Source organism: Anoxybacillus sp. MB8 (assembly GCF_011006755.1).
In the GTDB taxonomy this organism is placed as follows: Bacteria; Bacillota; Bacilli; order Bacillales; family Anoxybacillaceae; genus Anoxybacillus; species Anoxybacillus gonensis.
The window spans coordinates 1-57,503 of sequence record NZ_RXXX01000012.1; the positions used below are offsets into that span (position 1 = coordinate 1).

Sequence of the window (57,503 nt, forward strand, 5' to 3'; positions counted from 1 at the left end):
GGGCTCCACTCCTTTCTTTGGTTGTATTTTTTTCGCACTTACTACCTTACCAGGAGGAGAGCCCGTTTTTCATCTATTTTGCTTACATATCTGACAGGTTCCTTATTATACCAAATCAGGAACCTGTCTTTTTTTCTCCCACAAACATTTTACTCATACCGGTAGTGTAATATAAAACGTCGTACCAACGCCCACTTCGCTTTCAACATCAATGCGCCCGTGATGCTCTTCAATAATTTTATAGCTCACCATTAAACCAAGCCCCGTTCCACGCTCTTTCGTCGTATAAAACGGCTCCCCTAATTTTTTTATTTTCTCTTTTGGAATGCCGCTTCCTTCGTCGCGGATGGCAATGCGTATGCCTTCTTCGACACGTGAAACAGAAACGGTAATCGTGCCGCCGTTTGGCATGACTTCAATCGCATTTTTTAATATGTTAATAAACACTTGTTTTAATTGTTTCGGTTCGCAATAAATGAGCGGAACTTGTTCATACGTCGCTTCAATTTGAATGTTATGCATCATCGCCTGCACGCTTAATAAATCGACCGTTTCTTGCATAATTCTCGCCACGTTGCCCCGTTCATAATGAATCGCTTGCGGTTTCGCCAACACGAGAAATTCGGTAATAATCGACTCAATACGCTTTAATTCTGACATAATGACGTGGAAATACATATCATATTGTTCGCAATCATTGCCGATACTTCCTTGTAATAGTTGAATAAATCCTTTTAACGCTGTCATCGGATTGCGAATTTCATGAGCGATGCCTGCTGCGAGTTGCCCGACGACATTTAACGTATCTGACTTGCGTAACTGTTCTTCCATTTCTTTTTTCTCGGTCATATCGCGCATCATCATTAGCCCGACATGTTCAATAATGTTCGGCTTAAACGATAATTCCACAATTTTTTTCTTTCCTTCTCCGTCAATGATACAAAATTCTTCTTCCTCTCCGTCGTTTAACCACGTTTGAAATTTCATTAAATCGTTGCTGCCGATAAACTCATGCATACATTTTTCAAGCAGCTGTTCTTTTTGAAGGGAAAAAATACGGCATGCCGCAGGGTTGGCATCAAAAATGCGCTGCTGATCGTCAATCAGCACGATGCCGTCCATCGCATGATTAAATACGCTGCGAAACTTTTGTTCTTGTTCGCGCAACTGCTTTTCCATTTTTCTTCGTTCACTGACGTTGCGAAAAATCGTTAAATGGTAGCCGTTAATAACGCCCTTTTTCGATGTAAATTCAAGCTGTTTTTTTTCGCCATTCGGCATATGAAACGTCAGTTCATCGCGAATTTGCCCATCGCGGAAAAATTGACGCAACACGTCGCGCACTTTTTTATTTTTTCCATCCATAAACTGCAATAAGTTCGCATGAACGAGATCGTGAAGCGGCAGCTCAAACGTTCGGCTAGCGGCCGGATTCGCGCGCAAAATGTTTCCAAAATCGTCGCAAATAATAATGGCTTCGTGCGCTTGTTCAAAAATGGCGCGAAATCGTTCTTCGCTTCGCTGTAAGTTGATTTCCATATTTCGTTTTTCTGTCACGTTGCGCATAATCGCCATAAAAAATCCGCTATGCACGTTCGCTGTCAACGTCAATTCAAACAACTTTTGCATGCCGTCGCCTAAAATAAACGGAAGCTCGCTTGATACCGTTCCGTTTCGTTTTAACGTAAGCAACAGTTGATCGAATAAATCGTGATATTCAATCGGAATAAATGTTTGTATTGAAAGTTTAAACAACTCTTCTCTTTTTACGTTGACGCTCGTACAAAAGGAAGGATTTGCGTCAATGAAACGCCCTTGTCCATCAAAAATGACGATGCCGTCGCCTGCGCGATTAAACAAATCTTTAAATAACGTTTCGTTAATCGTTCGTTCACGCTCAAGCGCTTTTTTCGAGGAAATGTCGCGGATCATATATAAATCAAATTGTTGCTCTTGATGGCGACGCATAAATAATTGCACATGCTTCAATTCGCCATCGGCTAGACGAATGACGAGTTCATCATCGTACGCCCCAAATTTACGCAACATTTGCTTTTGAAATTGGAAAATATGTTCAGGAACAAGGTATGTATATTCTTGAAATTTTTTTCGTAACAGTTGTTCTTTTGGCGCACGAAACAAACGGCACGCCGCCTCATTTACTTCCACAAACGTCCCGTCATCTTTCACAACAATCATCGCATCCGTCACTTGTTGCAACATAAAATCATACCGACTGATTCGCTCATCGATCGCTTCTTTCTCTCGTTTCGAAAGCTGAACGAATGCAGACTCCTCCATCATGCTTTCTTTGAAACTCAAACGCTTTCCCTCCTCGCTACTCCCTCTCCATATTTATCATGTATATTCGCCACATATATTTTCATTCCTTCTTAACATTCTGAAAACTTTATTAATCTGATCGGAAATAAAAAAAGAGCAGCGAATGAACTGCTCAACAATCAGTAATGACGATGTATGTGGCTTTCATCGGTCCGTGCACCCCAACGACTAAATTCATTTCAATATCTGCCGAGTTGCTTGGGCCTGTAATGAAATTGATACATGACGGAACATGTTTTTGTTCACGAATGATGCGCGCCGCTTGCGTCATCCGTGGAACGATTGTACTTTTCGGAATGATCGCCACGTACGTTTTCGGTAAAAAGCTAATCGTCCGCCCTTGGTTGTGATGATTAAGCAACACGACCGTTCCGGATTCCGCCAGCGTGATGTCGCTAAATGTCATGCCGACGTTCGCCTTTTCTGCCGCTTCGATATTTGCTCGTCCGAGCGATACGTCCCAGACGTGCACATCTTCTCTTTTTAAAAAGGAAGATAACCCGACTTGTTCATATCGTTCATCGTTTGCGACAACAATCGGTCCACCGCCATGTGCATCAATGACTTGTTCGATCGTTTGCTGAAGTTCAGCGGTGTTCGTTTCCACGAGCGTCGTATGAATGCGGGTACATTGTTTTTTTAACTCAGTGAGTAACTCGTCTTGACTATATCCTTGAAATACCGTTTGTTGCGGCGCATGTTTCCATTGTGGACGTTCGACAAATGTCGGCATGTCACGTCCGAGACGAGAAGCGAGACGTTGTAAAAAAGCTTCCATTATTCATCCCCCCTTTGTTTGAACCAATCGCGAAACCGTTCTTTTTCAGGCGCTGGAAATTCACGAATATCCGTCCATGCTTTTAACGGTCCTGGACCTTTCGAAATGCGGTCGTTTATTGTAAACGGATGGACAGCTGTCGGCGCAATTTTTGAACCGAGTTTATACAACATGGACGATGCCGCACCAAGTCCGAACGCTTTCATCGCTAACTTTTCGGAAATCGGCGCTTTTCCTTCCCGTTCAACAATCGTTTGCCGATGTTTTAACAACAGTTCATGGAGCGGAATTTTGACCGGACATGCTTCTGTACAAGCGGCACATAACGTCGATGCATACGGCAATTCTTTATAGTCGTCATAGCCGCCAAGAAGCGGTGACAATACCGCTCCAATCGGTCCGGAATAAATCGAACCGTACGAATGTCCACCAATATGACGGTATACTGGACAAACGTTGACGCAAGCGGCGCAACGAATACATTGCAACACCGGTTGAAATTCCGTTCCTAAAATATCGGAACGCCCGTTATCGACAATGACGAGATGAAATTCTTCCGGTCCGTCCACTTCTCCTTCATCGCGCGGACCTGTTAATACGGTAATGTAGCTCGTTAATTTTTGCCCGACGGCGCTTCTTGTAAGCAAGCTGACGAGCACTTCCATTTCTTCAAACGTCGGTACGATGCGCTCCATTCCCATGACCGTAATTTGTGTTTTCGGTAAAGCGGTCACTAAATCGGCGTTTCCTTCGTTCGTCACTAACGTGATCGAACCCGTTTCCGCAACCGCAAAGTTGCATCCTGTAATGCCAACATCGGCCGTCATATATTCATGACGAAGCATATGGCGCGCATGAAGCGCCAGTTCTTCTGGCTTTTCTGTTTTTGTATACGCCAGCTTTTCTTGAAATACGTCGCGAATTTGTTCTTTATTTTTATGAAGCGCAGGCGCGACGATGTGCGATGGTGGATCGTGGTCATCGACTTGCAAAATGTATTCGCCAAGGTCTGTTTCAATGACTTCGCAGCCGAGCTTTTCAAGGGCAGCGTTCATATGAATTTCTTCTGTCACCATCGATTTTGATTTCACAATTTTTTTCGCTTGTTTGCTTTCGACGACGCGGCAAATGTAATCGTTCGCTTCTTCTGCTGTTTGCGCAAAAAACACATGTCCCCCGCGCTTTTTTACATTTTCGCTTAATTGCATTAAATAATAATCTAAGTTTTCAAGCGTATGTTGACGAATTTCCTCCCCAAGCGCGCGCCATTGTTCCCAATTGCCAAGCTCCGCTGCTGCTTCCAATCGGCGCGTGCGCAACCGTTCTTGCGCTCCTGCCACCGCTCCGCGCATAAACGTATTATGAATCCCTTTTTCCACTCGCTCGTGAAATTCTCCCGTGTTAATTTTCATCGCCATATGAATCCCCCCTTTTATCGGCTATTTAACACTTCGGCAATGTGCATGACGCGAATCGGCTTGCCTTTTCGCTCGATGCGCCCGCCGATGTTCATTAAACAGCCGCAATCGGCCCCGATTAAATAATCCGCTTCGACTCGTTCAATACATTCAATTTTTTCATCGACCATTTGTTCCGAAATCGGTCCCATTTTGACAGAAAACGTACCGCCAAATCCGCAACAATTGTGCGCGTTTGGAAGCGGCACCACTTCAAGATCTTTCACATGTTGCAAAAGCGTAAGCGGCGCATCTTTTACGCCAAGTAAGCGCGTCATATGACATGACGTATGATACGTCGCTGTTCCTTTTAACCGCGCCCCGACATCTTCCACTTGTAGCACATCGACGATAAATTGCGTCAGTTCATACGTTTTATCGGCAACGCGTTTCGCCCGCTCTTCCCATTCCCCGTCGCCTTTAAAAATGTGCGGATATTCTTTAAACATCGTCGCACACGAACCAGATGGCGTGACGATATATTCGGCATGTTCAAATGTGCGAATCATATGTTTCATCGCTTCTTTCGCTTCTTTTACATAGCCGCTATTGTACGCCGGCTGTCCACAGCACGTTTGCGCTTCTGGAAAATGAACCGTACAGCCAAGCCGCTCTAATAGCTCGACTGTCGCTTTTCCGACGTTGACGTGAAACAAATCGACTAAACATGTAACAAATAATGTAACGTTCATTCCCGATCCCCTCTCCAAGAAAACGTTTTCTTTTTTTCACTTTACATCTAATTGCCAAATTAGTCAACCGGTCATCTGATGAGTACGTTCGGAGGAAGCCCCTCCGCTATGAAGACATATAGTCGGACAGCACTTTTTCGACATGCCCTAAATGGTCTTTCATTCGCTCTTGGGCAAGTTCGGCGTTTTGTTCGCGAATCGCCTCAAAAATAGCGATATGATCTTCAAGCAGCTGTTCGGTCGTCGCTTGTTTGGCAAACAGCCAAATGCGGCGCGTCTCGCGCATCGTCTCCATCATCATGCCTGAGACGTTGTTCATTAAACTCACTAATAGCGGATTTTTCGTTGCCGCCGCAATCGCCATATGAAATAAAAAGTCCGCTTTTTCACCAAGTTCTTCGTCGCCAATCGCTTCGCGCATTTGCGTCAGGGCGCTTTGCATCGCGCGCAAATCTTCGTCTGTTCTTCGTTTCGCTGCCACGCCTGATGCACCGACTTCTAACAGCTTTCTCACTTCTAATAAATGAGCGACATCTTCTTTATTCATGAGCACCGCTGCAGAAATCGGAAACGACAACATCGCTGGATCAAACTCGCGCACATATGTGCCTTCCCCTTGTTTCATTTCAATGAGCCCCATCGCCCGAAGCGCCGTCAACGCTTCACGAATCGCTGCTCGTCCAACTTGGAAATTTTCTGCTAGCTGTTGAACGGAATCGAGTTTATCGCCGGGCTTTAACTGCCCTGTTTGAATCATATGTAAAATCGCTTCCGCTACTTCTTCATATATTTTTTTCGGTTTAATTTGTTTGTACACGTTGTCCACCCCATTGTTTCTTGTTTACTCCCCCACATAAATAGAATATCATATCACATTTTTCTACAAAATAACTGTGAAAAATTTTTAAATATTCATATTGAAAAATGATTGCGCTTACATTATGATATACTCATCAGATGATTGTATGACCTTATGACGAGGGGATAAGGAATTACATCATCACATTGAACAAAGGGGGATGCATATGAGTATCGGTATGTTATCATTTATCGCACTATTGCCAATTTTAACAGTTTTCTTATTCCTTGTCATACTGAAATGGCCGGCAAGCCGTGCGATGCCTGTTGCGCTTGTCGTCACTGCGGCCATCGCGCTATTCGTTTGGGGAACGAAAATGAACGTTGTGGCTGCCGCAAGCGTCAACGGTATAAAAACAGCAATCGAAATTATGTTTATCGTATTTGGAGCGGTGTTGCTTTTAAATACGGTAAAAGAAAGCGGCGCGATTGAAACGATTCGCCAAGGGTTTATTCACATTTCACCTGACCGTCGCATTCAAGCAATCATTATCGCTTGGTTGTTCGGTTCATTTATTGAAGGGGCTGCAGGATTCGGTACACCTGCTGCGATCGCCGCACCGCTTCTCGTTGCGATCGGCTTTCCAGCGATGGCGGCGGTGTTAGTTGCGTTAATTATTCAAAGCACGCCTGTTTCTTTCGGAGCGATTGGAACACCAATTCTCGTCGGAGTGAATACCGGTCTTGCGAACCAAGAGACGGTCATGAAAGCGATTGGCGATATGGAGTTTATGGATTACTTATTACAAATTGCCGCAAACGTCGGCATCATCCATGCGATGGTCGGAACGTTTATTCCGCTTATTGTCGTCGGAATGCTTACGCGCTTTTTCGGCAAAAACCGTTCGTTCCGCGAAGGATTGCGCGTTTGGAAATTTGCGATGCTCGCTGGCTTTGCGTTTACCGTTCCGTATGCGATCATCGCGAACGTGCTCGGTCCAGAGTTTCCATCATTGCTCGGTTCATTAATCGGTCTTGTTATTGTCATCCCAGCTGCCAAAGCAGGGTTATTTATGCCGAAAGATACGTTTGATTTTGAGCATCGCAACCATTGGGAACAAGAATGGATCGGTCGGTTAAACAACGAACAAACGAACATCGGGCATGGGAAAAAGCGCATTTCGCTTTTCAACGCATGGTTCCCGTACGTATTAGTGGCGATTTTGCTCGTCATTACACGCACAGTAACGGAAGTAAAAACGTTTTTAACAGGAGAAAGCGTCACGATTGTAATCGACAACTTATTTAACTCCGGCATTGCGATTAAATCGACGCCGCTTTATTTGCCGGGTACGATTTTCTTAATCGTTTCCCTTATCACATACGTTTTACATCGGATGGATGCAGCAAGCTACAAAAAAGCGTTTAGCGATTCGTTTAAAACGGCATTAAGCGCAGGTTCCGCGCTCATTTTCGCCGTGCCGATGATCAACATTTTCATTAACTCAAAAACAGAAGAACTGGCAAGCATGCCACTCGTGTTGGCGGAAGGAGTGTCGAACATCGCCGGTTCCGCATGGCCGATCGTTGCGCCGCTCATCGGTGCGCTCGGAGCGTTTATCGCTGGAAGTAACACGTTCAGCAACATGATGTTCTCGCTTTTCCAATTCGGTACAGCGGAAAGCATCGGTTTATCTGCTTCAGGCGCTGCGGTTGTCGTCGCGTTGCAAGCTGTTGGTGGAGCAGCTGGAAATATGATTTGTGTTCATAACGTCGTTGCGGCTTCCGCGACAGTCGGTCTTGTCGGTCAAGAAGGAAGCTTAATTCGCAAAGCGCTCATTCCGATGACATATTACATTTTAGCGGCTGGTATGCTCGGCATGGGCTTCATCGTCGGTGGCTTCAACATCTGGTTCATCTTATATGCCGTCGTCGTTGTCGCATTCATTTTCTTTATGGTATCAAACCGCGGCAAAACGAAACGGGCTGAAAACCAAATTTCCGCATAATACAAAGGGTGTCCTCACAAAAAGGGCACCCTTTTTCCTTCCCTTCGGATATGATATAATTACTCGTTGCAACCTACATATAAAGGAGTCGTTTGCAGTGCATATTATCTGTACAACGTTAAATGCAAAATATATTCATACGAACTTAGCGATTCGGTATTTAAAAGCGTACGCCCAGCCGGAGTTTCATGTGGAGCTTGTTGAATATACGATTAAAGACCCGGTGTTAAATATCGTCACCGATTTGTATCGTCGCAAACCAGATGTCGTCGGGTTTAGCTGTTACATTTGGAACATCGAACAGACGATTGAAGTCATTCAGCTGTTGAAAAAAGTGCATCCAACCGTCACGATCGTCGTCGGTGGACCAGAAGTGTCATATGACGTCGCTTATTGGCTAGAGCGCGTGCCGGAGTTTGATTATATCGTCATCGGCGAAGGAGAAGAAACGTTTAAACAGCTGCTTACCGCACTAGAACGTGGCGAAGATGTGACAAACATTGCAGGGCTTGCGTTTCACCGAGACGGAAAAGCGATCATTAACCCGCAAAGAAATAAAATCAACTTAGCAAACGTGCCGTCGCCGTTTCGCTTTCCTGAAGATATTCCGCATTTGTCAAAGCGCGTGACGTATGTCGAGACGAGCCGCGGCTGTCCGTTTAGTTGCCAATTTTGTTTATCGTCGATTGAAGTTGGCGTTCGTTATTTTGACCGTGAAAAAATAAAGGAAGATTTGCGTTATTTAATGAAACACGGCGCGAAAGTCATTAAATTTGTCGATCGGACGTTTAACATTAGCCGCAGCTACGCGATGGATATGTTTCAATTTTTAATTGACGAACATGTGCCGGGCGTTGTGTTCCAATTTGAAATTACCGCTGACATTATGCGGCCAGAAGTCATTGAGTTTTTAAATAAAGAAGCGCCTCCAGGGCTATTCCGCTTTGAAATTGGTGTGCAATCGACAAACGATGAAGTCAACAAACTCGTCATGCGCAAGCAAAATTTTGAAAAGCTTACGCGCACCGTCACGATGGTGAAACAAGGCGGAAAAATTGCGCAACATCTTGATTTAATTGCCGGGCTTCCAGAAGAAGATTACACATCGTTTCGCAAAACGTTTAACGACGTATTTGCGCTTCGCCCAGAAGAATTGCAGCTCGGCTTTTTAAAAATGTTGCGCGGCACAGGGCTTCGCCACAAGGCAAACGAGTACGGCTACGTCTTTATGGATCGCGCGCCATATGAAATTTTGCGCAACCATGTGCTTTCGTTTGATGACATCATTCGGTTAAAACAAGTCGAAGATGTGCTCGAAAAATATTGGAACGATCATCGCATGGACGAAACGATTGAATATATCGTCACCCATCTATTTGACACGCCGTTTGACTTTTTCCAATCGTTCGGCACGTATTGGGACGAACAAGGTTGGGCGCGCATCGGACATCAACTTGAAGATTTATTCCGCCGCCTTTATTCGTTTTTACAAACGTTACACACGAACGACTTGCCGATCGTTGAGGCGTTGATGAAATACGACTATTTGCGCAATCAAAAACAAAAACCGCGCAAACCGTGGTGGGACGAAAAAACGGACAAACATGTACGCGCGCGCGTATACGAAAAACTGTCCGAACAACCGCACCTTCTTTCACTAAGCGAAAAAGAATTATTCAAACATACCGTCGTCGAAATGATTCCTTTCGACTTGCCGCATTATTTACAAACGAAACATATTCGCCGCTGCAACATGGCGATGATCGTTTACTTTAACCAAACGACGATGAAAGCGGAAACGTATAGTTTGGAAATGGACACGAATTGACAAAGCGTTTATTGAAGTTTTATAATTTCGACTATAAGGAAGCTTTAAGTTGCGAGAAGGACATCATTCGGAGATGTTCCTTGCTAGAGAAGATAGCTGTCGAATGTTCGGAATTCGATAGCTTAGAGATGATGGAAAAAAGCGCTAGCACGAGGAGCTAGCGCTTTTAGTCATATTAGGGGGGAGAAGGATGTGAAAAGAATCATGGTTTTTATTGATGGAAATAATTTTGAAAGCGCTGTTACGAATCTTTTCAGCGGAAATTATCAGCGGATTGACTATGGAAAATTAGCTCATTATATAGCTGACATAAGAAACGGTCATCTACAAAGGGTATATTACTATACGGCTATGAGTAGTCACGATAAATCGAAGGCAGCCGCAACAAAAAAGTTTATTGATACATTAAACAAGCATGTCCCTTACTGCATTGCAAAAGCTGGCTATCTTAAATATGTCGGTCAAGATGGGAGCGGAAAAGACATTTATATTGAAAAAGGCACAGATGTAAATATAGCCGTTGATTTAGTGTCTTTAGCTTATCATCACGCCTACGACGAAGCCATTTCGCAGATACGGATTATGAACCTGCTATTCGGGTCGTACAACAACTAGGAAAAAATGTCGTAGCCTGTCTCGTTGATCAACAAAAAGCTGGATATTTAAAAGATTTGTGCGATGACCACTTTTTTCTAAAGAAAGAAGACTTTGAACATGTACAACGATAAGTGGGCTGCTTTCATGTATACGTAAGCAGCCCTTTCTCTATGGCTACATAGTCCGAACCTATGTCGCCTACACTTTATACTATGCAATTATTTCAAAAATATACTTTACTCATTTTTCTTTTCCTTTTTCGCTTCTTCTAACAGCTCAATCACTTTATGAGCATTGATGTCGCCTTGTTCGTGTCCGAATTCTTCCTTTAATATGTCACTTGGGATCGGAACGGTTTTGCCCGCTTGTTTCTTTTTCATTTTCCTTGCCGTCCTTTTTTCGAATTTCGGTTTGCGCCGCGGCTCATATCTTCTCCACCAGCATATTGCGCTTCAAATTCGTCTTTCGGCATGCTTTCCGTCGGCGTTTGGTTGTTCGTCTTCGCCGCATCATGTGTTACTTTTCGTTTCATGATCGTTCACCTCGTCCGTATGTTTGTTCTTTTTTGTACGCAATGAGTATGATGTCTTCGCCCGTTTGTTCACGAAGCTTTCGCTCAAATTGTTGCACTTCGGCAATGTCGCGTTCGTTCAAGTGGGCAATTGGAAAATGCATATTCATTCCCCCTCACAAGTAATGTCGCGCAAAGCAACATATTTTATACGTTGCTAAGCCACATTAATAGCGAGGTGATGATAATGGATAAAAAAATCGAATCGCCCATTTTCGATGAGACACAGCCGCATCAAATTCATGCGCCATCGTTTAAAGGGACAAACATACGCATGCAGCCACCATTTATAAACAAATACGGGGTCGTCATCGGCGACAGTAAATACAATTCGCCACACTCCCCTCTCAATGAATGGAGCGATGAAACCGATCCGAGCATCATGTCGGGAGACGAATGGGTGCATCCGACGAACGACATCGGTTGGAATACACCTGAAAACCGCGCCTTATTAGAAGAAAAACGAAGCGGACAAGCCCCGTTCACCCATCCAGATAAAGATGTCGGATACGGGGCGGATTGACACATTTTCCTCCTTCTCGTCATACATTGAATAAGCAATGCATGATGAGGTGTCATATATGAATCAAGAATGGATTCAACTAATGAAAGTAATCGGTATTGGGATTATTGTGACAGGATATATCATTTTATTTATAAGCGAATATAGTGAGTGGGAAGAAATGAAAAAAGGGGGATCATTTTCCCCCTGTAAATGAAATGCCTTTAATGAAGTAACGATTGAAAAACGCATAAATGACTAAGACAGGCAACGTGAACACCATCGATGCCGCCATAATGTAGTTCCAATAGCTAATGTATTGTCCTTTAAAGCTATTTAACCCAAGCGGCAACGTAAACAAGTTCGGATCGGATAAAATAATAAGCGGACGCATAAAGTCGTTCCACGAACCCATGAAAACGAAAATGGCTTGCGCGGCGAGCGCTGGGCGAGCGAGCGGCAACACGATGCGGAAAAATGTGCCGATGCGACTTAACCCATCTAGCGCCGCGGCTTCTTCTAACTCTTTCGGGAAGTTAATGAAAAATTGACGCATCATAAAAATAAACGTCGCGTTAATCATCGCCGGGACAATCATTCCTTGATACGAGTTCAGCCAACCGAGCTGTTTTAAAATTAAATAGTTCGGAATCATCGTCACTTGCGCTGGAATCATTAATACCGCAAGAATGATCATAAAAATCGTCTGTTTTCCTCGGAAATGAAGGCGAGCGAGTGCATAGCCTGCCATCGAGTTAAAGATTAAGTTTAAGATCGTCACCGTCACCGCAATGATGACGCTATTCATAAACCAACGAGGAAATAGCTCTTGTTCAATAAAAATTTGTTTATAGTTATCGAGCGTAAAATGTTCCGGAATAAAACGAATTGAACCACTTACAATTTCTTCAAGCGTTTTAAACGATGACGAAAGCGCCCATAAAAACGGAATCATCGTCACGATTGCATATAAAACGAGAATCGTATACAACAACGCTTTGCCTATTCTCATGACCTTCCCTCCTTTAGTAAAGCGACTCTTCTTTTGAAAATTTTCGCTGCAACCACGTCGCAAGTAAAATGACGATCGCTAACGCAAAAGCAAGCGCGGCTGCATATCCCATCGTTCCAAGCGATTTAAACGCATATTGATAAATAAGAAGAACAACCGTTAACGTCGCATTGTTCGGTCCGCCCGAACCGCCTGAGAAAATGTACGATTGGTCGAACAATTGAAACGTACCGATTAACCCCATAATGACGACAAATGATGTGACCGGTTTTAAATACGGAACAGTGACGTACCAAAACTTATGCCAAGCGTTCGCCCCGTCTAACTCTGCCGCTTCATATAACGAATCCGGAATGTCTTGCAATGCCGCTAAATAAATGACCATAAAAAACGGTGCCGTTGACCAAATGTTCATAATCATAATGGCGTTTAAAGCGACAGACGGATCGCCAAGCCAGTTGTACGTCGGCAAGCCGAAAAACGCAAGCACGTGGTTGACAAGACCATTTTGGTTATACATCCACATAAAAATAAGCGTCAAAACAGCTGATGAGGTTAATGTCGGCAAAAAATAAACGATGCGGAAAAACTTTTCTCCTTTTAAGCCCGCATTGAGCGTTGCCGCTAAAACGAGCGCCAGCATCGTTTGCGTCGGCACGACGATCGCCACGTATTTCACCGTATTCCAAAGCGCAATTTTCGCGCGCGTATCATCTAATATGCGCGCAAAGTTGTCGAACCCGACAAATTGAAAACTTGCCGTTCCTAACAACTGCACTTTATGAAACGATAAATAAATCGCAAATAAAATCGGACCGATGATGAATAAAAGAAGGACAAATAACGTCGGTGACAATAACGTATAGGCCGTTCCTGCTTCTCTCCATCGTTTACGAGTAAACATGTTTTCATCTCCTTTTGTCGTGCTATTCGCCTCTTTCAAGTGAAGATTGTGCAACGCTTCACTTGAAAGAAGGGAACAGCGAGGGGAAATTCCCCTCAGCCGTTACTTCGCTTCAATTTCTTTATTTGCAATGTCTTGTGCTTTTTTAAGCGCTTCTGCAAGCGGCTGTTCACCTAAAAAGGCGCTTACAAATTGGTTGTTAAAGTTGTTCATAATAATTGGCAAGTTCGTACCGTTTTGCCATACGGTCGCATACGGTGCCCCTGCAACAAGCGCAGCGCGCAATTCATCTTTATCATATCCGAGTTCAGCGGCGACCGATTTACGTGTTGGCAACGCAAATCCTTTACTCGTCCAAATTTTCATTCCTTCTTTTCCTGTTAAAAACGAAATGAGTTTCCATGCTGCTTCTTTCTTTTGTGAATCTTTGTTCATCACGTAAGCAACCGTATACGCCATCGTTCCTTTTTTGCCGTCAATCGTTGGCACTTCTGCTGTCCCGAACGGTGTATTTGGGAACGTTTCTTGTAGGAACGGAATCGCCCAGTTTCCTTCGATCACCATCGCCGCTTTTCCTTGTCCGAACATTTCACCGCCCCATCCGGCGCCAACTTCGCTCGGTTGCGCCGCTGATTTATCTTTTAAGCGCATATCAACAATTGGCTGCAACGCTTCGACCACTTTCGGATCCGCAAAGCTTGCTTTGTTGTCTGTCACGACTTTGCCGCCTTTTGATTCCGCGATGTAGTATAGGCGCGCTAATTCCGGTGCTACCCCGAAACCGTACACTTCTGTTCCCTTTGTTAATTTTTTCGCCGCTTCGCGCAATTCATCCCACGTTTTCGGTACGTCTAGCCCTGCTTCTTCAAACATTTTTTTGTTGTAGAAAAGCGCTAACGTTGAATAGTCTTTCGGGAAGCCGTATATTTTACCGTCTGGACCTTTAAACGCATCGAGAAGCGGTTTTTCAAAATCGTTGATGTCGAAATCGTCTGTGACGTAGTCATCAAGCGGCTCTAGCACGCCTGTTTCAATCATTGCTGGCGCTTCGAACGCATCTAAATAAAATACGTCTGGACCTTCGCCACCAATTAAACGCGTTTTAATGACATCCATATATTGATCGGAAATGACTTCATGTTTCACTTTAATGTTCGGATATTTTTTCTCAAATTCATCTAACGTTTGCTTTAACAATTTTTGTTCCATCGGGTTGCCGCCCCAACCCGCAAGCGTGACTTCTACTTGTTCTTCTTTCTGATTGCTTCCTTCGTTTTTTGCTGTTTTTTCTTCGCTGCCACATCCCGCTAAAACGCTTCCAAAAAGCATCGTCGTCATGCCAAGGGCAAACCATTGTTTCTTTTTCATCATACGAGACCCCTTTCTTATTCGTCTTATATTTGGAAGGGAGACGAGCTCCCTTATTCCCGATAAAATGCACGTACAATCGCATCGTACGTTAGTTCAGCTGTCGTTTCGACGATGTAGTCGGCTTCTTTTAACGCTTCTTTGTCACCGACGCCAACGGCGAACATGTTCGCTGCTTGAATGGCTGCCACGCCCGCTTGTGCATCTTCTACTCCGACGCAAGCGGACGGATCGACTTGTAACTGCTTGGCAGCAGTCAAGAAAATTTCTGGGTGCGGTTTGCTATGTTTTATTTTCGCCGCATCGACGATCGTATCGAAATATTCGCCAATTTGTAGCCGTTCGATGACGGTAAACGCATTTTTACTCGCCGATGCTAAGCCGATTTTCACGTTTTCACGTTTTAGTTCGCGCAATAAATCGAGTATGCCGGGAAGTAAATCATTTGGCGTCATGCGCGCGATGAGCTGTTTATAATGCTCATTTTTTTTATGCGCCAGCGCCTCTTTTTCTGCGGCTGTATAGCGATCCGCTTGGCCGCCGAGCGCTAAAATGCGCTCGAGCGACTCCATGCGGCTCACCCCTTTTAACTGCTCGTTAAATGTGCGGTCAAACGTGATCCCTAGTTCCTCCGCAAGCTGTTTCCATGCGATAAAATGATACTCTGCCGTATCGGTAATGACACCGTCTAAGTCGAAAATGACTGCTTTCAGTTGCTTGTTCATCATGTCAAATCCTTTCATGCAAGTGGAATCGTCACTTCGTCTTTTACTTCGTATGTCGTGCCGAACACATCAAACGAAACGACATCGTGAACGTTCGTCACTTTTTTCACGACGAGCGACTCATGCGTGACCGTGACTTCTAACCGATCGCCGCGCCAATATATTGGAAACGATAATGTTTTCCATTGTTTCGGAAGTTTCGGATGGATGCGCAGCTTTCCGTCAAGCATGCGCACGCCGCCGAATCCGCATACGACCGATTGCCATATGCCGCCAATCGATGCGGTATGCATGCCGTGATCCGATGATTTCATATTCGGACCTAAGTCGATGCGGGACGCTTGTTCAAACAATTGATACGCTAGCTCGCGATCGTCCATATCGCTCGCTAAAATGCAATGTGTCGATAAGCTGAGCGATGAATCGTGCAACGTTTTTGGCTCATAATAGTTCCAATTCGCTCGTTTCACTTCTTGCGAAAACTTATTTTCTAGCAAGTAAAACAACACCATAATGTCCGCTTGTTTTGATACTTGCATGTTGTTCACTTGTTCCATATTGTAATCTTCAAAAATCGTGCCGACGCGCGTTTGCTTTTTATATTTCGTTAAGTCGATGATTTGTTTTGTTAAATACGTGTCATCTTGCGGAATGACGAGATCTTCTTCGCGTGGCTGCGGCAAGTAAATGAGATCGACTTTTTCTTTCCATTTTTTATACGCTTCATGCACGCCAATTTTTTCGTGTAACGCATCAAGCAACGCCGGATCGCTTTCTTTTAATCTTTCATAATAGCGAATGGCTGTTTCGATATTCCAATGCGCCATATAGTTTGTAAAGGCGTTGTTGTTGACGTGCTCTTTATATTCGTCTGGACCGATGACATCGTTAATGTGATATTGTTTCTTTTCTTCGTTCCATTCTAACCGGCTCGCCCAAAACGTTGCGGTATCAAACAACATTTCATAGCCACAACGTTTCATAAAATCTTCATCGCCTGTCACTTTGTAATATTGCCATACCGCAAACGCGATATCGCTCGTAATATGTTGCTCGATAAATCCGCACCAAATTTTCGTCGCTTTTCCTGTCACAATATCAACCGCGCCCCATACCGGCGTCACTTCATCGCCTGTAAACGCCGACTCCCACGGATACATCGCTCCTTCATAGCCGTTCGCCTTCGCTTTTCGGCGTGCCCCTTCAATCGTGTTGTAACGATATTCAAGCAAGCTGCGGGCAATATGTGGGAACGTGTATGTGAAAAACGGCAAAATGAAAATTTCCGTATCCCAAAACGAATGACCTTTATATCCTTCGCCTGTTAACCCTTTCGCCGCAACACCGAAACGTGCATCGTGCGCTGGCGTCATAATGATTAAATGATAATGGGCAAAACGAATCGCAAGTTGGTCAAATTCGTTTTCGCTTTCGATCGTAATATTCATTTGCTCCCAACGTTTTTTCCATTCCGAAACGTTTTCGGAAAAGAGCGCATCGTACCCTTTTTTCGCTTCTTCTTTTAAGTTATTGAGCGCATCTTGCCGCATGACGTCAAGGTTATATGCATCGTGGTCATACGCTTTGTCACGGCTTGTATACACGTTGGCGAGCTTTTCAAACGTAAACGTCTCTCCTCGTTTGACATCAAACGATACTTGAATAAACACTTTCCGGCGGTCGATCGCCATGCGCGGCTCTGTTTCAATTTCTTTTCCATTAATCATATACCGATGCACCGCATTGACGACAAAATCAATTTTCGATTCGGTCGTCGTTTGAATAAGTTGCAAATATTTTTTATCAAAAATGCGCTTTTCCCCTTCATGGAAATGTTGTGCTCCGCTATTTGTCATTTGTCCGTTAATACCTGATGTAATGCGAATGTTTGCATCGCCATTGAGCGGTTTTATTTCCATCTTCATGCCGATGAGATGTAAATTTTTTAGCGACACAAAGCGGCGAAACGTCAGCTCAAACTGCTCTCCGCGCGTATTTTCCCAAATGACGTGGCGCACTAATTCCGCATCTTTCACATTTAAGTCGCGACGATAATGAATGATTTTCCCTTTTTCTAACGAAAACTTTTCATCATTTAACCAAATGTCTAACTCAACGACATCAGGTGCGTTCGGCAGTTCTGTCACTTCGTATTCATCAAACTGGTTAAACGTACCGGCAACAAACAAATTGCGCACTTGCCCGACGTACGATTCTTCCGTCGCTGAACGAAGCCCCATATACCCGTTGCCAAGCGCCATAATCGCTTCGCATTTTCCGAGCGCATGCGGATTGAATGCGACCTCGGAGACGATCCAATTTTTATACTCCCCTGTTCCTAAGTTGTATTGCAGCATCGTAAACTCCCTTTCCTCGTATGAATGATGTGATCCAAAACGTTTCGGATTTTCGGTATGAAAAAAGGGCTACCCTTTTTTCATCGGCGCCGTTGACTCGCGCACGACAAGTTGCGTCCGCAACGTCACGACTTTTGCTTCGTTTCCTTCCAACATATCAATAAGCATGCTAGCCGCTTCATAACCCATTTGAAATTTATTTTGCGCCACCGTCGTTAATGCGGGAGACACGTATGACGCAAGCAAAATATCATCATATCCAACGACCGATACGTCATCAGGCACGCGCAAGCCGAGCTGTTTGAGCGCTCTCATGACCCCAAGCGCCATTAAGTCGCTGGCGCAAAAGATGGCAGTAATATTCGGTTCGCTTTGAAACAACTCGTATGCCCTCGCTTCCGCCATCTCTTCGGAAAAATCGCCATTAATCACCCACTCTTTTCGAATCGGTACGTTCGCTTCTTCCATCGCCTCATAAAATCCTTGCAGGCGCTGCTTGCTAACAAATGCGTAGTCGTGCCCGTTCATCATCGCAATGTTGCGATGCCCAAGCTCAAGCAAATGTTGCACCGCTTTTTTCGCACCGTACACGTTATCGGTCGTTACATATCCGACGCGGTCGGACTGAATCGGAATGTCAATTAATACGCACGGAATGTCGCTTTCGACAACTTCCGTTAAGTACGGATCATCTGTTTTAATTCCTTGTAAAATGACACCATCGACCCGCCGTTCGCGACATAGTTGCGAATACGTTTTTTCCCTTTGTTTCGTCGAATTTGTATTAAACAAAATGACGTCATAATCTGTTTTAGCGATGTAATCGTTAACTCCTGTCATCACTTCAAACGTAAAGTTATCCTTTACCGCCGAGCGCGTCATGCCTGAAACGAGCAACCCAATCGTTTTCGATTTGTTCATGACAAGGCTTCGCGCAAGCGTATTCGGACTGTAATTGAGCTGCTTGGCGATGTCGATAATTTTTTTGCGCGTCTTTTCACTGACGTCAGAATAGCCGTTTAACGCGCGAGAAACAGTCGTCACCGACACGCCAGCCGCTTTCGCGATATCTTTAATCGTTGTCACTTTCATTTCCTCCAAAACGTTTCGGATTCCTTGTTGATTTGAATTGTAAACGAAGTTGAAACCGATTGCAACAAAAAATTTGTGACAAAATTCGTGGCATTTTCCCCAAAAATACTCTCCCTTTCTTTCAAACGGTCATGCTATAATGAGAAAAAAGCGAAGGGGGCCTCACGATGAAAAAGCGATGGTCAATCCGTTTTCAGAAAAAACCAAAAACAAAACAAACGAAAAAAACGACGACGATCGGCAAAAAGTATGGGATCGTTTTCAGCTTTGCTACACTTTTATTTGTCAGCGTTTTCATTTTTGTATTTTTACTCGTCAACAACTTAACGAACGTCGTCAAACAAGTCGAACATAAAAGCGACGAAGCGATTTTAATTACCGACCTCGGCTCATTATTTAAACAAAAATATATTGTCATTACCGACTATATGACAAACCCCCGCCCAGAAACTCTTTGGCAATACGGCGACTTAACGAAACAGTTTAACGATAAAATGAAACAATTAGAGCCGCATATGCAAACAGAAGAAGCAAAAACGATATATCGCTCGACGATTTCGATTGAAAATCAGTTAAATGAATTGCTTTATAAAACAATTCAACCTGCGGTGTTATCGTATCGTGATCGCGGCGAACAAATCGACATTTTCCAAGTCATTAGCTTTCAAAATAAAGCGGCGACCATCCGCGATATGAGCATCGAAAAACTCGATGTGTTACGAAACATCGTCGTCAATGAACGAAGCGCGCTGACGACGCAAATGAACGATACGATTGCGAAAAATATTTTGATGATGTTGATTACCGTCGCTGTTGCGATCGTTTTATCTGTCATCTCCCTCATCGTAGTGAGCCGAAAAATAAGCAGACGATTACAGCAAGTCGTCCACGTTTGCCATGAGCTTGCGCGCGGCAATTTGCGCGTCCAGCGCTTGACGGATACAAAAACGGATGAAGTCGGACAAATTGCCGAAGCGATGAACGAATTAGCGGACGGGCTTGAACAGTCAATCTCCCAAATTCAAGCGGTTGCTGCACATGTAAACGACATGTCGCACACGTTGCGGTTAAATGCGGAAGCGACAACGGAAGCGAACGAACAAATTACACAAGCGATTCTCCAAGTCGCATCAGGGGCAGATGAACAAGTGAACGTATCGAAACAAACGAACGAAGCGGTGCATAGCGTATCCGATGCATTAACGACCGTGATGAACAAAGTAGGTGAAACAGCGAAACGAACAACGGAAGCAACGAAGCGCGTTCATGAAGGAACATCACTAGTAGAGCAAACGGTTGCACAAATGAAACTTATTCGCGAACAAATCGAACGCCTCGCTTCCGTCATTGAATCGTTAAACGATAAATCGAAAGAAATTCATCAAATCGTCGGCTTTATTACAAACATTTCTGACCAAACGAATTTGCTTGCGTTAAATGCTGCCATCGAAGCGGCACGAGCGGGCGAACATGGAAAAGGGTTTGGCGTCGTGGCAGAAGAAGTGCGCAAACTAGCCGAACAGACGGCACAAGCGGCAGGAAACATTCGCACGCTAGCTGAACAGTCGCAAACACAAACGGCGCATGCGGTGAACGTCATGCACGAAAGCAGCGAGTCGTTCCAATGCGGCCATTCGCTCGTTGAACAAGTCGGACATATTTTCCGTGCCATTTCTGCGGATATGGCACGCGTCCAAGCAGAAAGCGATGCGGTAAACGAGACGATTCGTTCCGTTGATGAAAAAGTAAAAACAATGACGTCATTCGCTGATCAAATTATTGATATTTCATCACAATCCGCAAGAAATATTGAACAAGTCGCTGCCACAACCGAAGAACAAAATGCAACGATGCAAGAGCTGCTCGCTTCTTCGCAAGAGCTCGCAAGCACGGCCGAACAACTGCGCCAAACGGTCGCACGTTTCCACATGTAATTTAGGCACCGTCCTTTAGGTCAAGCGAAAGGACGGTTTCTTTTCGTATGCTACATGTAGAAAGGAAGTGAACGAATGCTCTCTTCTCACCTCGCAAAAAAAATTGTATCCGACGTGCGTCGCCTCATCGATGAAGATATTATTATCGTCGATACGAACGGCATCATTATGGCAAGCACCGACACAACGCGCATCGGTCAATTTCACGAAGGAGCGTTTCTCGTTTGTCAACAAAAGAAAAAACGAATCATTACAAAGCAAGACGAAGGGGTATTAAAAGGAGTAAAAGCAGGCATTAACTTGCCGATTTTTTTTCACGGCGACGTCATTGGCGTCATCGGCATTACAGGCAACCCTGCAAACGTATCGCCGTATGGAGAACTGTTGAAAAAAATGACCGAGCTTCTTATTCAAGAAAACTATTATACCGAACAGCTTCAGCTGCAAGCGCGGGCGCTTGAAACGTTCGTGTTTGAATGGCTGCAAGCGCGCGAATGGTCACCGTCTTTTTTCGAGCGCGCCCAACTGTTTCATATCGACTTAACAGCGAAGCGGCGCGTCATCATCGCTTCGTTAAACGATAAAGAACGGACGATTTCAATGGAGATGTGGAAATTGACTCAAACCGTTTGGGACGACAAACGCGACATTATCGTTCGCTGGGGAAACGACCGCTTGCTTTTTTTGCAAACGGACGACGACAAAGAACGAACGATCGCAAAAATAAAAACGTTACAACGATCGGTGTTCGAAAAATATCGGGTCACGTTTCATGTCGGATGCGGAAAAACGACCGATGCCAAACACGTGTATGAGTCATATAAACAAGCGGAGCGCGCCCTTCATGTCGCGAAACAAACCGAGGAGATCATCTTTGACGAAGACTTACGGCTAGATATGTGTTTAGAAGACATTTCGCTTGCGACAAAACAAGAGCTCATAAAACGAACGATTGAGCCGTTAATGAACGACGAAGAACTGCTTCAAACGCTCCGCACATTTTTCGCGCACAACTTATCGCTCAAACAAACAGCCGAAGCGCTTCACATTCATATTAATACGCTCCATTACCGATTAAAAAAAATACAACAATATACAAATTTAAACGTGCGCAACTTCGAACATGTCATCACTTTATATTTAGCGATTCGTTTTTTAGATGAAACAACAAAAAAATAGCATGTAAACGTTTTATTTTTATATGTTCATCCATAGCGGGTTTCCCCGCTTTTTTTTATGCTTATAGTACAAATAAGAAAAGCGCAAAGCGCCCGCCTATCGGCGAAGAGCGCACAAGCCCCACCGAGGAGGCTGTCGCCGCCGCAGTGTGGGGCGGAGCGGCTCAAGCCGATGGCGCTTGGAGCTAGACAGCTCCATAAATCTGAAATCTTATACTTTCTTATCTTTTGAAAAAGAAGGTGAATGACATGATCACTGAACGAGTGAAACAACAGTTCATTGATATTGTTGGCTCAGAAAACTACGACGATTCGAAAGCTGGGCGGCTCGTTTATTCATATGATGCAACCCCAAACTTTCAATCGCTTCCTGATGCGGTCATCGCACCGCGCAATACGAAAGAAGTAAGCGACATCGTAAAAATTTGTAACGAAGAGCGCATTCCGATCGTTCCACGCGGTTCAGGGACGAATCTTTGCGCCGGCACGTGCCCAACACAAGGCGGCATCGTCCTATTGTTTAAACATATGAATCGCATATTAGAAATCGACGAGGAGAACTTAACGGTCACGGTGCAGCCGGGCGTCATTACGCTCGACCTCATTCAAGCGGTCGAAGCCAAAGGGTTATTTTATCCCCCAGATCCAAGCTCGATGAAAATTTCAACGATCGGTGGCAACATTAACGAAAACTCCGGCGGTTTGCGCGGCTTAAAGTACGGGGTGACGCGCGATTACGTCATGGGGCTTGAAGTTGTGCTCGCCAATGGCGACATCGTTCGCACAGGGGGAAAACTTGCGAAAGACGTCGCCGGCTATGATCTTACTCGTTTATTTGTCGGTTCGGAAGGCACGCTTGGAATCATTACGGAAGCGACGTTAAAGCTCATTCCGATGCCGGAGACGAAAAAAACGATGCTTGCGCTGTATGAAGATTTAGAAGCGGCTGCCCGTTCCGTCTCAGCGATTATCGCCAACAAAATCATTCCGACGACGCTTGAATTTTTAGATCAACCGACGTTACAAGTCGTCGAATCGTTCGTCAACATCGGCTTGCCGACGGACGTAAAAGCGGTATTGCTCATTGAACAAGACGGTCCAGCCGAAGTCGTCGCACGCGATATGGAAGCGATGGCGCGCATTTGTCGCGAACAACATGCCATTTCCGTTCAAGTGGCAAAAACGGAAGAAGAAGCAAACAATTTGCGTACGGCGAGACGTTCCGCCTTATCGGCGCTCGCTCGTTTAAAGCCAACGACCATTTTAGAAGATGCGACCGTTCCACGTTCACAAATTGCCAATATGGTGAAAGCAATTAACGATATTGCCAAAAAATATAACGTCACCATTTGCACGTTTGGCCATGCCGGTGATGGCAACCTTCACCCGACATGTCCGACGGACGTGCGCGACAAAGACGAACTGCATCGCGTCGAGCAAGCGTTTGAAGACATCTTTGCGAAAGCAATAGAACTTGGCGGTACGATTACAGGCGAACACGGTGTCGGCGTCATGAAAGCGCCGTATTTAGAATGGAAGCTCGGTAAAGAAGGAATTGCCGCCATGCAGGCGATCAAACGAGCGCTTGATCCGAACAACATTATGAATCCGGGGAAAGTGTTCGCCAAAAGCACGCGCAAACGGGTGGTGGTGACGCGATGAAAAATGAACAGCTCATGAAACAATTTCAAGCGCGCATGAACGAAGACGAACTACTAAACTGTATGCGCTGCGGCTTTTGCCTTCCGACATGTCCGACATATATTGAGTCCGGCTTTCAAGAGTCGCACTCGCCGCGCGGACGGATCGCGTTAATGAAAGCGGTCGTTGACGGACTCATTGAACCGGATGAAGACGTCGAACGGTCACTTCAACTTTGCCTTGGTTGCCGCGCGTGTGAACCCGTTTGCCCTTCCGGTGTGCGCTACGGTCATTTGCTTGAAGAAGCGCGCGATATTATTGCGCAACATAAAACGTACTCGCCGATCGTTCGTTTCATTCGCCATCTCGTGTTTAAACAGCTGTTTCCACATCCGAAACGCATGCGCATCGCAACGGCACTCCTCGGCTTTTATCAACGGTCTGGGCTGCAATCTGTCGTGCGGAAACTTGGCTTGTTGCGCCTGTTGCCGAACCATTTAGCGACGATGGAAAAAGTGCTTCCGAACGTGCCGACGTGGAAACAAATGAACGAACGTCCGACGCATGTTGAAGCGCTCGCCCCACGAAAGCGCCGCGTCGCCTTTTTTAGCGGTTGTTTAATGGATACGATGTTTATGGACATTAACGATCGAACGATGAAACTATTGCAGCTTGCCGGATGTGACATCGTCATTCCTGAAGCGCAAACGTGTTGCGGAGCGCTCCATGGACATAGCGGTGAAAAAGCGGACGCAAAAACGTTAGCGAAACGAAACATTGAAGCGTTTGAAGCGCTAAATGTCGACTACATCGTCACAAACGCCGGCGGGTGCGGAGCGTTTTTAATCGAATACGACCATTTGTTAAAAGACGATCCCGTTTGGGCGGAGCGCGCCAAAGCGTTCGTCGCCAAAATCAAAGACGTCTCCGTCATTTTAGTAGAGCTCGGCTTTCATCATCGCATCTTGCGCTTGCCAAATCAAATCGTGACATATCAAGATTCGTGCCATTTGCGCAACGTGATGAAAACAGCGAGTGAGCCGCGCCTTCTTCTTCAGTCGATTGCAGGCGTTGAGTTTCGCGAAATGAAAGATGCCGACCGATGTTGCGGCTCAGCGGGCATTTATAACATCGTTCATCCGGACATGTCGATGCAAGTGCTCGATTATAAAATGGAACAAGCAAAACAAACGAAAGCGACGACGATCGTTACCGCCAATCCCGGTTGCTTACTACAAATGAAGCTCGGCATTGAACGAGAAGGGCTGACAAACGTGCGCGCCGTTCATCTCGTCGACTTGCTTTTTGAAGCCGTCGAAGCGACAAAAGAAAAAGATCAACCATGGAAACAAATCGGATAGGGTATGGATTCATGCCCTTTTCTTTTTTAATCGCGCTTCTAACTCGCGCCGTTTTTGTTCGAGTTCGGCTTCACTGCAAGCTTTTCGTTCATATTGTGCATAATCGATATGTAACCATTCTGGAATCATTTCCGTTCGCACCGGTCTTCTTTTTCGCTCTTTTGTCGTCACATACCCGTTTTTCTTCCAATTACGCAAAATGCCTTCCGTATATGTCCACGTCTTTACCCCGTTTTGCAAAGCGACGTTTAGCGCGTCAAGCACCATCTCTTTTGACGTTTCACTTACCCATAATGCCATTTTCTCTTTTACGTAGCTACTCATCTTCCCAAAACCGTTTTGTTCATAAAATTGTATCATGTTTTGTAATGTATCATCTGTCGTTATATTTGTTTGTCTGTTCATCTTGCGACGTCCGTCTTGGCAAATTGACGCGTGCGACACGTCATGTTGCCTCGTCGTTTGTTTATGTTGCGCGTTCGTGTCATCATTTTGGCGCTCTTCTTCGCCATGCATGACGTTCGCTAGCACATCATAATCAATGCGATACCATTTCGTTTTATCGAGCTTGGAGCGATACCTTGACACGACGATCCCTTTTTTCTCAAGCCGAACGATCGTGCGCCGAATCGTGCTTTCCGACCAAAACGGAAACTGCTTTTGCCATCCTTCGTACGTATTATACACCCACACATGCCCGTCGTACGTATGCGTACTTTTCGTGAGCCAATAATGAAGCTGCTGCAAAAAAATGCTTTCATTCAATCCGAGCTTCACCGCCACCGTCGGCAATACGAACAACGGCTCATCATCGACTAACCATTTCATCTGAATCCCTCCTACCTACATCTATCGCCTGATATGCGACATTTGGTTAGAGGGAAGAAAAAGTATGTCACGCAATTTTTAAAATTTTCGTTTTACTGTTTTCAGAGTAAAGATGATGGACAAAATCGCCATCTAGCGTTGCAAAATAATCGTAACCGTGATACATCGCGAGCGCATAATGTAATGCGTCGTACACTTCTAATTGGAATAATTTCATGTGAGCGAATGTTAACTGTTGAATATCGCTATTTGTAGTCAAAAACGAGACGTGAAAATCATTTCTTAAGGCATTCAGAAACTCATTATAGCGATCAATCGCATTGTTATAAAAAATTTGCAACTTATTTCTTTGCGATGGATAACGATTTTTTACAGATTTAATAAGACGGGATACATTCACGACAAAATTTTTATTGTAAAAACGAGGGATTTCTTTTTTCCATATGTCATAAAGAAATGCGGTAGGCTCTTCTAGCGGTCCTAACTGAACATCTAGATGTGATGTTAATTTTCGATGCAATTGCTTGTTGTGGTATATTTCGAGCGGAAACAATATTTCTTGAATAAACAACTGATGAATGACTTCTCCAAACACATGGCTGCTTATTCCTAATTGAGCGATACCTTCCCCTTGCCATTTTTGTAACATTTCACAAACTTTATCACCGCGTGGATCATCGCTGTTCATGTAAGCCAAAATAAAACAAGCATCAATGTAAATGGACGCTTGTTGAAAGTTTTCATGACGCGCATCTTCAAAGGTCAATACAAAGGACATCCGATGCTACCTTCCTTGTTTATACATATCCACTAGCTTTCTGCCAAAAGGGGAAGGTTTCGCAATCTTTTTTCTTAATTGTCCAAAGTCAACAAAGGACGTATTCGGTTTACTTTGTTTTACTTGAGAAGAAATCGTCGTTTCGATTCGTTGTGACATCTTCACCCCTCCATATCCTTTTCCAATATTATAACATTCATGAAACAAAAAGAGAATGCGTATGCATTCCCTTTATGCTTCTGGTGTAAATGTGCGCTGTGCAAGTTCGTTGTCAAGCATAAATAGTGAGTTGCTGTCGTTTTCGATGCGCTTAAGCTTTTGGATGAGCGTATCAAACAGCGACTCTTCTTCGACTTGTTCGTCAATAAACCATTTTAAAAAGTTCATCGTCGCGTGTTCGCGCTCGTCTAACGCCAAGTCAGACAGTTTATAAATGCGGCGCGTCACTTCTTTTTCATGAGCGAGCGCTTTTTCAAAGCAATCGCGTACAGACGTAAATTCATTGTTTGGCGAAGGAAAACCGGTCATAATCGCTCGTTCACCAAGCGCATTAATAAAGTTGTAAAACTTCATCGCATGGAATCGCTCTTCTTCCGCTTGAACTAAAAAGAAGTTCGCAAAACCGTCCAACCCTTCCGCCGAGCAATATGCGGCCATCGCCATGTACGCATGCGCAGAATAAAATTCAAAATTCATTTGTTCGTTCAGTCCGTTTAACAATTTTTCACTTAACATACATCAACACTCCTCTCTTTCTTTATTATAACAAAAAGAGGAGGAACGTACCTCCCCTTATTCGTTTTGTGCTTTTTTCAACGTTTGAATCGCTTCTTTTTGTTGTTTCGTTTCTTTTCCCGAGAAAAACCAGCCGCCAGCGGCAATCGCTAAAAGAACGATCCAGAAAATTGCTTTCCATAATGCTGAATGCGCAAAATGTTCCGAAACGACGGCTAAGCTTGGATGCGCAAGCGTATAGACTGCCAATTTCACCCCAACCCAACCGACGATTAAAAACGCAGCGGACTCTAGGCTTGGGCGTTTATGCAACAATTTCACGAACGCATTTGCCGCAAAACGCATAATGATGACGCCAATTAATCCACCGGCAAAGATGACTAAAAACTTCCCGCCGTCCATGCCGCCGATCGGCGGTAAATTCGTATTTGGCAACGTCATCGCTAAAGCGACCGCCGCTAAAATCGAATCGATCGCAAACGCTAAATCGGCAAGCTCTACTTTTAATACTGTCATCCAAAAACCGGACTGCTTTTTCCCTTCTTTATGCGAACCGTCTCTGTTTTTGTTAATAAAATGATGCACGGCGATAAACATTAAATATAACGCGCCAAGCGCTTGAATTTGCCAAATGTTCACTAAATACGAAATGACAAACAACGCCGCAAAGCGAAGAATAAACGCACCGGCAAGCCCGTAAAAGAGCGCTCGTTTTTGTTCTTTCTCTGGCAAGTGCTTTACCATGACCGCCATCACAACGGCGTTATCGGCAGCGAGAATGCCTTCTAAACCGATTAAAACGAGAAGCACCCAACCGTACTCTAACAATAATGATACATCCATCAATGATCCCTCCTGTAATATGTAGTTTCCCCTCGTCCATCGGCAAAAATCATGGAAACGCAAAAAAGACCTTTGCCGAACGGCAAAGGTCTCGCTAGACACATCGTTGTGCCAACAAAGCCGATGGACGATGTCCATGAACTGACGACTTTGTTTTCAGGCAACGCCTGAACGCTACTCCCCTTTGTGAAGGAAAACTATGTTATTGTAATTTCATTATAAAAACATGAGCTTATTTTGTCAACCCGTTAACTGACTTGTTTTTGCTCAACGTTTGCCTCATTTAACTTACTATGTTTGCGACCGTACAAGAAATAAATGACGAGACCGATCGCAAGCCAGCCGCCAAAACTTAACCATGTCGTTGCTGGAAGCTGAAGGGCTAAATACGTACAAAACGCTACTGCAAGAAGCGGAATAACAGGCACAAACGGCACCATAAAGCTTCGTTTTAAGTTCGGTTCCGTTTTGCGTAAAATTAAAATGCCGATCGCAACCGTTGTAAACGCAAACAACGTTCCGATATTTGTCAAATGCGCCAATTTATTTAACGGAATCACCCCAGCGAAAATGGAAACGGCAATGCCTGTCACCCATGAATTCACAAGCGGCACTTGTTTCCGTTCGCTCACTTTCGCAAACAATGACGGAAGCAAGCCGTCGCGGCTAATCGCATAAAAAAGACGCGTTTGGGCATAAAGCATAACGAGAAGGACGGTCGTAATTCCTGTAATCGCTCCGAGCGAAATAAATCCTGCCACCCAATCTTGTTGAATATAGTTTAACGCAAAAGCAACCGGATTTTTTACACCTAATTGGTCGTACGGCACAATGCCTGTTAAAATGAGCGATACGGCAATATAAAGAAGCGTACAAATCGCAAGCGATGCGATAATACCGATCGGCATGTTGCGTTGCGGATTGCGCACTTCTTCTGCCGCGGTCGATACCGCATCAAATCCTAAGTACGCGAAAAACACGGTCGCTGCCCCTGCGGCCACGCCTGAAAAGCCAAACGGCATAAACGGCGTCCAGTTTTCTGGCTTCACATACCAAACCCCAACGGCAATAAACAATAAAATGACCGCCACTTTAATAAAAACCATTACCGCATTAAAGCGAGCTGACTTTCTCACTCCTTGCGTCAATAAAAACGTAATAAGCAAAACGATCACAATTGCCGGCACATCAATGAACGTGCCGTTTGCCGGATCGTAGGCGCTTGTCAACGCCTTTGGCAGCTCAATGCCAAATCCAGCGAGCAACCCTTGAAAATAGCCGGACCATCCCGCCGCTACTGCTGACGCTGCCACTCCGTACTCTAAAATTAAATCCCAACCGAGCATCCATGCGATTAACTCACCAAACGTCGCATAGCTGTACGTATAGGCGCTTCCCGACACTGGCACGCTTGAAGCGAACTCCGCATAACAAAGCGCCGCAAAGACGCACGCCAATCCTGATAAAATAAACGAAAGAACGAGCGCTGGCCCTGCATGTTCAGCCGCTGCCACTCCCGTTAAAACGAAAATACCCGTTCCGATAATTGCTCCAATTCCGAGCATCGTTAAATCAAATGCGCCTAATTCTTTTTTGAGCGCTGCCCCTTTCCCTGATTCGCTCATGAGCGCATCAATGGACTTTTTTCGAAACAAACTCATCGTTGTAAACTCCCCTTACTTGTTATGTTCATTTTATACTTTAACGCCCAAAATCGTTAAAGACAATACTTTTTCGCTATTTCGAAATATTTTTATTTTTCCAACAACAAAGGGAATGTCACTTTCATCGTTGTTCCGCGCCCTTTTTCGCTCTCCAACGCCCATGTGCCGTTCATCATTTCAATGATGCGAATCGATACCATCGCCCCAAGCCCTGTCCCTTTTTCTTTCGTGCTGAAATACGGTTCTCCGAAGCGCGCCATTTCCTCTTTCGTCATGCCGGCTCCTTCATCGCGTACAACGATCATCACCGTTCGTTCATCGACGTGCATATGCACATATACCGCACCGCCATGCTGTATCGCTTCTATTCCATTTTTTATTATATTTAAAAAACATTGTCGAAAATATTGGGCGTTGCCACTTACTTTCGCAGGCATGAGCGTTGACACGATGTCTACCCCCGACATGTTCGCTAACGGACGCAACATGTCAATGACTTTCGTTAACTCATGATGCACGTCAAGCGGCTCCATTTTTTCTGGAAACGGCTTCGCAAACGTTAAATAATCGTCAATAATGGCGCAGGCGCGGTTTAATTCTTCAAGGGCGATATTGATATATTGCTCTCTCGTTTCTGATAATATGTCTTTTGATTTCATGAGCTGCAAAAATCCTTTGACGACGGTTAACGGATTGCGTATTTCATGAGAAATGCTTGCGGCAAGCTGGCTGACGACTTCCATTTTTTCAAGCTTAATCGCTTTCGAGCGAATGAGCAACGCTTCACGCAACGTTTCAACGATGAGCACAACGAACGATACGGCAAAGGGAGGAACAAGGATAAAGTGAATGACGTACGACTCTGTCACTTGAAAATCAGAAATGACGATCGCCAAAATCGTAGCAACAATCGCTAATATAAACGTCATCACCGCCGAAGCGAATAATCGTTGTTTTCTCGACAAACGTTGGAAAATAGGAGAAAACAAACTGCCGAAAACGAACATCATGACATAAACAGCGACGGTAATGAATTGATAGCCGTACATCGCCCAGCGCGCGAGCAGCAAAATAAGCAAGAGGGGAAAACTGACCGTCCATCCACCGTAAAACGTGCCAAGTAAAAACGGAACTTGCCGCAAATCGTGCACGCAATCAGGGGCGATGTAAATCGGATATTTCATACATAAAATGATCGGAACGCTTAAACATGCGATAAGCAACAATCGTTGATGCGCCTTTTTTCGCTGGAAAAACCGAACGTGATCGTATAAAAAATAAAAGAAAAAAATGCTCACTAGCATGTAAAATAAATTGTTTAACACGTGCTCGTTTACATATGTCATCTCTCAACTCTCCCACCGTCATTCATACACGTTCAGTTTCGCTAAAATTTTTTCTATTGTCAACGCATCGACATCTTTGAAAAATTGTATCGTTTCCATTATGATAAAAATGCAAACTACATAGTGGAGATGGTTACGATGAACGAACGGCGTTACTTGCCGCTTTTATTTGTTGTGATGTTTTTCGTCATGGTCGGGTTTGGCATTATTATTCCCGTCCTTCCGTTTTTCGCTGAAAACATCGGCGCAACCCCAACAGAGCTCGGTTGGCTCATGGCCGTGTACTCTTTTATGCAATTTTTATTCGCACCGATGTGGGGAAACTTATCTGACCGATACGGGCGAAAGCCGATGATACTTATCGGTATTTCCGGCTTGGCGCTGTCGTTTTTCTTATTCGCCATGGCGACGCAGTTGTGGATGTTGTTTGCGGCTCGCATCATTGGCGGCTTCTTATCTGCCGCGACGATGCCGACAGCGATGGCGTACGTCGCTGATGTAACGACAGAAGAAAACCGCGGAAAAGGAATGGGCATGATCGGGGCGGCTGTCGGACTCGGATTTATTTTCGGACCAGCGATCGGCGGCATCTTTTCCGCTACAAGCTTAACGGTTCCGTTTTGGATCGCCGGCTGTTTATCGCTCTTGACCGCCGTGTTCGTTTTCTTTTTCTTACATGAGTCGCTTCCGAAAGAAAAACGTTCGGTCGGACAAGCGAAACGTCCGCCGCTTTCCTCCGCCCTTCAAGGACCTTTGGCGCGCTTATATATGTTGCAGCTGATCGTCACATTTTCCCTCGCTGGACTTGAAGCGACGTTCGCTTATTTTGCCGCAAAACGCGCAGGTCTTACGTCAAAAGAGCTCGGCTACATTTTCATGATGATGGGACTTGCTGGTGCGATCGTTCAAGGAGGACTGCTCGGAAAACTGATCGCATCGTTCGGTGAAAGAACGGTCATTCGCGGCGGCTTATTTTTATCAGCGCTCGGCTTTTTTCTTATTTTGTTCATCAATCATTTTTGGACAGCGGCGCTTTACTTAACGATTTTCGGCATCGGTAACGGCGTCATTCGCCCATGTGTATCGTCCTTGCTTACGAAATATACAACGGGCGGACAAGGAAGCGCGACAGGCGTATTATCATCGTTCGATTCGCTCGGGCGCATCGGCGGGCCGGCGATCGCAGGTTGGCTATTTACGTTAAAACCGAGTTTGCCGTATGTGACAGGCATATTGCTGACGTTCGTTTCGTTCGCCCTATTCCAGTCGTTTCAACGAGCAATGATGCAAAAAGGCTCCGTCTAGTTCGGAGCCTTAGCTTATGACTTGTTCCTCATCGCGCCGGGCAACGACCGGCCAATTGAACAAATCGATATCTACGATGTAGCGCGGTCGTTGTTTCGTTTCTTTATATACTTTTCCGATGTATTCGCCAACTAAGCCGATCGCAATCAACTGCAACCCACCGACGAGCCAAATGGACATGATGAGCGACGTCCAGCCCGTTTCTGTATGTCCTGTTATTTTTAAAAAAAGCACGTATAGCGCAAACAAGACGCTAATGAAAAATGAACAAAAACCGAGAAGGGAAACGAACCGAATGGGCATCATGCTGAATGACGTGAGTCCATCGAATGCAAAGCGTATCATTTTCATAAGCGGATATTTCGTCACGCCTGCTTTTCGCTCTTTTCGGTCATAATATACGGTTGTAGAAGGAAAACCAAGGAGCGGGACAACTCCGCGCAAAAACATGTTTACTTCGCGAAATTGCTGCAACGCTTCTACCGCGCGCCGGCTCATGAGACGATAGTCTGCATGATTGTATATAAGCTTCACCCCGATGCGATTCATCATGCGGTAAAATGTTTCGGCCGTCCACCGCTTCATGTACGAATCAACGTCGCGCTTTCTTCTCACCCCATAAACGATATCGTATCCGTCATGAAATTTTTGTACAAACTCGCGCACGACATATATATCATCTTGCAAGTCGGCATCCATCGTTACGATGCAATGCGCCGCGCCTTTGACGGCAAACATGCCTGCTAAAAGGGCGTTTTGATGCCCTGCATTGCCTGCCAGTTTTATTCCTTTCACTTCTTCATGTCGCAAACATGCTTTATAAATGATCGTCCACGTTTGATCGCGGCTTCCGTCATCGACAAATACAATTTTGCTTTCTTTCGAAATAAGTTGTTCATCTACGAGCTGCTGCCTTAACGAAAGCAGTTGTTTAATCGTTTCTGGCAATATATCTTGCTCGTTATAACAAGGTACAACGATCGCTAAAACGGTCATGTCGTTTTCTCCCTTTCCACTTCGTATAAGTAAATGTTCCATGCGGATTCATCGTGTTCAAACGTGCGCAATAGCTTTAAGTTGTTTTCCTTTGCGTTGTCAATCGGCAAGGCGGAAAACACGTATCGTCCGCCCATGTCGTACAATACGTCAGTATGAAGCTTGAGATGGCGTATGCGCTTGTTCGATTGCTTCGTAAACATGTAGTGCTTTCCTAGCTCATCGACAAATATGTAACAGCGACCGCCCCATTCATCGAAATATTGTTTTAGTTTTTTATTTTTCGCAAGCTCACTCGCAATAATTTTCCGAAACTGATGCTTATACGACAGCGGATAAAAATTGTTGTACGTATCGAGCGTATAAAAGCCGTTATATTGCGCGATCGCCGGATGCATGCCGATGCTGACGACGCGATACGTATGAAGCGGCTTGCCGATGTATCGCTTCACTTGTTCAAACTGCTTTTCGGCATAAAACGCGCGAAACGTCGGCTTGTCGCGATATACAATTTGTTCATGAAACAACATCGCCACAACGAGTTGAGAGGCAATCGCAAACGAGACGATTCCTCGATCCCACGCGCGCCATATAATGCGAAGCGATAGCGCAAACAGCACATAAATGACCATCGGTCGCAAAAAATGATAGCGCGCAAAATTAAACCGATCTAAAAACGGAAACGCTTCTGTTGCAGGCAACCATCCTTTGTAAAACCAAAACGCATACCACGCGGAAAGCGCAACGTTCACAATATGAAGCTGCCAAAACAGCCGCTCTTGTTGCCACCATGTTTTTCGCCATACGATATATAAAGCGATCAACGTGATCGGTAAAATAATGAGCGTATGAATCGTCATGACATGCGTATGACCGAACATATAGTTTTTGAGCGTCAGGCGAAGCGATCGCCATAACGGTAAGCGAGCATGCACATATTCATCGCGGCTCGTCGGCTCTGTCGCAAATAAAAATGAATGAACGAGCCGATATTCAATCGCTAAATAAAGAACGGTCATATATATGAGCGCCAACAAAAGGGGTACGTTCGGACGGCGTCGCCACGCATCGAACGCCCAAAATATAAACATCGCGCTTAAAAAAAAGAAAAAGCCGAGCACAAAGCTAGAGTAGAACGGCAACAACGTCAGCACGACGTAATTTTTCAACGAGCGATCGCCGGCGCGAATGTTTAACAGCGCCCATAACGCTAGCGGCATACCGAGCGTGCTAAGCATGCCTGACGGCCAAAACGGCGTAAGGGCGAACGCAAGCGCGACCCCGACGCGAATCCACTCCGCTTCTTTTTCCTTTAATACGTGCGTATTCAATAATAAATACATGCCGATAAACGCAAACAGGCGCGTAAGAAGCTGGCTCAATCCATAGGCGTAAACGGACGGAAAGAGCGCATGAAGCCAAACGATGCCGCTAAACTCCGTCCCGTACGCGTTGCGCGGCAATCCGTTAATGACTTGCGGAATCGTCGCATGAACGGAACCGAACAACTCACCGCTTCGTGCAAGCACACGATACCAAGCGATATTTGAATCTAAATTATCATGCACGCGCATATGGGCATCTTCACCAAGAAGAAAATACGGCAATGCGTGCAAACAAACGATCATCATGCCAAATGCGAACAGTTTCATAGCGTCCCCCCATTCGCCATTATTTTTTAACAATGAATGAAAAATATGCATAAAAAATCCTCTGCGAATCGCAGAGGTTAAACAATGATCGCATCGTATCCTTTTTTTCTTAACTCTTCGACGAGACGTTCTGCATTTTTTTTATCGCGAAATGCTCCGACTTGCACGCGGTATAACTTTCCATCGTCTTTCGGTGGAGCAGGCGGTTTCTTTTGCAATCCGAACGCTTTCGCCATTCCTTCCACATGACCGCGGGCAATTTGCGACAGAAATTCGTCTGATTTCAGCTTCGCGGCATCGCCTGCGTTGTCGATAAATAAGTTTTCCGTCAATAAAGCTGGCATATTCGTTTGACGAAGCACCGCATAGCTCGCACGTTTTTTTCCGCGATCGCGCACATCTCCAATCGCTTTCATCACTTCATCGTGAATGATGTTTTGATATGAAACGGTTTCTTTGCTCACATTTCCATTGAATATATATGATTCAAATCCTGTTCCACCACCTGCGTTCACATGAACGGATAAAAAAAAGTCCGCACCGATCCGATTCGCCATCGCTGCCCGTTCCGAGAGTTCAATAAACTGGTCGTCTGTCCGCGTATAGTGTACATCGACACGTTCATACTCTTTCAACATCTCCCCTATTTTCGTCACAATCGTTAACGTTACATCTTTTTCACGAAGTCCGTTTCCGACCGCCCCCGGATCACGCCCTCCATGCCCTGCATCTAAAACAATTTTTACCATCATATCCTCACACCTTTCTAACAAATTTTCTCTCTGCTAATAACATATACATGATCTCGGACAAAGGATACGGCCTTTTCCTATTTATCTATTTTTTCTTTCGCTCTCGCACATGAAAAAAGCCTAAGCTATGCTAGCTCAGGCCAAAGCTGTTTACAACATTTGCGGATGAGATGCGGAACGACATGATCACGCCTATACACGAGCGTATGAACGAGTTGCTTTCGTTCTTCTGCCGTCATCGGCCAATCGTCAGGCATATGTTTCGTCATTTCTTCAAGTAAAAGTGTCGGCATCGTTTGCATAACGGCAATCGCTTCCTCCAATTGTTGAACGATCATAAACGACGCCATCATGCGATGCGTAGCGCTTTCGATAAGCGTTCGCGGCAGCTGTTTTAACTGTTCAACCGTCCACGCAAATGAACCGCATATGTCAGCGTGATCAATGATCCATAACGTCTGATGCTCACCATTTTGTTCGATGATGACGTTTTTTCTCGTTCGGTCGCAATTGTACAACCAATAATCAAAAACGATCACCCCCGCAAGCTGATCGGCGTTGGCGATGCGATAGAGCGTCGTTTCATGGGCGTTTTTCCCGTCAATATACGCGCTAGCAAACTGCGTTTTCGTTTTCACAATCGTTGTGTCATCTGGAATCGGTACGAGCGTGTCGGGTAAAGAAACGAGTCGGGCGTGCGGAATCGGAAGGTTCATATATTTCGCAATTTGGTATGCGAGCCATTCGTTAATGAGCGCTTTCGGCTTTTTCGTGTCATAAAATTTGACGACATACCGTTTCCCATCATGAAACGTGATGAGATGGGAGTTATGTTTATGGCTTGCGAACGTCATTTCATAGTTCATGTTTGTTCACCTACAATATGTTGTAGTAAATCGACATACGTTTCGGCACAACGTTCAATCGTAAATTGCGCTAGCACGCGCGCCCTGCCAGCTTCGCTCATCTCTTCATATCGCTCCTGATCGTCGATGATCGCTTCAATCGCTCGAACGGCACCGCGCGTATGATGTTCGCGAAATAAGTATCCTGTTTTTCCGTGAGCGATCACTTCCGGCATGGCAGATACGCGCGGGGCAACGACCGGCACGCCACACGCCATCGCTTCAATAAACGTATTGCCGAACGATTCGACTTTCGTTGTCGCTAGTAAGCATCCCCCTGATTGACGAATGCGGGCGTATATGTGAGGCATTTGTTGGTACGGAACGACGGGAAACCATTTGACGAACGGGTCGAGCTTTTTTTCTTTCCATTCCGTTTCAAACGTTTGTTTATCGACACTATGCGCCCCACCGATCATCCAACATTCGATATCATCCCGCTCTTTTTGTAATAGCGAGACGATGCGCAAAAACGCCCGCCAATTTTTCCTTCCATCTAACCGTCCGACATAAGCAATAATTTTTTTGTTCGGTACATCATCGCATACAGATGGCTGGAAAAAAGACGCATCTAATCCGTTATAAATGACGGTAATCGGCGCTTGATCGTTAACGAGGACGGAAAGAAGTCGTTTTTGATAATAAGACGGAACGATAAACTGACGCGGGGAAATCGTCTCAACCCCTTGCAAGTTCCGCTTTAACTTCAACAACTCCGGCGTGCGCGCCTCGACAATAATCGGACCTGCATAGCCAACGTCGTTCAACCACTCGTACGCTTGGCTCGTATCAACAACAATGATCGCATCATACCCTTTTCGTAAAATGTCATGAACATCTCGCTTCTTTTTCGCTACATACACGTTTGCGACATCTTCCATCATATGCATGCCGCCCAAATCTTTCGTATATAAAAAATCGGTCGTAATGCCACGCTTTTTAAAATATAACGCCCGATTGCGCCATCCGGCATTCACCCCACCAACCGTCAACAACCGCCAAATGACTAAAATGTTCACCCCTCAGCCCCCTTCACATTTGCTCTTTTATTAATATATGTGTCAAGGGCTTGTCGCTTGTTAAAGTAAAAAAGGATCCATGATGAAATACAAACTTTTACGGCATGATATGTTGTGGCGATTCGTACCTATTTTTTATTTGTTCGAACCGATCGTTTTCATTTACAAGAAAAACTAGGGACGTGTTCCCTAGTTTTTCGTTTTTGTATATACCCGCCATCCAGCAAGTACCGACAATATCGCTGTCAACCCAATTGCCCAACGGAATCCGAGCCAGTCGGCAATGATCCCTGCCATCGCGGCACCGATCGCATAGCCGCTATCGCGCCAAAATCGATATACTCCCATCGCAGAAGCGCGCCAGTATATCGCTGTCACATCGCTAATTGCCGCTTGCAACGTCGGATATACCATCGCTGTTCCGAGCCCTAACAATATCGCGCCAACCATCCATAACACGACATCGTCCACGATAAGCATCAACCACATGGCCAACGCCTGTAACCACATGCCGTATGCAATCATCCTTTTTCTGTCGACTCGATCGCTAATGGCACCTGTGAAAAGCTGACATATCCCCCATGAAGCAGGGTAAATCGCAACGATCATCCCTGTTTGTGAGACGGATAGCCCGAGGGAAGTGAAATATAAAGGGAATAATCCCCATGCCACACCATCTTTCAAATTTGTTACAAGTCCTGCCAAACTAAAACTAGATAGCGTTTTATTTTTCCATGTCGTCTGCTGAAATACATCTTTTGCGGATAACGTTTCTGTTCGCTCCTTTTTTCTTCGTTCCATATGCAGTTGAACATGATGTTTCGTATCTTTAACGACGATGGATAAGCCTATTCCAGTAAGTGCAACCACAATACCAATGTAAAACAATTCAAGATCAAGTGAAAATGTCGAAGCGAGATAACCCGATAGCGCCGCCATCATCGCGACACCAAAATAACCAGCAAACTCATTTAAACCAACCGCTGTACCTCGTTCCGTTGGCTTGGCGATGTCAATTTTCATATTGACAGTCATCGACCACGTCAATGCTTGGTTAATTCCAAGCAGCACGTTCGCAAACACAACAACCGACCATTCGTCTGCAGTAAGCATACATATTGGAACGAATAACCCAATTACCCATCCTGCTAGCAATATGTTTTTTCTACCAAACCGATCAGCAAGCTGACCAGCAAAATAGTTTACAACCGCTTTGGACAAGCCGAAGCTAATGATAAACGAGATAGCCGCTCCCATCGATGTAAGCCCAAACTGCTTTTCACCAATCATCGGCAAAATCGTTCGTTCTAAACCGACCATCGCCCCAACAAACACGTTAATGACGACTAATAATAAAAATGAAACGGTATTTTCCTTTATTCCTAAACGTACCACCATCTTACTCACCTTCCTTAAAAACAAACAACATGGCCATCATTAATGACCATGTTTAACAATCACACCATATACGCTCGGATGGAAATGAACGAGCTCCACATGTGTAAAATGTGCTTTCGCCTCGTCCATGAGCTGATGCGATGGAATGCGTTCGTGAAGCGGCGGACCCATTTCACTTTCTACTGCCTCCCATTCAATGAATAGAAACGCACCGTTCGGCTTTATGATGCGAGCAATTTCTGCAAAAACAGCTTCTCGATCGTCCACTTCATGCAAAACAAACGCCATTAGTCCCTTTTCGACAGATTGCGGTGAAATCGTTGTTTTCGCCACATCGCTTAGGATGTAAGAAATGTTTTTTACTCCTTCTCGTTCAGCATGTTGCTGGAGTAAATCGAGCATTTCTTGTTGTACATCAACCGCATATACTGTTTTTGCCACTTTCGCCATCGGGACAGTGAAATAGCCATTCCCCGCCCCTAAATCGGCGACAATATCATGCTCGCTCACGTTCAGCAATGAAATTACTTTTTCTGGAGCAATGAGCTCTCTCCTTTTCGGATTTAACAACTTCTCTGCTTTCGAGTGATGAAATACATGCCCTGTCATGAATCATCCGTCCTTTTCTTTTTTATACCCACATCCGTATTTTACCCTTTTTTTCGATGTTTGTCATCTAATCAGCAATCTTTTTACTTTACAAAAGTAAGTAACAAACTATATTATAGTTATAGCTTTTTATACCAAAGCAAAATATAAGTAAGTATCAACTTGTATCAAGGAGGAACCGTTATGGCAAAAGTATTGTATATTACCGCAAATCCAAAACAAGAACATGAATCGTTTAGCTTGTCAGTCGGTCGCGCGTTTGTCAATGCCTACAAACAACATCATCCCGAAGATGAAATCGTTGAATTGCACGTATATGACATGGACATCCCTTATATTGATGGAGATGTGTTTAACGGTTGGGGCAAACTTCAACAAGGACAAGCATTTGACCAATTAAACAGAGATGAGCAAGCAAAAATCGCACGTATCAACGAACTATGCGACCAATTTATTGAAGCTGACAAATATGTATTCGTCACACCGATGTGGAACTTTAGCTTCCCTCCAAAATTGAAGGCATATATCGATACGCTTTGTATCGCCGGAAAAACGTTTAAATATACAGAAGAAGGGTCTGTTGGGCTACTAAAAGGGAAAAAAGCGCTCCACATTCAAGCGCGAGGAGGTATATATTCTGAAGGTCCGGCGAAAGAAATGGAGTTTGGTGACCGCTATTTAAGAGCTGTTCTCGCTTTTATCGGCATAACAGACGTTCAAACGATTGCGGTCGAAGGTATGAACGCTTTTCCAAACGAAGCAGAAAGCATTAAGCAACAGGCGATCGAACGAGCAAAAGAAGCAGCGAAACAGTTTTAACAACAAACGAAAAAAGTCAGCGCTGAACACGCTGACTTTTTTTATGCTGATGTTTTCGTTGGGAAACGTCCGTTTTTTTCATCTGTTTGTACATATGTTTTTTGAACGTGCGGAGACGTCATAAGGGAAATCATCGCGCCGTAGTCGACCGCAAAGCGAATGAAGTCACCGACTTGAATGTCGGTGTACGTAGCGTCAACGATAATATGGTCGCTGCTTGAGCCAATGATTTGAACGGGTTGTAGAGGAGTTAATCCGTTGACGTACACATCTTGGCGACCGATGCCGACAATGGCGCGCTTCATCATGCCTCGTTCTTGAAATATCGGCGTTTCGCCAAATGCATTTCGGCTTTGTACACCATATGGGACAGACGGCTTCGTTTTTACTTCAATCACTTCTGCGACGAAACAAAACGCATCTTCGTATAAACCTTGAATCGCAGCGCCACGAATCGTCTCCCGTCCTAAAAAAATCGCCTCACCTAATCGCAAATGGTTAATACACCCGACGTCTTTCGTCTGTTTAAGCCAATAGTAGTTCGCGGAGTTTCCACCAGATACGTACGGCAAAAACAGCGAATATTGTTTTTGAATATGCTTCACGAGCGAGGAAAGTTCACGCATTTTTTGATCGGTCGGAATAATGCCGCCAAAGCAGGCAAAGTTCGCCCCAATGCCGACAATTTCGATATTCGGCAACTGCATCGCCTGTTCAATAAATGACGGCAAATCACTCGGCATAACACCTTCGCGCAAATCGCCCATCTCGACCATGACGATAATCGCATGCGTCTTGTTTTGCTTCATCGCTTCTGTCGAAATGGCACGCACGACATCCATTTCCGATTGAACGCTCACATCGACATGTTGGACGACTTGACTCACTTCGCTCAACGCCGGGGTGCGAATGAGCATATACGTCGCTGGAACTTGCGCCGATTTGAGTTTTGCGATTCGTTCCACTTTCGTATCAGCTAAACTCGTTATACCGCTATCAACAAGAGCGCGAGCAATTTCAACATCACCGTTTATCCCTTTCACGACAGCTGTCACTTGTATTCCTTTTTCCTCACACCATTTTTTCAATGTTGCGGCATTATGACGGATTTTCCGTAAGTCAATTTCGACTTTCGCCGTCATTACACCGCCACCTCACGCTTTTGTAACGATGGGAAAAATTCGATGAGGCGTGCGACAACTTTATCTGCCCCATATTTCAGCACGTCTGTTACAGGCATATGGAATGTTCGTTCATATTCATCAATCGTTCGCTTCAGTTCGTCATCTGTCATTCCTTCATGGTTTAACGTGATCGCTACAACTTTCGTCTTTCCGAAATGTTCAATTAATGCGATTTCGCTTTCGACCGTAGGCATGTCGATAAACGGGAAATCACCGAGCACTTTTCGTTTCGGTGGATGTTGTAAAATAACGGCTTGCGGCCGCGCGCCTTTTAAAATGCCAGCCGAGCTGACGTAAGCTGGATGGCTAAGCGCCCCTTGTCCTTCGACGATGATGATATCCGGCTGCTCCGTTTCATATGCGCGCACAACTTCTCGTTCAAGCTCTCCAATCATGTATTGAAGCGGAAACGCATCCATCGCAAAGCCGTATGAAGCTCCTTGAATTAAGCCCGTTTGCCCTGTGGCAACAAATGCCGTCTTATAGCCGCGCTTTTGTAATGCTTGATCGACAATCATCGCTGTCGTCCGCTTCCCGCACGCACCGTCTGTCCCAAGCACCGCCACAATCGGCGCTTTCACTTGCAAAATGCGTCCGGTAAACAACGTCCATTCTTTTTTCGGACGCGGCTTGCGAACGTCGCGAATCGTAACGCCATAACGTTTCGCCATCGTCATCATTTCTTCATCTTCTGTTAAAAACTCTTGAAGGGGATTCACGATGTGCATCCCTGCTTCCATTGCTTCGATAATCACTTGACGTTCTTCTTTTTTGAGAAAAGCGTTCGCTGGAGCAATTCCTAAGATGAAGTAGTTCGGTTTTTCTTTTGCGGAGGCTATTGCATCTTGAAGGTTTTTACAAATCGGAATGCCATTTTTCTTTTGATCAAGTACTTCTCCAGCATCTTGACCAGCTTTTGTCGAATCAATGACCGCAACAATGTCATACAGCCCCGAATCACGCACAAGCCCATTCGCCGTTTTTCCATCCATGGAACCAAATTGATGTTCACAATACACAATGGCGTATTTCTTCACGAGAAATCCCTCCATTTCTTTGTGAAATCAATATTTCCATGAAAAAAAACATCTCACTTCACCATAGCCGGAAAGAAAGATGTTTCTACTCTATATAATAACGAATGTTGAAGAAAAAGTAAAATGGTATATACAAAAAAATCCAGATTCTAACATGCTGGTTCTTGTAGGTACGATACAAACAATTGTTCTTTTGGTGCTTTTTATTCTGATTTGTTGTTTCAATTCCTCATAGGTACGATACAAACGCGCATAACGGTGATTTTCTTGTTGAATTTCATCTGTTTCAATTCCTCATAGGCACGATACAAACGACACGTACAAGCGAGTGCGTGGGGCGATTAGGAGGAAGGTTTCAATTCCTCATAGGTACGATACAAACTGCGACTGCGGCGGTTATGTGATTAGTCCATCGGGGTTTCAATTCCTCATAGGTACGATACAAACTATCAAAACGCAGATGGAAGCACTAGCAAAAGGTGTGAAGTTTCAATTCCTCATAGGTACGATACAAACAGAGTCTGATGTCGCAGAAGCAGTCGAAGAAACTGCTGGGTTTCAATTCCTCATAGGTACGATACAAACCGATGCGAACTTTTGGATATTTTGCACGAATTTCAGTTTCAATTCCTCATAGGTACGATACAAACCCCAAAAAAGTGTTGATATATCAACATATGGAAAAGCTATACAACATCATTATACATCCATCCGAAAATTCAGTCAATGGTCTTTGTCGCTTGATACGTCTGACAAAGTGACAAAAATTAAACTGTCGTCGATCCCCCGGATTTTTTGCAAGATTGGAGGTCGACGACAGTTGTGAAATGATGAACAAATTGATTATCCTTTTATCGTTTTATCCGTTCCTTTTCTCATCATTATCCGATCGGTAGCTTAATAACAAACGTCGTGCCTTTTTCCGAACTGTCATGAAGCGCAATGGTTCCGCCATGGTTTTCAACGATTCGTTTGACGATCGTTAACCCTAAGCCTGTCCCTGACGGTTTCGTTGTCATAAACGGTTCAAACATCGTCGCTTGCATGTCTTGTGGAATTCCTTTCCCAGAATCGTAAACGTACATATTGTACGTCTCATCGACATCGGAATATATGCAAATCGTGCCGTTTTCTTCGATCGATTCGATGCTGTTATGAAGCAAATTGTATAGCACTTGCATCATTTGTTTCGGATCAAGCCGCAACAAAACGCGGTCAAGGCGGACGTGCACGCGAATATGTTTCGCCTCTAACGTATGTTGCAACAACGAAAGCAAGTCTTGAACGATCGTTTCCATATACGTCTCTTTCAACATCGGCGCACTCGGTTTTGCGATCAAAAGCATATCTTCAACAATCGCATTAATGCGGTCAATTTCTTTTAATAAAAGCGGAATGTGGTATTGCTCGCGATCGCTTTGTGCCATATTTTCGTTCATAAACGATAAAAAGCCATGAATGACCGCAAGCGGATTGCGAATTTCATGCGCTGCTTTCGCCGCCATTTCCCCGACTGCCGCCAACTTTTCCGATTGATGAATGCGTTTTGTAAGCTTCTCGATTTCGGTGATGTCGAGAAAGAAAATTGTACGGCCAATATGCTCCCCGTACAAGTTAAGTAAATTCGATTGTGACACTAAAAATATTTTTTTCTCACCATTTCTTTCGTATGGTACTTTTACTTGCCGAAACGGATCACGGCGAGCGAAAAGATCCCAAAACGAAACATTCGTTTCACTTTGCCTTTTTTGTTCAATCATTTGTTTTATTTCTTTTTTATCTAAACCGAGCAAAGTAACTGCGTAATGGTTAATAAAATGTTGCGAACTTGAATGATGCATCGTAATAATTCCGATCGGTAACGTATTCAATAACTGTTCAATATATGCTTTGTCATGAGCCACTTTCTCATACAATGTTCCGTACTTCCTAAGTGTAAAAGATAATAACAAAATAACAGACGTAAAAAGGATAATTCCAAATTGTGCATGTAAAGTCAAAAGGCTGACCAACACGAGCGATGCGAGCAACGTGACACCGTAACTAGACAGCCACTCACTTAACATGCTAATTAAAATATGGCTAACACGATAAGAGGAAGAAAGAGAGAAAAAACCTGCCATCAATAGTATATTTATCATAGAGTAAACAATAAGCGAGCCTAAATATGCCCCTAAAAAATAAATGGAAAACGCACCACTTTCTCCTCCGAACATAATAAAAGAATAGTAAGCCCCGACAATCATCCACGTATACATAGCAAAATTACAAACATGCTTCCACCACTTCATGCTCTTCTCATGAAATAAATATGTCGGAAGCATGCTTAAAAATAAAACCATTAACGCCATTTCTAACCCATATACAAAAACGGTTGCTAAATAGACGGCAGAGTCTAACGAAAATCCGTTTCCTTTCGGAGGAAGATGAATCATATAAACGCTTAGTAAAATGACAGAGATACAAAGTAAAACTAACATCGACCATTGTTGTTCGATATGCCCAAAAGGCCATCTATACAAAAATAACATGCATCCAGATAAAGCGACGAACGTTGCGTATAGCGCATATAATCGTTTCATCAAATGTACTCACCTATCACATAAATTGAGTTAACCCCATCATTCTATGCCAAACGGCGACAAGACGCAATGAGAAATTACACTATTCTATTCAAAGTATAACGGATTTAAACATGTGAATGTGATGTGAAAAAATGTAAAAAACATGGCGTGATGACGCCATGTTTTACTTGAACATCATATCGTCCTTGCGGGCAACGCCTGTTTGATATGCCGCTTTCATGACGGCTTCGCGCACTTTTTCTGCCACTTTATTGTTGAACACGCTCGGGATAATGTATGTTTCGCTTAGTTCTTCGTCTGTGACGACCGAGGCGATCGCTTGAGCGGCAGCGAGTTTCATTTCTTCATTGATTTCAATGGCGCGGCAATCTAGCGCCCCGCGGAAAATGCCCGGGAAGCAAAGAACGTTATTAATTTGGTTTGGATAGTCGGATCGACCTGTCGCCATGACGCGAACGTACGGTTCCGCCACTTCTGGATCAATTTCTGGAACAGGGTTGGCCATCGCAAAAACGATCGGATCTTTCGCCATTTTTTTCACATCTTCTACCGTTAAAATGCCTGGTGCGGATACGCCAATAAATACGTCCGCCCCGGCGATAACGTCTGAAAGCGTGCCGCTTATATTTTCCGGATTCGTCATGTTTGCATATTCGTTCCAATACGGATTGTCATATTGGACGCCGCGATGAATCGCCCCTTGTCGATCCACGCCGATAATGTTTTTCACACCGGCCGCCAACAATATTTTCGTGCAAGCGATGCCTGCTGCTCCGATGCCCGTTAATACGACTTTAATATCCTCAATCTTTTTATCTACAATTTTTAACGCATTAAGTAAACCTGCAAGCAAGACGACGGCTGTACCGTGTTGGTCATCATGAAATACAGGAATATCTAACTCTTGTTTTAACCGCTCCTCAATTTCAAAACAACGCGGCGCAGCGATATCTTCTAAATTAATGCCGCCAAAAGCTGGGGCGATCGCTTTGACGATTTGCACAATTTCATCTGTATCTTTCGTATCTAAACAAATCGGAAACGCATCGACGCCCGCGAGTTGTTTAAACAACATCGCTTTTCCTTCCATGACCGGCATCGCCGCATACGGTCCAATGTCACCAAGTCCTAATACTGCCGTTCCGTCTGAAATGACCGCCACCGTATTTCGTTTAATCGTTAACGAATACGCTTTTGTTGGATCTTCGGCAATCGCCGTACATATGCGCGCCACTCCCGGCGTATATACGCGCGCCAAATCGTCACGCGTTTTAATCGGAATTTTCGATTTCACTTCAATTTTTCCGCCGATATGCATTAAAAACGTGCGGTCAGAAACGTGAATAACTTTCACGCCCGCTGTTTTTCGCAACGTATCGACGACAACGTCCGCGTGCTTCGAATCAAGAACGCTCACCGTAATATCGCGCACTGTATGCGTTTTGCTTGAGGAAATGACGTCAATGCCGACAATATCTCCACCAGCTTGTCCAATTGCGGTGGCAATGTCGCTAAAAGAGACGACATTTTTCGCAAATTGTAATCGAATCGTAATGTGCATGTTTGCTCCGCTTGACATGTTGTACCCTTCCTTTTCTCTATCGCTTCATGTTATTTTCCTGCAATGCCCGGACTTGTCATGGCATACGGGTCTAAAATATCATGTAATTGCTTTTCATTCAACAAATCGTGCTCCAAGCATAGCTCGCGCACCGATTTTCCTGTGCGAAGCGCTTCTTTTGCGATGCGCGATGCCGCTTCGTAACCGATGTACGGATTGACAGCTGTAATGACGCCGATGCTATTTTCGACGTGTTGCTTCATTCGCTCTTCGTTCGCTTCAATGCCAGCTAAACAATAGTCTGTAAACACACGAAAGACGTTGTCCATCATATGGAGCGACTGAAGTAAGTTAAACACAAGCACAGGTTCCATGACGTTTAGCTCGAGCTGTCCTGCTTCTGACGCTAAACAAATCGTTTGGTCATTACCGATCACTTGAAACGCCACTTGGTTGACGACTTCCGCCATAACCGGATTCACTTTCCCCGGCATAATGGACGACCCCGGCTGGCGGGCAGGCAACGTAATTTCTCCAAGCCCTGCCCGCGGACCAGACGCCATGAGACGAAGATCGTTTGCGATTTTTGACATATTAATCATACATATTTTTAAAGCGGCTGACACTTCCGTATAGGCGTCTGTATTTTGCGTCGCATCAACAAGATGTTCCGCCCGCACAAGCGGCAAGTCGGTCAAACGAACGAGATGAAAAATGACGCGCTCAATATAGGCGGGATCGGCATTTAATCCCGTTCCGACCGCCGTTGCACCAATATTGACTTCGTACAAATGTTGGCGCGAATGGGCAATGCGCTCCATATCGCGCTTTACGACGCGACGATACGCTTCAAATTCTTGTCCGAGCCGAATCGGAACAGCATCTTGTAAATGCGTCCGCCCCATTTTAATGACATGATCAAACTGTTTCGCTTTATCGGCAAACACATCGTGCATATGTTCCATCGTCTGAAGCAATTGGTTCACCATGTTTAACACTGCAATATGAATGGCCGTCGGGAAAACGTCGTTTGTCGATTGTGACATGTTGACGTGCGTATTTGGACTAATGATATGGTAACTTCCTTTTCGCTCTCCTAACCATTCGAGTGCGCGATTCGCGATCACTTCGTTTGTGTTCATGTTGATGGACGTTCCTGCGCCACCTTGAATCGGATCGACGATAAATTGATCGTGCCATTGCCCGTCGATCACTTCCTCGGCTGCTTTCACGATCGCTTCACCGATGCGACGATCAAGTTGCCCCGTTTCCATATTCGCGAGCGCCGCCGCTTTTTTTACGGTCGCCATCGCTTGAATGAGCTCGCGGTGAAGACGATACCCTGTAATTGGAAAATTTTCGACCGCACGCATCGTTTGAATACCATAATAAGCATCGTATGGAATTTCTTTTTCGCCAAGCAAATCTCGTTCAAGTCGTACTGCTTTCGTTTGCAACATCTATGCATCCCAACTTTCTTCATGTTTTTCTGTTATGTCGTTTGCGATTGGCGTTTCCATCATGTTTTTAATTTCCATCAAATTGGTCGTTTTTCCTAACGCCCACATCAGTTTCGGTACGATCGCTTCTGTATTCATATCCCCTGATAAAATAACTGTGTTTTGCGCCACTTTCCGCCCAACTTCATATAATGTTAAATCTTCTCCTTCTTCTAAACATTGCGTCGTAATGACAACCGCCATGCCATCATCAATTAGCTCCTTTATTTTCGGCAACAAATTGCGCCCTTGAAACGGCACACCGCCGCTTCCAAAACTTTCGATAATGACGCCGCGATATAAATGGCGAATGTAATCAAATATTTCTGGCTTCGTGCCCGGATGAAGCTTCAGTAAAAACACGTCCGGGCAAAGCGACGGATCAAATTGCAACTTGCCGCTCGGCTTTGGCAGTTCGTATTGATAATCGATGCGATCGTGATGAATGTAAGCGACGTACGGATGGTTAATGCTTTCGAACGCATCATAGCTTTTCGTCCGCATTTTAACTGCCCGCGTTCCTAAAATAACGCGCCCATCGAAAACGACGAACACCCCACTCACATCTTCGCACGCAAAACGAAGCGCATCGCGTATATTTTTTTTCGCATCCGTTTTCGGAAAGCCGATCGGCACTTGAGAGCCGGTCAATACAATCGGCTTATTCACGTTTTGAAGCATATATGACAACGCAGCTGCCGTATATGCCATCGTATCCGTTCCGTGCGTCACGACAAAGCCGTCATAGCGATCGTATTGCTCATAAATCGCCTCCGCAATGTCACGCCAATGCTCCGGCTGCATGTTTGTGCTGTCGATGTTCATTAAAATTTGGCTATCTAAATGATACGGCTGATTTTCAATCGTAATGTAGCTCGTCAGCTCCTGTGCCGTCAGCTTTGGTGTAAGCCCTTCTTCGCTCAGCACGGAAGCAATCGTACCACCTGTCGCAAGCAACAAAATGTTTTTCATTATCGTCACCTCAAATATGGCGATTTTAAGTCATCTATTGTATTCTTTGTGTCATGTAGTGTAAACTATAAATACATTCGTTCGCGATTCGCGTACCTTCATTTCAATTATATTCAGAAAAAAAGAAAATAACAAGTGTTTTTATTCATTTCGCGAACAGCAAAAAAAGGGGGAGAAACATGATGATTTCAAAACGATTATCGGAATTAAGAAAGAGAAAGCAATGGTCGTTGCAATATATTGCCGATCAACTCAATATCGCAAAAAGCACATACGCCGGGTATGAGTCCGGTTATCGCCAGCCGTCGCTCGAAGCGGTCAAGGAGCTGGCGACGTTGTTTGGCACAACGACAGACTACTTACTCGGGGCAACAGACGAGGAACAACCGTCGATTGAGCTCACTCGCCCGACGGTTCGACTGACAGTAGACGGTGAAGCCGTGACGGAAGACGAAATCATTCAACTCATCGCATTCATCCGCGCAAAACGCGACATCGAAAATAAAAAATAGGCGCCATGCAACGCCTATCCAATCACATCAGCAACATCGCGCGCCAATTGCGCAACAGATGCATACGGCAAATCCAACTGCAACATGCGCCGCAACACATAGCGCGCTTCTTTTGACAAGGAAAGTTCGTCTTCCCAACTTTTCTCTTTGTCCTCTGTTGGCTCATAAGACGAATACAATAAAAACAGTAAAAAATGACCGAGGGCATATATGTCGCTTTTCACATCAACTTGACGCCGAAGTTTCTGTTCGAGTGTCAAAAACGGGCCATCTTGTTCATGGAAAAAACGGGCAAGTCCGAAATCAATGACATATACAACACCGTCGCGAAAAACGATATTTGGGATGCGCAAATCGCGATGAACGATTTCGTGGGCGTGAATGTGTTGCACAATCATCAACACATCCGCCAACAAGAAAAACGCTTCTTTCTCACCGAATGTTTGTTTTTTCTCGAAAATAAGCGTTTCGATCGTATCCCCTTCAATATATTCCATGACAAGATGCGGAATGCCGCGCGCATCGAACATATCATATAGCTTTGGAATTTGCGGATGGTTTAGCTTTCGTAACATGAGCGCTTCTCGTTCAAACGATGCGATTCGCTTCTTTTTTTTCGTTCGCTTCATTTGCTTTACAACGACAAGCTGGTTCGTCTCCTCATCGCGCGCCACATATGTTATCCCGTAGCTTCCTTCACCGAGCCGTGCTTCAATCGTGTATCGCCCGTTTACGACCGTTCCTTCCCGATACGGCTTTTCAATAAAAATCATGAACTGCCAAAAAAGCTAGAAAATACGCTATGGCTACGATGCTTCTTTTTATAATGCTTATAACCGTATTGCGACGGATGGCGATGCGGACGGTACGTATAACGATCACTACTGCTATAACGGTGTTTATGCATGTTTTTGTGTAAAAGCAGTTCAAGCAATTTTTTTAACATTGTTATCATCCCCTTTAAATCAGATAGCTTACTATACGAGAAGCAAGAAAAAAAGTTTCACCGTTTACTACATATCCCTTGCAAAATAGAAAAAATTTTATGAAAATACAAAAGAAGGGGGAATACATATGTTTCGGCACGGTATAAAATCAGGAGTCGCCATCGCGATCGGATATGCGCCTGTAGCGCTCACGTTCGGTTTGTTAGCAAAGTCCACAGGGCTTTCCATCGTAGAAACGACGCTTATGAGCATGATTGTATTTGCAGGGGCAGCCCAATACATTTCGCTCAATTTACTATCTCTTGGCACCGGTCCATTTGAAATCATTTTAACGACGTTTATTTTAAACATTCGGCATTTTTTAATGTCCGCATCACTCAATGAAAAGGCAGAACACGATCCGCTTTGGAAAAAAGCGCTATATGCGTTCGGTATTACGGATGAAACGTTTTCTGTCGCTGCGATGAAAGAAGGTACAGTCTCTGCTTCGTATATGTTCGGGCTCATTTTCATTTCCTACAGCAGTTGGGTAATCAACTCTGCGATCGGGCATATCGTCGGCGCTTATTTACCTGAAAGTGTGCAAGTGAGCTTATCTGTCGCCTTGTATGCGATGTTTGTCGGCTTGTTAGTTCCTGCCGTCAAAACAGAACGGAAAGCGCTATGGCTCGCCGTTTGCGCTGGTGCCATCAACTGCGTGCTTTTATTATGGCTCAACGTCCCGAAAGGATGGGCGATCGTCATCTCTACAATCATTTCCGCTATATGTATTCAATGGGTTGTAGAAAAAGGAAAGGAGACGGAATATGCACAGTGACATTTTTTTCATTATTCTCGGCATGGGCATCGTCACATACATTCCGCGCATGCTTCCGTTAACCGTTTTTCATCGCATCAACTTGCCACCGTTTTGGCGCGGTGTATTGCGCAACGTCCCGTACGCTACGCTTGGCGCTTTAATCATTCCGGGTATATTTCTTATTCAAGACGATCCGTGGTTTGGCATCTTTGGTTTTACAAGCGCTGTTCTCGCCTCTTGGCTCGGTGCAAATGTCATGATCGTCGTTTTCGTCTCTGTACTTGTGTTAACCGTATATACGATCATATAACAAAGGTGTCCAACATGATTGGACACCCTACATCTTTTACACTTGCTTTTTTCGAAAAACGACAATAACGACCCCGATAACGATCAACGCTCCGCCAATCCAAAATGAAACATGTAATTGCTCATGTAAAAACAGCCAACCGAACAAAGAACCGACAAGCGGCTGGAAAAAGAAAAAGAGCGAACCGATACTAGCATCCATCATTTCCATCCCTTTATTCCAAAGAAAAAACGCCCCTGCGGTTGACACAACGCCGAGATAAATGACCCCAAGCACAACAGGAAACGAAAAAGTTACAGGCGTCACTTGCCACCATTCCCATACCATCATCGGTGTTGTACCAATCCATGCGACAAAAATCGCATAAGTCGTCATGACTAATACCGACAGGCGATCCGATGCGATTTTGACAAGCACCGATAAAAGCGCCCACGTTACTGCCGCTCCAACAAGTAGCACGTTCCCAAAAAACGACGTCGTCTCCCCTTTACCAAATCCAACAACGACAACAACCCCTGCCGTCGCAAGCAGAAGCGCACTTAGTTTTCGTAACGTTAGCGCTTCATTCAACAGCCAACGAGCGAAAATAACAATAAACGCAGGCGTGGCTGACGTAATGAGCGAAGCCGTATGCGCATCTGACCATTTCGTCCCGACAAACTGTAAGGAAATAGAAACGACATACCCGACGATCCCAATCGATATGATATGCTTCCAATCTTCTTTTTCTTTTGGTACCGGAACACGTTGCACCTGTAAAATTGCCCATAATACAAAAAAAGCAATCGCATAACGAAGCCATACGAGCGTAAATGGTGGAACGTAATCGAGCACATATTTACTTACGACATACATGCCACCCCAAATGCTCGCCGCAAGCGACAAATACAACGAACCAAAAAGCGTTTTTCTCATCAAGCTTCCCTCCGTCTTTTTTCTTTTTTCTACAAGACGGAACGTGCGCTTGCCCCGTCTTAGAAGCAAGCAACTGGTTGATCGTTCTCAAACAAGTACATATACATGTTCTTCACCCCTATACGATGGTTATTTTTCATTGTATCAAATTTTTTTGATTTTTCTATTCTTTTATTTTCACGATGTGTGTTTTGTTGATTTTCCTTAATGAACAAATTGATTTTTAATATAAAAATTTTCTATTTTTCAACAGTTGAATGAACGATCTTTTGTTTTTATAGTAAAATAGATTAAAAATTATAAAAATTCTAAAAGGAGGGGTGAAGTTGTTATTTGAACAAAAAATTTTAGAAACGGTTATCGATCGGGCGTATGAATGGATTGTTGTGGTGGATCATAAAGGAACGATCGTATACATGAATAAAAATTATTGTGATTTCTTAGGAAAAAAGAAAGAAGAAATCATTGGTAAACATGTGACCGAAGTAATTGAAAATACGCGCATGCATATTGTTGTTCAAACAGGTCAGGAAGAAATTGCTGATTTGCATTATATTCAAGGAAACTATATGATTGCCAACCGTATTCCAATTTGGATGGATGGAAAAGTGATCGGAGCGGTTGGTACGGTTATTTTTCGCGATACAAGCGAATGGAAACGAATGAACAGCCATATTAAAAGTTTGCTTCCTCAACTACAAACATATTTGCAAGAGTGGAAAGAACATAGTGGGGCGAAATATACGCTTAGTCATATCATTTCCGTTTCAAAACAAATGGAACAATTGAAAGAAAAAGTGAAGCGAATTGCAGATAGTGACATTTCTGTTTTGATTCGTGGGGAAAGCGGAACAGGAAAAGAGTTGTTTGCCCATAGCATTCATCAGCTTAGCAGCCGAAGCGATAAGCCGTTTGTAAAAATTAATTGTGGTGCCATCCCCGAACATTTGCTTGAATCAGAGCTATTTGGATATGAGGATGGGGCGTTTACTGGGGCAAGGAAAGGTGGGAAAAAAGGCAAATTTCAATTAGCAGATGGTGGCACGATTTTTCTTGATGAAATCGGCGATATGCCATTACATATGCAAGTGAAACTACTTCGAGTGTTACAAGAAAAAGAAATTGAACCTGTCGGTGCGACGAAAACAATCAACATTGATGTGCGCATTATTGCAGCAACGAATCGACCGTTGGAAAAAATGATTGAAGAAAAACTATTTCGCCAGGACTTATATTATCGCATTAACATTGTTCCCTTTTTCATTCCACCGCTTCGTGAACGACCAGAAGACATTGAACCACTTATTCATCACTTTCTCGACAAAGTGTGCAAGCGTTCCGGAAAACGCATTCGGTCTATTACGCCAGATGTGATGGACATTTTGCGACGTCACATGTGGCCAGGCAATATTCGCGAGTTAGAGAACGTCATTGAAGCATCTGTTTATTTTGCGAGCGGAGAGACGATTACGTTAGAAGCATTACCAGAATATTTGCGAACAACGAGCGTTTATCAAACGGATGGAAAGACATTGAAACAACTATTAGAGGAAGCTGAAAAACAAATCATCCAACAAAGTTTGCAACAGCATCATTTTGATAAACAAAAAGTAGCCAAGGCACTTGGCATTAGTAAATCTGCGATGTATGAGAAAATAAAAAAATACGGCTTATGACATTCCGCCATGCTGGAATTCGTTCCACAATGGTGGAATTTTTATTTGTCCATATACCAAGGAAAATGGAAAAGAGTTTCTTAAAAAATGGAATAAACAATATACATATAGTGTTTATTGCAATGGACAACGAATTGGCACGAAGTTTGCAAAATAAAAGAAGTGAAAGGGGGAAAGGAGAAATGAAAGCGGTTTCCAAAATGAATATAAGGGGGATGAAACGATGTGGAGTATGATCGGTTTAATCGGCGGATTAGTGTTGTTAATCTTTTTGACGATGAGAGGAATGAACTTATTTATTGCTGCTCCGTTATGCGCGCTTATTGTCGCTTTGTTTAGTGAACTTCCGTTATTTCCGCAACTTGCTGGCGAAGGACAGGCGAATTTTGTTGGGAACTACATGGCTGGATTTTCTGGATTCGTTCAATCATGGTACTTAATGTTTTTACTTGGTGCAATTTTTGGAAAAGTGATGGAAGATAGTGGAGCAGCTCATAGTGTGTCGAAATGGGTTGTTGAAAAAATAGGTTTAAAACACGCAGCGTTAGCGGTTGTTGTTGCATGTGCAATTTTGACATATGGTGGCGTTAGCTTATTCGTTGTTGCGTTTTCTGTTTATCCGATGGCGGTTAGTTTGTTTAAACAAGCTAATTTGCCACGACGTTTCATACCAGCAACACTGGCATTTGGTTCGGTGACGTTTACAATGACATCTGCTGGGTCGCCTGAAATTCAAAATTGGATTCCGATTGAGTATTTGCACACATCACCATATGCAGGATGGGAAGTAAGTATTATTGTTGCAGTTTTTATGGCGTTGTTTGGCTATTGGTGGTTGAAGCGTATGATTAATCGAGCGGTAGCCAATGGCGAATATTTTATTGCTCGTGACGGAGATCCAACTGAGGAAAAGGCAAGACTTCTACCACACCCACTTGCAGGGCTTATTCCACTGATCATTGTATTAGTCATTTCATTCGTCTTCCACGATTCATTAAAACAGTCAGCATTAATTGTCGCTTTACTTGGTGGGATTATCTCTGTTTATATACTAAACCGAAAATATTTTCAGAACTTCACAGGAGCACTATCAGAGGGAACGTTAGGAGCGTTGCTTGCGTTAGGAAATACAGCGGCAGTGGTTGGATTTGGAGGAGTGGCTAAAGCGGCACCTGCTTTTCAACTCGCGGTTGAAACAATCACAAATATTCCAGGTAGTCCACTTATTGGTAGCGCGATTGCAGTCAGTGTTATTGCCGGTATGACGGGATCGGCATCTGGAGGGCAAGCGATCGCTTTACCACTTATTACACCACATTATTTAGACGTTGGAGTAAATCCAGAGGCATTACATCGCGTCGTGTCGATTTCGTCTGGGGCACTTGACTCATTGCCGCATAATGGATATGTCGTTACGACAATTCGGGCTATTTGTGGGGAAACGCACCAGGATGCATATAATCCAGTCGGAGCATTAACCGTCATCGTTCCATTGCTAGGCACAATATTAGCTATTATTTTATTTTCATTCGGATTAGGGATTTAAGGGGGAGCATATATGTTACAAGGTCGCGTAATGTTTATTACAGGCGCTGCTCGTGGCATCGGATTTGAAATAGCAAAAACATTTGCTAAGTACGGCGCAAAAGTTGTATTAACGGACATTCATGAAGAATCGGTACATCAAGCTGTTGCTACTTTATCATCACATGACGTGACCGGTATGGTTTGCGACGTCACGTCAGAAGAAGCATTAGATCGCTGTTTGCATCAAACGGTTGAGCGTTATGGCCGGCTCGATATTTTAGTGAATAATGCAGGCATGCAGCATGTGGCTTTGATTGAAGATTTTCCAACAGAAAAATTTGAAACACTCATTCGTATTATGCTTACTGCACCGTTTATGGCGATTAAGAAATCTTTTCCAATCATGAAACAACAACAGTATGGTCGCATTATTAATATGGCGTCGATTAACGGATTGGTAGGATTTGCGGGGAAAGCAGCATACAATAGCGCTAAACATGGGGTTATTGGACTTACAAAAGTCGCTGCTCTTGAAGGGGCACCTTATGGAATTACCGTCAATGCACTTTGTCCCGGTTACGTTGATACCCCACTCGTACGTAATCAGTTAACTGATCTAGCAAAAACAAGAAACGTGTCACTAGAAGCCGTATTAGAGGAAGTTATTTATCCACTTGTCCCTCAGCGACGTTTATTATCTGTTGAAGAAATTGCTAATTACGCTCTATTTATCGGCAGTGATCAAGCGAAAGGGATTACAGGTCAAGCGATTGTCATTGATGGTGGTTACACAGCGCAATGATTGAAGCCCCCAAATCTTTTTGGGGGCTTCGATTGTTCAGCAAATAAACCAACTGTATCAGGAAACAACTCATTCTTTCTCTACAAACCGCTCCACTTCTCCTTCCGCAAGGTCTGTGATGTTTGCAATGTCTTTTACGCTCATCCTTTTTTCGCCATCGTTTGTACATGGCGCTTCATCCCTTGTAGTTCATACGAAATCATCAATTCCATCACTTTCTCCATTCCATTCACCGCGCTTCGTAGCCTTCGTTCTTCTTCATCGGATCGTTAAAAAAGCCAAACAGCAACTGGACCTGAGTCAATATATTGGACAGAAAAAAGTTAACTCGTTATGCTGACTGACGTGCTTGATCTTCTACTTCTTGTGGAGTTCTGTAAC

At 44.3% G+C, this 57,503-nt stretch carries 54 protein-coding genes and 1 CRISPR repeat array; of the genes, 17 read left to right on the forward strand and 37 right to left on the reverse strand.

Translation table 11 applies throughout. The annotated features are described in order from the left end of the window. Positions 1–153: 153 nt before the first annotated feature. The 5 genes from EKC99_RS06205 to EKC99_RS06225 form a co-directional block, all read right to left on the reverse strand. Positions 154–2,304: a PAS domain-containing sensor histidine kinase gene (locus EKC99_RS06205; protein ID WP_163151099.1), complete on the reverse strand. Its 2,151-nt coding sequence runs from the start codon at positions 2,302–2,304 to the stop codon at positions 154–156. Between the two features lie 151 nt (positions 2,305–2,455). Further along, entirely contained in the window at positions 2,456–3,121 is a 666-nt protein-coding gene (locus EKC99_RS06210) for a LutC/YkgG family protein (RefSeq protein ID WP_163151040.1), read from the reverse strand. Next, positions 3,121–4,539 (reverse strand): LutB/LldF family L-lactate oxidation iron-sulfur protein, encoded by a 1,419-nt coding sequence (locus EKC99_RS06215; protein WP_163151041.1) that lies wholly within the window; start codon positions 4,537–4,539, stop codon positions 3,121–3,123. The genes EKC99_RS06210 and EKC99_RS06215 overlap by 1 nt, the downstream gene beginning before the upstream one ends. A 14-nt stretch (positions 4,540–4,553) precedes the next feature. Further along, positions 4,554–5,270, reverse strand: a complete 717-nt coding sequence (locus EKC99_RS06220) for a (Fe-S)-binding protein (protein WP_035064205.1) — start codon at positions 5,268–5,270, stop codon at positions 4,554–4,556. Between the two features lie 106 nt (positions 5,271–5,376). After that, the gene (locus EKC99_RS06225) at positions 5,377–6,096 is read right to left on the reverse strand and encodes a FadR/GntR family transcriptional regulator (protein WP_026011591.1); all 720 of its coding nucleotides are present in this window, start codon (positions 6,094–6,096) and stop codon (positions 5,377–5,379) included. Positions 6,097–6,295: 199 nt separating this feature from the next. Here EKC99_RS06225 and EKC99_RS06230 point away from each other — a divergent pair, with 199 nt between their 5' ends. The 3 genes from EKC99_RS06230 to EKC99_RS06240 all read left to right on the forward strand — a co-directional run bounded on the left by EKC99_RS06230 (position 6,296) and on the right by EKC99_RS06240 (position 10,520). Continuing rightward, positions 6,296–8,077 carry an L-lactate permease gene (locus tag EKC99_RS06230; RefSeq protein WP_075039373.1) on the forward strand — a complete coding sequence of 594 codons (1,782 nt, stop codon included), beginning with the start codon at positions 6,296–6,298 and terminating at the stop codon, positions 8,075–8,077. Positions 8,078–8,174: 97 nt separating this feature from the next. Then, complete coding sequence (locus tag EKC99_RS06235) at positions 8,175–9,905, forward strand: B12-binding domain-containing radical SAM protein (protein ID WP_163151042.1); 1,731 nt, start codon at positions 8,175–8,177, stop codon at positions 9,903–9,905. 192 nt (positions 9,906–10,097) lie between these two features. Then, the gene (locus tag EKC99_RS06240) at positions 10,098–10,520 is read left to right on the forward strand and encodes an NYN domain-containing protein (RefSeq protein WP_240468816.1); all 423 of its coding nucleotides are present in this window, start codon (positions 10,098–10,100) and stop codon (positions 10,518–10,520) included. 218 nt (positions 10,521–10,738) lie between these two features. Here the strand turns inward: EKC99_RS06240 and EKC99_RS06245 are convergent, their stop codons facing one another. From EKC99_RS06245 to EKC99_RS06255, 3 genes are read right to left on the reverse strand one after another with little or no spacing between them, the layout of a single operon-like run. Further along, positions 10,739–10,882: a hypothetical protein gene (locus tag EKC99_RS06245; protein ID WP_009362504.1), complete on the reverse strand. Its 144-nt coding sequence runs from the start codon at positions 10,880–10,882 to the stop codon at positions 10,739–10,741. Next, a complete protein-coding gene (locus tag EKC99_RS06250) occupies positions 10,879–11,034 on the reverse strand; it encodes a hypothetical protein (RefSeq protein WP_006321568.1) in 156 nt (51 codons plus the stop codon). Before EKC99_RS06250 ends, EKC99_RS06245 begins: the two co-directional genes overlap by 4 nt. Further along, positions 11,031–11,177 (reverse strand): hypothetical protein, encoded by a 147-nt coding sequence (locus EKC99_RS06255; RefSeq protein WP_163151043.1) that lies wholly within the window; start codon positions 11,175–11,177, stop codon positions 11,031–11,033. Before EKC99_RS06255 ends, EKC99_RS06250 begins: the two co-directional genes overlap by 4 nt. 83 nt (positions 11,178–11,260) lie before the next feature. Between EKC99_RS06255 and EKC99_RS06260 the strand changes: the two genes are divergently transcribed. Both EKC99_RS06260 and EKC99_RS06265 read left to right on the forward strand, forming a co-directional pair. After that, positions 11,261–11,596: a DUF3905 domain-containing protein gene (locus tag EKC99_RS06260; RefSeq protein WP_163151044.1), complete on the forward strand. Its 336-nt coding sequence runs from the start codon at positions 11,261–11,263 to the stop codon at positions 11,594–11,596. A 58-nt stretch (positions 11,597–11,654) separates the two neighbouring features. Further along, positions 11,655–11,792, forward strand: coding sequence for a hypothetical protein (locus EKC99_RS06265; protein WP_163151045.1), 138 nt, complete (start codon positions 11,655–11,657; stop codon positions 11,790–11,792). Here EKC99_RS06265 and EKC99_RS06270 read toward each other — a convergent pair. The 6 genes from EKC99_RS06270 to EKC99_RS06295 form a co-directional block, all read right to left on the reverse strand. Next, a complete protein-coding gene (locus EKC99_RS06270; RefSeq protein ID WP_163151046.1) occupies positions 11,772–12,587 on the reverse strand; it encodes a carbohydrate ABC transporter permease in 816 nt (271 codons plus the stop codon). The two genes, EKC99_RS06265 and EKC99_RS06270, sit on opposite strands and share 21 nt — an antisense overlap. 13 nt (positions 12,588–12,600) lie before the next feature. Further along, positions 12,601–13,491 (reverse strand): carbohydrate ABC transporter permease, encoded by an 891-nt coding sequence (locus EKC99_RS06275; RefSeq protein WP_009362500.1) that lies wholly within the window; start codon positions 13,489–13,491, stop codon positions 12,601–12,603. A 102-nt stretch (positions 13,492–13,593) separates the two neighbouring features. Beyond that, positions 13,594–14,859: an ABC transporter substrate-binding protein gene (locus EKC99_RS06280; protein ID WP_039939071.1), complete on the reverse strand. Its 1,266-nt coding sequence runs from the start codon at positions 14,857–14,859 to the stop codon at positions 13,594–13,596. A 53-nt stretch (positions 14,860–14,912) separates the two neighbouring features. Then, positions 14,913–15,602: a beta-phosphoglucomutase gene (pgmB, locus tag EKC99_RS06285; protein ID WP_163151047.1), complete on the reverse strand. Its 690-nt coding sequence runs from the start codon at positions 15,600–15,602 to the stop codon at positions 14,913–14,915. Beyond that, entirely contained in the window at positions 15,599–17,941 is a 2,343-nt protein-coding gene (locus tag EKC99_RS06290; RefSeq protein ID WP_163151048.1) for a glycoside hydrolase family 65 protein, read from the reverse strand. Before EKC99_RS06290 ends, pgmB begins: the two co-directional genes overlap by 4 nt. Before the next feature lie 69 nt (positions 17,942–18,010). Further along, positions 18,011–19,027 (reverse strand): LacI family DNA-binding transcriptional regulator, encoded by a 1,017-nt coding sequence (locus tag EKC99_RS06295; RefSeq protein ID WP_026011589.1) that lies wholly within the window; start codon positions 19,025–19,027, stop codon positions 18,011–18,013. 173 nt (positions 19,028–19,200) lie between these two features. On the opposite strand from EKC99_RS06295, the gene EKC99_RS06300 reads away from it, so the two are divergent. From EKC99_RS06300 to EKC99_RS06315, 4 genes are all read left to right on the forward strand, one after another. Then, a complete protein-coding gene (locus EKC99_RS06300; protein WP_163151049.1) occupies positions 19,201–20,967 on the forward strand; it encodes a methyl-accepting chemotaxis protein in 1,767 nt (588 codons plus the stop codon). 75 nt (positions 20,968–21,042) lie between these two features. Further along, on the forward strand, positions 21,043–22,146 hold the full coding sequence (locus tag EKC99_RS06305; RefSeq protein ID WP_163151050.1) for a CdaR family transcriptional regulator: 1,104 nt from the start codon (positions 21,043–21,045) through the stop codon (positions 22,144–22,146). A 248-nt stretch (positions 22,147–22,394) separates the two neighbouring features. Then, positions 22,395–23,807, forward strand: coding sequence for a glycolate oxidase subunit GlcD (glcD, locus tag EKC99_RS06310; protein ID WP_009362493.1), 1,413 nt, complete (start codon positions 22,395–22,397; stop codon positions 23,805–23,807). Continuing rightward, the gene (locus EKC99_RS06315; RefSeq protein WP_163151051.1) at positions 23,804–25,147 is read left to right on the forward strand and encodes a (Fe-S)-binding protein; all 1,344 of its coding nucleotides are present in this window, start codon (positions 23,804–23,806) and stop codon (positions 25,145–25,147) included. The genes glcD and EKC99_RS06315 overlap by 4 nt, the downstream gene beginning before the upstream one ends. 9 nt (positions 25,148–25,156) lie before the next feature. Here EKC99_RS06315 and EKC99_RS06320 read toward each other — a convergent pair whose 3' ends face one another. The 7 genes from EKC99_RS06320 to EKC99_RS06350 form a co-directional block, all read right to left on the reverse strand. Next, positions 25,157–25,975: a DnaD domain-containing protein gene (locus tag EKC99_RS06320; RefSeq protein WP_163151053.1), complete on the reverse strand. Its 819-nt coding sequence runs from the start codon at positions 25,973–25,975 to the stop codon at positions 25,157–25,159. 67 nt (positions 25,976–26,042) lie between these two features. Next, a complete protein-coding gene (locus tag EKC99_RS06325) occupies positions 26,043–26,753 on the reverse strand; it encodes a type II toxin-antitoxin system VapC family toxin (protein WP_163151039.1) in 711 nt (236 codons plus the stop codon). A gap of 6 nt (positions 26,754–26,759) precedes the next feature. Beyond that, a complete protein-coding gene (locus tag EKC99_RS06330; RefSeq protein WP_163151055.1) occupies positions 26,760–26,912 on the reverse strand; it encodes a hypothetical protein in 153 nt (50 codons plus the stop codon). A gap of 72 nt (positions 26,913–26,984) precedes the next feature. Beyond that, on the reverse strand, positions 26,985–27,488 hold the full coding sequence (locus EKC99_RS06335; RefSeq protein ID WP_009362490.1) for a ferritin: 504 nt from the start codon (positions 27,486–27,488) through the stop codon (positions 26,985–26,987). 57 nt (positions 27,489–27,545) lie between these two features. Further along, positions 27,546–28,331, reverse strand: coding sequence for a TerC family protein (locus EKC99_RS06340; protein ID WP_163151057.1), 786 nt, complete (start codon positions 28,329–28,331; stop codon positions 27,546–27,548). Between the two features lie 248 nt (positions 28,332–28,579). After that, positions 28,580–29,992, reverse strand: coding sequence for a branched-chain amino acid transporter BcaP (gene bcaP, locus EKC99_RS06345; protein ID WP_163151059.1), 1,413 nt, complete (start codon positions 29,990–29,992; stop codon positions 28,580–28,582). Between the two features lie 92 nt (positions 29,993–30,084). Continuing rightward, entirely contained in the window at positions 30,085–31,341 is a 1,257-nt protein-coding gene (locus EKC99_RS06350) for a sensor histidine kinase (RefSeq protein WP_163151061.1), read from the reverse strand. 138 nt (positions 31,342–31,479) lie between these two features. Between EKC99_RS06350 and EKC99_RS06355 the strand changes: the two genes are divergently transcribed. After that, the gene (locus EKC99_RS06355; RefSeq protein WP_240468817.1) at positions 31,480–32,646 is read left to right on the forward strand and encodes an MFS transporter; all 1,167 of its coding nucleotides are present in this window, start codon (positions 31,480–31,482) and stop codon (positions 32,644–32,646) included. A 9-nt stretch (positions 32,647–32,655) separates the two neighbouring features. Here EKC99_RS06355 and EKC99_RS06360 read toward each other — a convergent pair whose 3' ends face one another. The 7 genes from EKC99_RS06360 to EKC99_RS06390 all read right to left on the reverse strand — a co-directional run bounded on the left by EKC99_RS06360 (position 32,656) and on the right by EKC99_RS06390 (position 39,977). Continuing rightward, on the reverse strand, positions 32,656–33,642 hold the full coding sequence (locus tag EKC99_RS06360; RefSeq protein WP_163151066.1) for a glycosyltransferase family 2 protein: 987 nt from the start codon (positions 33,640–33,642) through the stop codon (positions 32,656–32,658). Then, on the reverse strand, positions 33,639–35,345 hold the full coding sequence (locus tag EKC99_RS06365) for a DUF6044 family protein (protein WP_163151068.1): 1,707 nt from the start codon (positions 35,343–35,345) through the stop codon (positions 33,639–33,641). The genes EKC99_RS06360 and EKC99_RS06365 overlap by 4 nt, the downstream gene beginning before the upstream one ends. Before the next feature lie 26 nt (positions 35,346–35,371). After that, positions 35,372–36,043, reverse strand: a complete 672-nt coding sequence (locus EKC99_RS06370; RefSeq protein WP_004891527.1) for an N-acetylmuramoyl-L-alanine amidase — start codon at positions 36,041–36,043, stop codon at positions 35,372–35,374. A 128-nt stretch (positions 36,044–36,171) separates the two neighbouring features. Beyond that, the gene (locus EKC99_RS06375) at positions 36,172–36,912 is read right to left on the reverse strand and encodes a HipA domain-containing protein (protein ID WP_163151070.1); all 741 of its coding nucleotides are present in this window, start codon (positions 36,910–36,912) and stop codon (positions 36,172–36,174) included. Further along, entirely contained in the window at positions 36,909–37,970 is a 1,062-nt protein-coding gene (locus EKC99_RS06380) for a glycosyltransferase family 4 protein (protein WP_163151072.1), read from the reverse strand. Before EKC99_RS06380 ends, EKC99_RS06375 begins: the two co-directional genes overlap by 4 nt. Positions 37,971–38,159: 189 nt before the next feature. Further along, the gene (locus tag EKC99_RS06385) at positions 38,160–39,368 is read right to left on the reverse strand and encodes an MFS transporter (protein WP_205597799.1); all 1,209 of its coding nucleotides are present in this window, start codon (positions 39,366–39,368) and stop codon (positions 38,160–38,162) included. Positions 39,369–39,407: 39 nt separating this feature from the next. Continuing rightward, a complete protein-coding gene (locus EKC99_RS06390; protein WP_163151076.1) occupies positions 39,408–39,977 on the reverse strand; it encodes a class I SAM-dependent methyltransferase in 570 nt (189 codons plus the stop codon). A gap of 183 nt (positions 39,978–40,160) precedes the next feature. Here EKC99_RS06390 and EKC99_RS06395 point away from each other — a divergent pair, with 183 nt between their 5' ends. Further along, on the forward strand, positions 40,161–40,796 hold the full coding sequence (locus EKC99_RS06395; protein ID WP_163151078.1) for an FMN-dependent NADH-azoreductase: 636 nt from the start codon (positions 40,161–40,163) through the stop codon (positions 40,794–40,796). 41 nt (positions 40,797–40,837) lie between these two features. On the opposite strand, the gene EKC99_RS06400 is transcribed toward EKC99_RS06395, so the two are convergent. The 6 genes from EKC99_RS06400 to EKC99_RS06425 form a co-directional block, all read right to left on the reverse strand. Continuing rightward, positions 40,838–41,938 carry an alanine/ornithine racemase family PLP-dependent enzyme gene (locus tag EKC99_RS06400; RefSeq protein ID WP_163151080.1) on the reverse strand — a complete coding sequence of 367 codons (1,101 nt, stop codon included), beginning with the start codon at positions 41,936–41,938 and terminating at the stop codon, positions 40,838–40,840. Continuing rightward, positions 41,938–43,017: an N-acetyltransferase DgcN family protein gene (locus EKC99_RS06405; RefSeq protein WP_003399246.1), complete on the reverse strand. Its 1,080-nt coding sequence runs from the start codon at positions 43,015–43,017 to the stop codon at positions 41,938–41,940. The genes EKC99_RS06400 and EKC99_RS06405 overlap by 1 nt, the downstream gene beginning before the upstream one ends. 218 nt (positions 43,018–43,235) lie before the next feature. Beyond that, positions 43,236–43,667: direct repeats of the CRISPR family, unit length 30 nt; unit sequence GTTTCAATTCCTCATAGGTACGATACAAAC. 231 nt (positions 43,668–43,898) lie between these two features. Continuing rightward, on the reverse strand, positions 43,899–45,599 hold the full coding sequence (locus EKC99_RS06410) for a two-component system sensor histidine kinase NtrB (RefSeq protein WP_163151101.1): 1,701 nt from the start codon (positions 45,597–45,599) through the stop codon (positions 43,899–43,901). A 166-nt stretch (positions 45,600–45,765) separates the two neighbouring features. Next, positions 45,766–47,181 (reverse strand): NAD-dependent malic enzyme, encoded by a 1,416-nt coding sequence (locus EKC99_RS06415; protein ID WP_163151082.1) that lies wholly within the window; start codon positions 47,179–47,181, stop codon positions 45,766–45,768. 32 nt (positions 47,182–47,213) lie between these two features. Continuing rightward, positions 47,214–48,623: an aspartate ammonia-lyase gene (gene aspA / locus EKC99_RS06420; protein WP_163151084.1), complete on the reverse strand. Its 1,410-nt coding sequence runs from the start codon at positions 48,621–48,623 to the stop codon at positions 47,214–47,216. Continuing rightward, a complete protein-coding gene (locus tag EKC99_RS06425; RefSeq protein WP_163151086.1) occupies positions 48,624–49,634 on the reverse strand; it encodes an asparaginase in 1,011 nt (336 codons plus the stop codon). It lies immediately after the preceding gene. 182 nt (positions 49,635–49,816) lie between these two features. Between EKC99_RS06425 and EKC99_RS06430 the strand changes: the two genes are divergently transcribed. After that, entirely contained in the window at positions 49,817–50,146 is a 330-nt protein-coding gene (locus EKC99_RS06430; RefSeq protein ID WP_003399254.1) for a helix-turn-helix domain-containing protein, read from the forward strand. A gap of 14 nt (positions 50,147–50,160) precedes the next feature. On the opposite strand, the gene EKC99_RS06435 is transcribed toward EKC99_RS06430, so the two are convergent. Together EKC99_RS06435 and EKC99_RS06440 are read right to left on the reverse strand one after the other, a co-directional pair. Beyond that, positions 50,161–50,919, reverse strand: a complete 759-nt coding sequence (locus EKC99_RS06435; RefSeq protein WP_021094321.1) for a serine/threonine protein kinase — start codon at positions 50,917–50,919, stop codon at positions 50,161–50,163. Beyond that, entirely contained in the window at positions 50,916–51,092 is a 177-nt protein-coding gene (locus EKC99_RS06440) for a hypothetical protein (protein ID WP_163151088.1), read from the reverse strand. Before EKC99_RS06440 ends, EKC99_RS06435 begins: the two co-directional genes overlap by 4 nt. A 128-nt stretch (positions 51,093–51,220) precedes the next feature. Between EKC99_RS06440 and EKC99_RS06445 the strand changes: the two genes are divergently transcribed. Further along, positions 51,221–51,910: an AzlC family ABC transporter permease gene (locus tag EKC99_RS06445; protein ID WP_021094322.1), complete on the forward strand. Its 690-nt coding sequence runs from the start codon at positions 51,221–51,223 to the stop codon at positions 51,908–51,910. Further along, positions 51,900–52,202 (forward strand): AzlD domain-containing protein, encoded by a 303-nt coding sequence (locus EKC99_RS06450; protein WP_163151091.1) that lies wholly within the window; start codon positions 51,900–51,902, stop codon positions 52,200–52,202. Before EKC99_RS06445 ends, EKC99_RS06450 begins: the two co-directional genes overlap by 11 nt. A 36-nt stretch (positions 52,203–52,238) precedes the next feature. Here EKC99_RS06450 and EKC99_RS06455 read toward each other — a convergent pair whose 3' ends face one another. After that, a complete protein-coding gene (locus tag EKC99_RS06455) occupies positions 52,239–53,117 on the reverse strand; it encodes a DMT family transporter (protein ID WP_163151093.1) in 879 nt (292 codons plus the stop codon). A gap of 326 nt (positions 53,118–53,443) precedes the next feature. Between EKC99_RS06455 and EKC99_RS06460 the strand changes: the two genes are divergently transcribed. From EKC99_RS06460 to EKC99_RS06470, 3 genes are all read left to right on the forward strand, one after another. Next, on the forward strand, positions 53,444–54,793 hold the full coding sequence (locus tag EKC99_RS06460) for a sigma-54 interaction domain-containing protein (protein WP_077429076.1): 1,350 nt from the start codon (positions 53,444–53,446) through the stop codon (positions 54,791–54,793). 223 nt (positions 54,794–55,016) lie between these two features. Then, complete coding sequence (locus tag EKC99_RS06465) at positions 55,017–56,339, forward strand: GntP family permease (RefSeq protein ID WP_163151095.1); 1,323 nt, start codon at positions 55,017–55,019, stop codon at positions 56,337–56,339. A 12-nt stretch (positions 56,340–56,351) separates the two neighbouring features. Next, a complete protein-coding gene (locus tag EKC99_RS06470) occupies positions 56,352–57,122 on the forward strand; it encodes a 3-hydroxybutyrate dehydrogenase (protein WP_163151097.1) in 771 nt (256 codons plus the stop codon). Positions 57,123–57,503 lie beyond the last annotated feature (381 nt).

Coding starts and splice junctions, on each gene's coding strand:
- EKC99_RS06275 (WP_009362500.1), bottom strand. CDS start 13,491: ATGTTTACTCGTAAACGATGGAGAGAAGCAGGAACGGCCTATACGTTA.
- EKC99_RS06385 (WP_205597799.1), bottom strand. CDS start 39,368: ATGGTGGTACGTTTAGGAATAAAGGAAAATACCGTTTCATTTTTATTA.
- EKC99_RS06340 (WP_163151057.1), bottom strand. CDS start 28,331: ATGGATGTATCATTATTGTTAGAGTACGGTTGGGTGCTTCTCGTTTTA.
- EKC99_RS06390 (WP_163151076.1), bottom strand. CDS start 39,977: ATGACAGGGCATGTATTTCATCACTCGAAAGCAGAGAAGTTGTTAAAT.
- EKC99_RS06265 (WP_163151045.1), top strand. CDS start 11,655: ATGAATCAAGAATGGATTCAACTAATGAAAGTAATCGGTATTGGGATT.
- EKC99_RS06450 (WP_163151091.1), top strand. CDS start 51,900: ATGCACAGTGACATTTTTTTCATTATTCTCGGCATGGGCATCGTCACA.
- EKC99_RS06465 (WP_163151095.1), top strand. CDS start 55,017: ATGTGGAGTATGATCGGTTTAATCGGCGGATTAGTGTTGTTAATCTTT.
- pgmB (WP_163151047.1), bottom strand. CDS start 15,602: ATGAAAGGATTTGACATGATGAACAAGCAACTGAAAGCAGTCATTTTC.
- EKC99_RS06375 (WP_163151070.1), bottom strand. CDS start 36,912: ATGAACTATGAAATGACGTTCGCAAGCCATAAACATAACTCCCATCTC.
- EKC99_RS06395 (WP_163151078.1), top strand. CDS start 40,161: ATGGCAAAAGTATTGTATATTACCGCAAATCCAAAACAAGAACATGAA.
- EKC99_RS06365 (WP_163151068.1), bottom strand. CDS start 35,345: ATGCATATTTTTCATTCATTGTTAAAAAATAATGGCGAATGGGGGGAC.
- EKC99_RS06305 (WP_163151050.1), top strand. CDS start 21,043: ATGCTCTCTTCTCACCTCGCAAAAAAAATTGTATCCGACGTGCGTCGC.
- EKC99_RS06290 (WP_163151048.1), bottom strand. CDS start 17,941: ATGCTGCAATACAACTTAGGAACAGGGGAGTATAAAAATTGGATCGTC.
- glcD (WP_009362493.1), top strand. CDS start 22,395: ATGATCACTGAACGAGTGAAACAACAGTTCATTGATATTGTTGGCTCA.
- EKC99_RS06410 (WP_163151101.1), bottom strand. CDS start 45,599: ATGAAACGATTATATGCGCTATACGCAACGTTCGTCGCTTTATCTGGA.
- EKC99_RS06370 (WP_004891527.1), bottom strand. CDS start 36,043: ATGGTAAAAATTGTTTTAGATGCAGGGCATGGAGGGCGTGATCCGGGG.
- EKC99_RS06430 (WP_003399254.1), top strand. CDS start 49,817: ATGATTTCAAAACGATTATCGGAATTAAGAAAGAGAAAGCAATGGTCG.
- bcaP (WP_163151059.1), bottom strand. CDS start 29,992: ATGAGTTTGTTTCGAAAAAAGTCCATTGATGCGCTCATGAGCGAATCA.
- EKC99_RS06260 (WP_163151044.1), top strand. CDS start 11,261: ATGGATAAAAAAATCGAATCGCCCATTTTCGATGAGACACAGCCGCAT.
- EKC99_RS06205 (WP_163151099.1), bottom strand. CDS start 2,304: ATGATGGAGGAGTCTGCATTCGTTCAGCTTTCGAAACGAGAGAAAGAA.
- EKC99_RS06355 (WP_240468817.1), top strand. CDS start 31,480: ATGAACGAACGGCGTTACTTGCCGCTTTTATTTGTTGTGATGTTTTTC.
- EKC99_RS06335 (WP_009362490.1), bottom strand. CDS start 27,488: ATGTTAAGTGAAAAATTGTTAAACGGACTGAACGAACAAATGAATTTT.
- EKC99_RS06440 (WP_163151088.1), bottom strand. CDS start 51,092: ATGTTAAAAAAATTGCTTGAACTGCTTTTACACAAAAACATGCATAAA.
- EKC99_RS06315 (WP_163151051.1), top strand. CDS start 23,804: ATGAAAAATGAACAGCTCATGAAACAATTTCAAGCGCGCATGAACGAA.
- EKC99_RS06425 (WP_163151086.1), bottom strand. CDS start 49,634: ATGAAAAACATTTTGTTGCTTGCGACAGGTGGTACGATTGCTTCCGTG.
- EKC99_RS06270 (WP_163151046.1), bottom strand. CDS start 12,587: ATGAGAATAGGCAAAGCGTTGTTGTATACGATTCTCGTTTTATATGCA.
- aspA (WP_163151084.1), bottom strand. CDS start 48,623: ATGTTGCAAACGAAAGCAGTACGACTTGAACGAGATTTGCTTGGCGAA.
- EKC99_RS06255 (WP_163151043.1), bottom strand. CDS start 11,177: ATGCATTTTCCAATTGCCCACTTGAACGAACGCGACATTGCCGAAGTG.
- EKC99_RS06350 (WP_163151061.1), bottom strand. CDS start 31,341: ATGACATATGTAAACGAGCACGTGTTAAACAATTTATTTTACATGCTA.
- EKC99_RS06215 (WP_163151041.1), bottom strand. CDS start 4,539: ATGGCGATGAAAATTAACACGGGAGAATTTCACGAGCGAGTGGAAAAA.
- EKC99_RS06400 (WP_163151080.1), bottom strand. CDS start 41,938: ATGACGGCGAAAGTCGAAATTGACTTACGGAAAATCCGTCATAATGCC.
- EKC99_RS06445 (WP_021094322.1), top strand. CDS start 51,221: ATGTTTCGGCACGGTATAAAATCAGGAGTCGCCATCGCGATCGGATAT.
- EKC99_RS06325 (WP_163151039.1), bottom strand. CDS start 26,753: ATGTCCTTTGTATTGACCTTTGAAGATGCGCGTCATGAAAACTTTCAA.
- EKC99_RS06435 (WP_021094321.1), bottom strand. CDS start 50,919: ATGATTTTTATTGAAAAGCCGTATCGGGAAGGAACGGTCGTAAACGGG.
- EKC99_RS06470 (WP_163151097.1), top strand. CDS start 56,352: ATGTTACAAGGTCGCGTAATGTTTATTACAGGCGCTGCTCGTGGCATC.
- EKC99_RS06250 (WP_006321568.1), bottom strand. CDS start 11,034: ATGAAACGAAAAGTAACACATGATGCGGCGAAGACGAACAACCAAACG.
- EKC99_RS06360 (WP_163151066.1), bottom strand. CDS start 33,642: ATGACCGTTTTAGCGATCGTTGTACCTTGTTATAACGAGCAAGATATA.
- EKC99_RS06320 (WP_163151053.1), bottom strand. CDS start 25,975: ATGAAATGGTTAGTCGATGATGAGCCGTTGTTCGTATTGCCGACGGTG.
- EKC99_RS06280 (WP_039939071.1), bottom strand. CDS start 14,859: ATGAAAAAGAAACAATGGTTTGCCCTTGGCATGACGACGATGCTTTTT.
- EKC99_RS06210 (WP_163151040.1), bottom strand. CDS start 3,121: ATGGAAGCTTTTTTACAACGTCTCGCTTCTCGTCTCGGACGTGACATG.
- EKC99_RS06455 (WP_163151093.1), bottom strand. CDS start 53,117: ATGAGAAAAACGCTTTTTGGTTCGTTGTATTTGTCGCTTGCGGCGAGC.
- EKC99_RS06330 (WP_163151055.1), bottom strand. CDS start 26,912: ATGTCACAACGAATCGAAACGACGATTTCTTCTCAAGTAAAACAAAGT.
- EKC99_RS06415 (WP_163151082.1), bottom strand. CDS start 47,181: ATGTCAAGCGGAGCAAACATGCACATTACGATTCGATTACAATTTGCG.
- EKC99_RS06220 (WP_035064205.1), bottom strand. CDS start 5,270: ATGAACGTTACATTATTTGTTACATGTTTAGTCGATTTGTTTCACGTC.
- EKC99_RS06245 (WP_009362504.1), bottom strand. CDS start 10,882: ATGAAAAAGAAACAAGCGGGCAAAACCGTTCCGATCCCAAGTGACATA.
- EKC99_RS06230 (WP_075039373.1), top strand. CDS start 6,296: ATGAGTATCGGTATGTTATCATTTATCGCACTATTGCCAATTTTAACA.
- EKC99_RS06300 (WP_163151049.1), top strand. CDS start 19,201: ATGAAAAAGCGATGGTCAATCCGTTTTCAGAAAAAACCAAAAACAAAA.